At 66.9% G+C, this 57377-nt stretch carries 53 protein-coding genes and 1 riboswitch (1 of these 54 running past the window's edge); of the genes, 11 read left to right on the top strand and 42 right to left on the bottom strand.

The window, feature by feature from the left end; translation table 11 throughout:
* Positions 1–4: 4 nt before the first annotated feature.
* The 14 genes from ACFQGD_RS04065 to dacB all read right to left on the bottom strand — a co-directional run bounded on the left by ACFQGD_RS04065 (position 5) and on the right by dacB (position 14489).
* Positions 5–475, bottom strand: a complete 471-nt coding sequence (locus tag ACFQGD_RS04065; RefSeq protein ID WP_345400891.1) for a DUF3180 domain-containing protein — start codon at positions 473–475, stop codon at positions 5–7.
* 100 nt (positions 476–575) lie between these two features.
* Positions 576–1070 carry a 2-amino-4-hydroxy-6-hydroxymethyldihydropteridine diphosphokinase gene (gene folK, locus ACFQGD_RS04060; protein WP_345400888.1) on the bottom strand — a complete coding sequence of 165 codons (495 nt, stop codon included), beginning with the start codon at positions 1068–1070 and terminating at the stop codon, positions 576–578.
* A 10-nt stretch (positions 1071–1080) separates the two neighbouring features.
* Positions 1081–1452, bottom strand: a complete 372-nt coding sequence (folB, locus tag ACFQGD_RS04055; protein WP_345400885.1) for a dihydroneopterin aldolase — start codon at positions 1450–1452, stop codon at positions 1081–1083.
* On the bottom strand, positions 1449–2249 hold the full coding sequence (gene folP / locus ACFQGD_RS04050) for a dihydropteroate synthase (protein ID WP_345400918.1): 801 nt from the start codon (positions 2247–2249) through the stop codon (positions 1449–1451). The genes folB and folP overlap by 4 nt, the downstream gene beginning before the upstream one ends.
* A 53-nt stretch (positions 2250–2302) precedes the next feature.
* Positions 2303–2965, bottom strand: a complete 663-nt coding sequence (gene folE / locus ACFQGD_RS04045) for a GTP cyclohydrolase I FolE (protein WP_345400882.1) — start codon at positions 2963–2965, stop codon at positions 2303–2305.
* A complete protein-coding gene (gene ftsH / locus ACFQGD_RS04040; RefSeq protein ID WP_345400879.1) occupies positions 2937–5297 on the bottom strand; it encodes an ATP-dependent zinc metalloprotease FtsH in 2361 nt (786 codons plus the stop codon). The genes folE and ftsH overlap by 29 nt, the downstream gene beginning before the upstream one ends.
* Positions 5298–5517: 220 nt before the next feature.
* Positions 5518–6354, bottom strand: coding sequence for an ESX secretion-associated protein EspG (locus ACFQGD_RS04035; protein ID WP_345400876.1), 837 nt, complete (start codon positions 6352–6354; stop codon positions 5518–5520).
* Between the two features lie 52 nt (positions 6355–6406).
* Entirely contained in the window at positions 6407–7204 is a 798-nt protein-coding gene (locus ACFQGD_RS04030) for an ESX secretion-associated protein EspG (protein WP_345400873.1), read from the bottom strand.
* The gene (locus tag ACFQGD_RS04025; RefSeq protein WP_345400870.1) at positions 7204–9018 is read right to left on the bottom strand and encodes a hypothetical protein; all 1815 of its coding nucleotides are present in this window, start codon (positions 9016–9018) and stop codon (positions 7204–7206) included. Before ACFQGD_RS04025 ends, ACFQGD_RS04030 begins: the two co-directional genes overlap by 1 nt.
* A gap of 48 nt (positions 9019–9066) precedes the next feature.
* Positions 9067–9432 (bottom strand): hypothetical protein, encoded by a 366-nt coding sequence (locus tag ACFQGD_RS04020; RefSeq protein WP_345400867.1) that lies wholly within the window; start codon positions 9430–9432, stop codon positions 9067–9069.
* Positions 9433–9606: 174 nt separating this feature from the next.
* Positions 9607–10170, bottom strand: a complete 564-nt coding sequence (hpt, locus tag ACFQGD_RS04015; RefSeq protein ID WP_345400864.1) for a hypoxanthine phosphoribosyltransferase — start codon at positions 10168–10170, stop codon at positions 9607–9609.
* A gap of 24 nt (positions 10171–10194) precedes the next feature.
* The gene (gene tilS, locus ACFQGD_RS04010) at positions 10195–11247 is read right to left on the bottom strand and encodes a tRNA lysidine(34) synthetase TilS (protein ID WP_345400861.1); all 1053 of its coding nucleotides are present in this window, start codon (positions 11245–11247) and stop codon (positions 10195–10197) included.
* Complete coding sequence (locus ACFQGD_RS04005; RefSeq protein WP_345400858.1) at positions 11223–12296, bottom strand: zinc-dependent metalloprotease; 1074 nt, start codon at positions 12294–12296, stop codon at positions 11223–11225. The genes tilS and ACFQGD_RS04005 overlap by 25 nt, the downstream gene beginning before the upstream one ends.
* A 159-nt stretch (positions 12297–12455) precedes the next feature.
* On the bottom strand, positions 12456–14489 hold the full coding sequence (dacB, locus tag ACFQGD_RS04000; protein ID WP_345400855.1) for a D-alanyl-D-alanine carboxypeptidase/D-alanyl-D-alanine endopeptidase: 2034 nt from the start codon (positions 14487–14489) through the stop codon (positions 12456–12458).
* A 158-nt stretch (positions 14490–14647) separates the two neighbouring features.
* Between dacB and ACFQGD_RS03995 the strand changes: the two genes are divergently transcribed.
* Complete coding sequence (locus ACFQGD_RS03995) at positions 14648–15163, top strand: inorganic diphosphatase (RefSeq protein WP_345400852.1); 516 nt, start codon at positions 14648–14650, stop codon at positions 15161–15163.
* 91 nt (positions 15164–15254) lie between these two features.
* Here the strand turns inward: ACFQGD_RS03995 and ACFQGD_RS03990 are convergent, their stop codons facing one another.
* The 14 genes from ACFQGD_RS03990 to ACFQGD_RS03925 all read right to left on the bottom strand — a co-directional run bounded on the left by ACFQGD_RS03990 (position 15255) and on the right by ACFQGD_RS03925 (position 33874).
* Complete coding sequence (locus tag ACFQGD_RS03990; protein ID WP_345400849.1) at positions 15255–16523, bottom strand: serine hydroxymethyltransferase; 1269 nt, start codon at positions 16521–16523, stop codon at positions 15255–15257.
* A gap of 17 nt (positions 16524–16540) precedes the next feature.
* Positions 16541–16623: riboswitch (ZMP/ZTP riboswitch) on the bottom strand.
* A 34-nt stretch (positions 16624–16657) separates the two neighbouring features.
* On the bottom strand, positions 16658–17182 hold the full coding sequence (locus ACFQGD_RS03985) for a gamma carbonic anhydrase family protein (protein ID WP_345400847.1): 525 nt from the start codon (positions 17180–17182) through the stop codon (positions 16658–16660).
* Between the two features lie 9 nt (positions 17183–17191).
* On the bottom strand, positions 17192–18142 hold the full coding sequence (locus ACFQGD_RS03980; protein ID WP_345400845.1) for a DUF998 domain-containing protein: 951 nt from the start codon (positions 18140–18142) through the stop codon (positions 17192–17194).
* A gap of 206 nt (positions 18143–18348) precedes the next feature.
* Entirely contained in the window at positions 18349–23079 is a 4731-nt protein-coding gene (gene dnaE / locus ACFQGD_RS03975) for a DNA polymerase III subunit alpha (RefSeq protein ID WP_345400842.1), read from the bottom strand.
* A 388-nt stretch (positions 23080–23467) separates the two neighbouring features.
* On the bottom strand, positions 23468–24280 hold the full coding sequence (locus tag ACFQGD_RS03970; protein ID WP_345400839.1) for a hypothetical protein: 813 nt from the start codon (positions 24278–24280) through the stop codon (positions 23468–23470).
* 230 nt (positions 24281–24510) lie between these two features.
* Positions 24511–25713 carry a M15 family metallopeptidase gene (locus ACFQGD_RS03965; RefSeq protein ID WP_345400836.1) on the bottom strand — a complete coding sequence of 401 codons (1203 nt, stop codon included), beginning with the start codon at positions 25711–25713 and terminating at the stop codon, positions 24511–24513.
* A gap of 2 nt (positions 25714–25715) precedes the next feature.
* Positions 25716–26183 (bottom strand): hypothetical protein, encoded by a 468-nt coding sequence (locus ACFQGD_RS03960; RefSeq protein WP_345400833.1) that lies wholly within the window; start codon positions 26181–26183, stop codon positions 25716–25718.
* A 46-nt stretch (positions 26184–26229) separates the two neighbouring features.
* Positions 26230–26937 (bottom strand): ABC transporter ATP-binding protein, encoded by a 708-nt coding sequence (locus ACFQGD_RS03955; protein ID WP_425557364.1) that lies wholly within the window; start codon positions 26935–26937, stop codon positions 26230–26232.
* Entirely contained in the window at positions 26937–27740 is an 804-nt protein-coding gene (locus tag ACFQGD_RS03950) for an ABC transporter ATP-binding protein (protein WP_345400830.1), read from the bottom strand. Before ACFQGD_RS03950 ends, ACFQGD_RS03955 begins: the two co-directional genes overlap by 1 nt.
* A complete protein-coding gene (locus ACFQGD_RS03945; RefSeq protein ID WP_345400827.1) occupies positions 27727–28995 on the bottom strand; it encodes a branched-chain amino acid ABC transporter permease in 1269 nt (422 codons plus the stop codon). Before ACFQGD_RS03945 ends, ACFQGD_RS03950 begins: the two co-directional genes overlap by 14 nt.
* Entirely contained in the window at positions 28992–29888 is an 897-nt protein-coding gene (locus ACFQGD_RS03940; protein ID WP_345400824.1) for a branched-chain amino acid ABC transporter permease, read from the bottom strand. The genes ACFQGD_RS03945 and ACFQGD_RS03940 overlap by 4 nt, the downstream gene beginning before the upstream one ends.
* Positions 29885–31351, bottom strand: a complete 1467-nt coding sequence (locus ACFQGD_RS03935) for an ABC transporter substrate-binding protein (RefSeq protein WP_345400821.1) — start codon at positions 31349–31351, stop codon at positions 29885–29887. Before ACFQGD_RS03935 ends, ACFQGD_RS03940 begins: the two co-directional genes overlap by 4 nt.
* Entirely contained in the window at positions 31351–32466 is a 1116-nt protein-coding gene (locus ACFQGD_RS03930; RefSeq protein ID WP_345400818.1) for a hypothetical protein, read from the bottom strand. Before ACFQGD_RS03930 ends, ACFQGD_RS03935 begins: the two co-directional genes overlap by 1 nt.
* Positions 32467–32701: 235 nt before the next feature.
* The gene (locus ACFQGD_RS03925) at positions 32702–33874 is read right to left on the bottom strand and encodes an ROK family transcriptional regulator (protein ID WP_345400815.1); all 1173 of its coding nucleotides are present in this window, start codon (positions 33872–33874) and stop codon (positions 32702–32704) included.
* 195 nt (positions 33875–34069) lie between these two features.
* On the opposite strand from ACFQGD_RS03925, the gene zwf reads away from it, so the two are divergent.
* From zwf to eda, 3 genes are read left to right on the top strand one after another with little or no spacing between them, the layout of a single operon-like run.
* On the top strand, positions 34070–35548 hold the full coding sequence (gene zwf / locus ACFQGD_RS03920; RefSeq protein ID WP_345400812.1) for a glucose-6-phosphate dehydrogenase: 1479 nt from the start codon (positions 34070–34072) through the stop codon (positions 35546–35548).
* Complete coding sequence (edd, locus tag ACFQGD_RS03915) at positions 35545–37440, top strand: phosphogluconate dehydratase (protein ID WP_345400809.1); 1896 nt, start codon at positions 35545–35547, stop codon at positions 37438–37440. The genes zwf and edd overlap by 4 nt, the downstream gene beginning before the upstream one ends.
* Positions 37437–38072, top strand: a complete 636-nt coding sequence (eda, locus tag ACFQGD_RS03910; protein ID WP_345400806.1) for a bifunctional 4-hydroxy-2-oxoglutarate aldolase/2-dehydro-3-deoxy-phosphogluconate aldolase — start codon at positions 37437–37439, stop codon at positions 38070–38072. Before edd ends, eda begins: the two co-directional genes overlap by 4 nt.
* Before the next feature lie 94 nt (positions 38073–38166).
* On the opposite strand, the gene ACFQGD_RS03905 is transcribed toward eda, so the two are convergent.
* Together ACFQGD_RS03905 and ACFQGD_RS03900 are read right to left on the bottom strand one after the other, a co-directional pair.
* Positions 38167–38727 carry a hypothetical protein gene (locus ACFQGD_RS03905; RefSeq protein ID WP_345400803.1) on the bottom strand — a complete coding sequence of 187 codons (561 nt, stop codon included), beginning with the start codon at positions 38725–38727 and terminating at the stop codon, positions 38167–38169.
* Complete coding sequence (locus tag ACFQGD_RS03900; protein ID WP_345400800.1) at positions 38724–39746, bottom strand: hypothetical protein; 1023 nt, start codon at positions 39744–39746, stop codon at positions 38724–38726. The genes ACFQGD_RS03905 and ACFQGD_RS03900 overlap by 4 nt, the downstream gene beginning before the upstream one ends.
* 230 nt (positions 39747–39976) lie before the next feature.
* Between ACFQGD_RS03900 and ACFQGD_RS03895 the strand changes: the two genes are divergently transcribed.
* Entirely contained in the window at positions 39977–41158 is a 1182-nt protein-coding gene (locus ACFQGD_RS03895; protein ID WP_345400797.1) for a lytic transglycosylase domain-containing protein, read from the top strand.
* A gap of 33 nt (positions 41159–41191) precedes the next feature.
* Here the strand turns inward: ACFQGD_RS03895 and ACFQGD_RS03890 are convergent, their stop codons facing one another.
* From ACFQGD_RS03890 to ACFQGD_RS03880, 3 genes are all read right to left on the bottom strand, one after another.
* Complete coding sequence (locus ACFQGD_RS03890; protein ID WP_345400793.1) at positions 41192–41596, bottom strand: hypothetical protein; 405 nt, start codon at positions 41594–41596, stop codon at positions 41192–41194.
* A 71-nt stretch (positions 41597–41667) separates the two neighbouring features.
* Positions 41668–42054: a hypothetical protein gene (locus tag ACFQGD_RS03885; RefSeq protein ID WP_345400790.1), complete on the bottom strand. Its 387-nt coding sequence runs from the start codon at positions 42052–42054 to the stop codon at positions 41668–41670.
* Positions 42055–42056: 2 nt separating this feature from the next.
* The gene (locus ACFQGD_RS03880; RefSeq protein ID WP_345400787.1) at positions 42057–42692 is read right to left on the bottom strand and encodes a hypothetical protein; all 636 of its coding nucleotides are present in this window, start codon (positions 42690–42692) and stop codon (positions 42057–42059) included.
* 204 nt (positions 42693–42896) lie between these two features.
* On the opposite strand from ACFQGD_RS03880, the gene ACFQGD_RS03875 reads away from it, so the two are divergent.
* Entirely contained in the window at positions 42897–43283 is a 387-nt protein-coding gene (locus tag ACFQGD_RS03875; RefSeq protein ID WP_345400784.1) for a RidA family protein, read from the top strand.
* 261 nt (positions 43284–43544) lie between these two features.
* Positions 43545–44282, top strand: coding sequence for an IclR family transcriptional regulator (locus tag ACFQGD_RS03870; RefSeq protein ID WP_390221009.1), 738 nt, complete (start codon positions 43545–43547; stop codon positions 44280–44282).
* Positions 44283–44300: 18 nt separating this feature from the next.
* Here ACFQGD_RS03870 and ACFQGD_RS03865 read toward each other — a convergent pair whose 3' ends face one another.
* Together ACFQGD_RS03865 and ACFQGD_RS03860 are read right to left on the bottom strand one after the other, a co-directional pair.
* On the bottom strand, positions 44301–45188 hold the full coding sequence (locus tag ACFQGD_RS03865) for an ABC transporter permease (protein WP_345400778.1): 888 nt from the start codon (positions 45186–45188) through the stop codon (positions 44301–44303).
* Positions 45189–45199: 11 nt separating this feature from the next.
* Positions 45200–46225, bottom strand: a complete 1026-nt coding sequence (locus ACFQGD_RS03860; RefSeq protein WP_345400775.1) for an ABC transporter ATP-binding protein — start codon at positions 46223–46225, stop codon at positions 45200–45202.
* Between the two features lie 81 nt (positions 46226–46306).
* On the opposite strand from ACFQGD_RS03860, the gene ACFQGD_RS03855 reads away from it, so the two are divergent.
* Positions 46307–46927, top strand: coding sequence for a TetR family transcriptional regulator (locus tag ACFQGD_RS03855; RefSeq protein WP_345400772.1), 621 nt, complete (start codon positions 46307–46309; stop codon positions 46925–46927).
* A 184-nt stretch (positions 46928–47111) separates the two neighbouring features.
* Positions 47112–48254: a hypothetical protein gene (locus ACFQGD_RS03850; RefSeq protein WP_345400769.1), complete on the top strand. Its 1143-nt coding sequence runs from the start codon at positions 47112–47114 to the stop codon at positions 48252–48254.
* Here the strand turns inward: ACFQGD_RS03850 and tsrT are convergent.
* The 5 genes from tsrT to ACFQGD_RS03825 all read right to left on the bottom strand — a co-directional run bounded on the left by tsrT (position 48241) and on the right by ACFQGD_RS03825 (position 54539).
* On the bottom strand, positions 48241–49926 hold the full coding sequence (gene tsrT / locus ACFQGD_RS03845; protein ID WP_345400766.1) for a tryptophan 2-C-methyltransferase: 1686 nt from the start codon (positions 49924–49926) through the stop codon (positions 48241–48243). The two genes, ACFQGD_RS03850 and tsrT, sit on opposite strands and share 14 nt — an antisense overlap.
* Positions 49919–50269, bottom strand: coding sequence for a helix-turn-helix domain-containing protein (locus ACFQGD_RS03840; RefSeq protein WP_345400763.1), 351 nt, complete (start codon positions 50267–50269; stop codon positions 49919–49921). Before ACFQGD_RS03840 ends, tsrT begins: the two co-directional genes overlap by 8 nt.
* Before the next feature lie 76 nt (positions 50270–50345).
* Positions 50346–51251, bottom strand: a complete 906-nt coding sequence (locus tag ACFQGD_RS03835) for an AraC family transcriptional regulator (protein ID WP_345400761.1) — start codon at positions 51249–51251, stop codon at positions 50346–50348.
* Between the two features lie 328 nt (positions 51252–51579).
* Positions 51580–52977 (bottom strand): IS1380 family transposase, encoded by a 1398-nt coding sequence (locus tag ACFQGD_RS03830; protein ID WP_345398892.1) that lies wholly within the window; start codon positions 52975–52977, stop codon positions 51580–51582.
* A gap of 197 nt (positions 52978–53174) precedes the next feature.
* A complete protein-coding gene (locus tag ACFQGD_RS03825; RefSeq protein ID WP_345407526.1) occupies positions 53175–54539 on the bottom strand; it encodes a tryptophanase in 1365 nt (454 codons plus the stop codon).
* Between the two features lie 212 nt (positions 54540–54751).
* Between ACFQGD_RS03825 and ACFQGD_RS03820 the strand changes: the two genes are divergently transcribed.
* Together ACFQGD_RS03820 and ACFQGD_RS03815 are read left to right on the top strand one after the other, a co-directional pair.
* Entirely contained in the window at positions 54752–55603 is an 852-nt protein-coding gene (locus ACFQGD_RS03820) for an IclR family transcriptional regulator (protein ID WP_390183450.1), read from the top strand.
* A 222-nt stretch (positions 55604–55825) separates the two neighbouring features.
* Positions 55826–56158: a M81 family metallopeptidase gene (locus ACFQGD_RS03815; RefSeq protein WP_345407523.1), complete on the top strand. Its 333-nt coding sequence runs from the start codon at positions 55826–55828 to the stop codon at positions 56156–56158.
* A gap of 4 nt (positions 56159–56162) precedes the next feature.
* Here ACFQGD_RS03815 and ACFQGD_RS03810 read toward each other — a convergent pair whose 3' ends face one another.
* The gene (locus ACFQGD_RS03810; RefSeq protein WP_345407520.1) at positions 56163–56465 is read right to left on the bottom strand and encodes a DUF5988 family protein; all 303 of its coding nucleotides are present in this window, start codon (positions 56463–56465) and stop codon (positions 56163–56165) included.
* Between the two features lie 52 nt (positions 56466–56517).
* Positions 56518–57377 carry the 3' portion of a nucleotidyltransferase family protein gene (locus tag ACFQGD_RS03805; protein WP_345407517.1) on the bottom strand. The gene runs 202 nt beyond the window's last position, so 860 of the gene's 1062 nt are visible here — the last part of the coding sequence; its start codon lies off the right edge, out of view — the gene reads right to left on this strand; it ends in the stop codon at positions 56518–56520.

Here is a 57377-nt window from a genome sequence, read left to right as displayed (position 1 = left end):
TTGTCTAGTTACGCGGAGTTTGTTGATCTCCGCGATCGCCGTGATCGCTGTCCTGCGGCGTGCGGCAACAATGTTCCAACCACAGTGCCGCGGCGACGAGCGCGGCGGCGCATACGGCACCAATGATCGCACTCGGGATGTCTTCCCGAGCGGCGGCGAGTGACGCGCTCCGCGGTACCAGATAGAGCAACGCGCCGAACCAAACGCCGAGCATGATCGCGCCGAGTTGTGAGGACGCCTTGGCGAGGACCACGACACGCGAGACGACGATCGCCTCGGTGAGTCGTCCAGTGTGGATCCGGTCCTTCACGACGAACCCACCGATCAGCTCGCCCAACGCCATGATCGCGAGCAGCCCGCCAGCGAAGCGCGGAATGCTCTGCATCGACCCGTATGCCAGATCGAACAGCGCGAGGCCGACGCCCGCGGCGACGATGCCCGACAGCAGCAGATCTCTCGCGCGCGTGAAATGCACCCAGCCAGCGTAGGAGATCGACGAGGGACACGGAGATCCGGCCTGGGACGGGACCCCAGGAGTCGGGACTCGGGGCACCACAGCGGGAGACTCGCGGGGCTCAGGGGAGACGGAGGTCGTCGCGGCGGTGAACATTCGCGACGTCGTCGGCCGAGAGGGCGGCGACCAGCTCCGCGATCGGGCCGTGGCCGGGCAGCACGGCGTCCGGTTCGATGTCGTACCAGGGCACCAGCACGCTCGCCCTGCTCGGGGTGCCAGGGTGCGGTAGCAGCAGCTCCGGATCGTCCGAGCGGACGCCGTCGACCGTGACGACGTCGACGTCGAGGGTGCGCGGGCCCCACCGCTGCTCGCGCACGCGCTCGGCCTCGCGTTCCAGCGCCTGCCCGCTACGCAGCCAGCCCCACTCGTCGCGCGCGGGATCGTCGACGACGCACACGGCATTGAGGAAGTCCGGCTGATCTGTGACACCCCAGGGCGCGGTCTCGTACACCGGGGACACCGCGACGACGGCGTTGCCCAGACCGGCGACGGCGAGGCGCAGGTAGCCGATACGGTCACCGAGGTTGGAGCCGAGGGAGAGCACAGCGCGAGGCATCGACGGCTCCTCAGCGGCCGCGGGTCACGGTCACCGCGACGTCAGCGAACTCGTGCGGGATCGGCGCGCTCGGCTTGTGCACCGTGACCTCGACCGACTCGACCCTGTCCTTCAGCCGCTCATCGGCGAGCACCTCGTCCGCGATACGACCGGCGACCGACTCGATCAGGTCATACGGATCGCCACTGACGATGCGCACCGCGATGTCCGCCACCGCACCGTAGTCCACCGTGTCGGCCAGCGCGTCGGACTTGCTCGCCGCCGTGAGATCGACATGCAGCACGATATCGACGAGGAACTCCTGCCCCTCTCGTCGCTCGTGGGCGAACACGCCGTGCCTGCCGAACGCCCGCAGGCCGGTCAGCGCGATCCGATCGGTCACGCGCGGCCTCGTTGCCATGCGGCGGCCACGCTGACCGCGTCCAACGACGGCCCGACGTCGTGGACCCGCACGCCCCACGCACCATTCGCCGCGGAAAGCGCGGAGACCGCGGCGGTGGCGTCCTCCCTGCCAGCTGACTCACGCGGAGTGCCGTCGGCGTCGGCGAGCAGCGCGCCGAGGAACCGCTTGCGCGACGCCCCAACGAGGACGGGAAAACCGAGCGAGACCAGCGCGTCCAGCCGGTTCAGCAACGCCCAGTTGTGGTCGGCGTCCTTGGCGAAGCCGATACCCGGGTCAAGCACGATGGCGTTCTCCGCGACCCCGGCCGCCATGGCCTCATCGACCCGTTCCAGCAACTCGTCGCGGACGTCTGCGACGACGTCGTCGTAGCTGGCGAGCTCATCCATGTGTTTGCTGTGGCCGCGCCAGTGCATCAGCACCCACGGCGCACCAGCCTGCGCGGCGACCCGCGCCATGCCAGGGTCGGCGAGCCCGCCGGAGACATCGTTGATGACCGTCGCGCCCGCGTCGAGGGCCGCCTCGGCGACGGCGGCGCGGGTGGTGTCCACCGACAGCGCGATGCTCTCCGCGGCGAGCGCCTTGATGACCGGGACGACACGTTGTATCTCGATATCGGCGTCTACCCGCTCCGCGCCGGGCCGAGTGGACTCGCCGCCGACGTCGATCAGGTCCGCCCCACGCTCGTGCATGTCGCGTGCGTGGCCGAGCGCGTCGTCAAGGTCGAGGTACCGGCCGCCATCGGAGAACGAGTCCGGGGTGACGTTGAGGACGCCCATCACGACACAACGATCGGGCGTGGGTAGCGCCGAGTGCCGCTCAGCCACCGGCGTCACCGCCTCGCCTTGATCAGGTCGAGCGCCTCGGCCCGCGTCACCGGTGACGTCTTCAGCAGGCCCCTGACCGCCGATGTCGTGGTGCGCGCACCCGGCTTGCGAATGCCGCGCATCGCCATGCACAGGTGCTCGGCCTCGACGACGACGATCACGCCGCGCGGACTGAGCTTCCTGTCGAGCGCGTCGGCGATCTGCGACGTCAGCCGTTCCTGCACCTGCGGGCGCTTCGCGTAGAGGTCCACTAGCCGCGCCAGCTTCGACAGCCCGGTGACCCTGCCCCGTTCGTCCGGAATATAACCAACATGTGCGACACCGTGGAATGGCACTAAATGGTGTTCACATGTGCTGTACATCGGAATGTCCGTTACCAGGACGAGTTCCTCATGGCTCTCGTCGAAGGTCCGGTCGAGCACGGCGTCCGGCTCGGTGTGCAGCCCGGCGAACATCTCCTGGTAGGCGCGCGCCACCCTGGCTGGTGTCTCGAGCAGACCGTCGCGGTCGGGGTCCTCCCCACAGGCGATGAGCAGCTCCCGCACCGCCTTCTCGGCGCGCGCGGCATCGAAAACCGGACCGCCTGGCGGTTCGATCACGGTTTCGAATTCGTCGTCATCCACCCGCAGGTGCGGGTACTTACCGTCGGTGCTGTCCATCCTGCTCATCTAGGTCGCCTCGGTGGCGCTCGCCGCCCTCCGGCCACGTCGCGGGACGCCAGCCGGGAGGCGCGCCATAGTTCGGCGGACCGCTGCGCCCCTGCGGGCCTTGCGGACCACCGTCACCACCGTACTGCCGCGAACCGTGCTGGCCGCCGTTAGACCCGCCCTGCGGCGGACCACCGTTCGGCCGGTACGCGAACGGGTTGTCCGGCTGCGCCGAGCCGCGCGCGTGCTCGTGCTCGCGCTGCTCGTCGCCCCAGGAGACCGGTGCGGGAGCGGCTGGCTGCTCCCGAGTCGGCTGCTCGTCATGCGGCTGGTACCGCGGCTCCTGCTCGTACTGCGGCTGGGGCTGCGGCTCGGCAGGCTCGGGCGGCTGCGGTGGTGCGGGCGGGGGTGGGGGCCATGGCTCGCCACGCTCCATAGCCAACTCGCCCGGGGTCTTGATCGGCGGCTTGTCCGACGGCTTGCGCTCACCGAACTCGTTGAACACGGTGATCCGGGGCCGCTTCTCCACCCGCGCGAAGATCCGCTCAAGGTCCTTGCGGGTGAGCGTCTCCTTCTCCAACACCTCGTACACGAGGTCGTCGAGGACGTCGCGGTAGGTGGACAGCACCTCCCACGCCTCAGTGTGCGCGGTCTCGATCAGCTTGCGCACTTCCTCGTCGATCTCGTGCGCGACCTCGAGTGAGTAGTCGGCCTCCTGGCCCGCCGACCGGCCGAGGAACGGGTCGCCCTGCTCCTTGCCGTACTTCACGGCGCCCAGCCGGGCGCTCATGCCGTACTCCTTGACCATCGCCTTGGCGATCTTGGTGGCCTGCTCGATATCGGACGACGCACCCGTCGTCGGCTCGTGGAAGACCAGTTCCTCCGCGGTGCGGCCACCTAGCGCGAACACCAGGCGTCCGATCATCTCGGAGCGGGTCATCAGCTCCTTGTCGTCCTCCGGCACAAGCAGCGCGTGTCCGCCGGTGCGCCCGCGAGGCAGGATGGTGAGCTTGTAGACCGGCTCGATGTCCGGCATCGCCCACGCGGCGAGCGCGTGCCCGCCCTCGTGGTAGGCGGTGATCTTCTTCTCCTTCTCGGAGATGATCCGGCTCTTCCTTGCCGGTCCGCCGATGACGCGGTCGACTGACTCCTCGAGCGCGTGATCGTCGATCACGGTGCCGTTCTGCCGCGCGGTCAACAGCGCGGCCTCGTTGAGCACGTTGGCGAGATCGGCACCCGACATGCCGACGGTGCGCTTGGCGAGGCCGTCGATGTTGGCGTCAGGCGCGAGCGGCTTGCTCTTGGCGTGCACCTTCAGAATCGCCTTGCGGCCCCGCAGGTCAGGCGCGGCGACCGGAATCTGCCGATCGAACCGGCCGGGACGCAGCAGCGCGGGGTCGAGGATGTCCGGCCGGTTGGTGGCGGCGATCAGGATGATGCCGCCACGCGAGTCGAAGCCGTCCATCTCGACGAGCAACTGGTTCAGCGTCTGCTCGCGCTCGTCGTGGCCGCCGCCGAGGCCAGCGCCACGCTGTCGGCCGACGGCGTCGATCTCGTCGACGAAGATAATGCACGGCGCGTTCTGCTTGGCCTGCTCGAACAGGTCGCGAACACGCGAAGCACCGACACCGACGAACATCTCGACGAAGTCTGAACCCGAGATCGTGTAGAACGGCACGCCAGCCTCACCGGCGACCGCCCGCGCGAGCAGCGTCTTACCGGTGCCGGGCGGGCCGTAGAGCAGCACACCCTTCGGGATCTTCGCACCGAGCGCCTGGTACCGGGCGGGATGCTGGAGAAAATCCTTGATCTCGTGCAGTTCCTCGACCGCCTCGTCGGCACCGGCGACGTCGTCGAAGGTCGTCTTCGGCATGTCCTTGTTGAGCTGCTTGGCCTTGGACTTGCCGAAGTTGAGCACCCGGTTACCGCCGCCCTGGGCGTTGTTCATCATCCAGAACAACAGCAGCAGTAACAGTCCGAGCGGGATCATGTAGATCAGCAGTTGCCCGATGAACGAGTCCTGCGTGACCTCGGTGTCGAACTTGACACCTGACTTCTGGCTGAGCTGGGTGTAGATGTCCTCGGCGGCACGTGCGGGGAACTGCGCCATCACCTTCTCGGTGGACTGCCCCTCGACGTCGACCGGCGACTTCAGCGTCAGCAGCAGCTCCTGTTCCCTGTCCTTGAGCTGCGCCTCCGCGACGTTGTTAGCACTGACCTGCTCCAGCGCCCGCGACGTCGGTACCTCGCTGTACTCCCGGTTGCTGTCGAGAACCGTTGAGACAAGGAAGTAGACGCCCACCGCGATGGCGATCCACACCAGAGGGTTCCTCAGCAGGCGCTTTCGATCCATGCGAATCAGCCTAGACGGCCTTGACCTTCCTGATTGACTGACGACTTATTGTCACCGGCGCGCTCGGCGAAGCACACCGGCCAGTGATGTGCTGGCGGGACCGACACCACGTCCGTTCAGGGTACCGCCCAGCCTCCGGACCTGTAGCGCCCCACTCACTGACTGCTCAACGCGGGAGAATCCGCCCGAGTTCCCACGGTCAGCGAGCAAGGAGGCCAGTTCAGCTCGCTACCGCGCTCACCTCGCTCAGCAGCTCTGACAACCTCGTGCGCAGCGTTTTCGTGTCAGCGGGTGCGACGGTGATCCACTCGTGGCCATCCTCGCCTGACCGCGCGATGTTCAGGTAGCGGCCGGTGACGGTGTCGAACCAGGCCAGCACGGACGACCGGTGCTTCCGGCCGATCTCATCCCTGCTGTTCGCGGCGAGCTGACCGCCGCGCAGCCTCGGTTGCGCGGCCAGCAGCGCGTAGTCCTCGCGCTGGTCGCCAGCCGAGCGGTCCGCTAGCGACTTGCCCGACCGCCCCCACCTGCGAAGACCGAACCCGCGCCTCGGCTCGTCGTCGCGCCTGCTCGCACTCACCGTTACCCGCGCGGGTGTGGTGCGCAGCGCGTCGTCGAGCGGCAGGGTGACCGCACGGTGCGTGCCTCGCTCGCCAGCGGGCAGGAGGTTGATGACCTCGGAGACGAGCGCCTCCGGATAGATAGGGCGCAGCCGTACCCCCGCCGCGCTCTGCACCGCGAGCACCGCGGTCTCACCATCGGACGCGGCGAGGGCAAGCACCGGCTCCTCCCCAGTGCCGGGGCTGTGGATCGCGTCCACGCTGCGCGTCGCCGTCGCCAGCGCATGCAGCCAGTGTTCAAGGGTCGGATCGACGACGCCGCGCCTGTCCTTGACACCGTCGGCGATCATCAGCTTGCCCACCTCGGCACGGAGCACGAGACGCCCGTCCATGGTTTCGCCGTGCGACGGCACCCGCAGCGGGTACGGGTACTCGCCGAGCCGCAGCTCCTCCCAGAGAAAGTCGAAGACCATCGGGTTGAGCAGGCGCTCGCTCATGGCAGCTCCAGCTCTGTGAGCTTCGCCGGTAGGCACAGCAGCTCCCAACCGCTCACCGCGTCACCTCGAGCTCCCTGCGCACCCAGGTGATCAGCTCACCGACCCGCTGCCGCATCGTTGGCGCGTCAGCCGGTGAAATGGTGATCCACTCCCTGCCGTCGGTGCCGGTCGTCGCCTTGGTCAGGTAACGCCCGGACTCGGTATCGAACCAGCTCAGCACCGACGAGCGGGCACGCTTGCCGGAGCCGGTGCGCGAGTTCGCCGCGATCTGCCCGCCCCGCAGCCTCGGCTGGGCGTGCAACCGGGCGAGGGTTTTGCGGTCAGCGTCCGAGCTGCCCGCCTCGGTGGCCGGTGCGCCGTTACGGCGCTGCATGAAGTCGGCTCCAGCTCCGGTGACGAGGGTGTCGACCGGCATGGTGATGGACCGCTCCCTACCTCGCTCCGCGTGCGGCAGCAGGCCGACGATCGAGCTCGCCAACGACCCGGCGGGCACCTCGCTCAGGTGCAGGCCCTCCTCGTCCTGCACCGCGAGGAGCCCGTCTTCGTCACGCGCGCAGACCACCGCGAGCACCGCTTTGGTGTCAGCCCCGACGACGTGCACGGAGTCCACGCTGATCTCCGCCTTGGCGAGCAGGTCGAAGTAGTCGGCGAGCCAGGGCGCGAGCGCGCCCCGCTCGTCCACGACGCCTTTCGCGACGAGGGACCGCATCGTCTGGCCGCGTAGCTCGGAGCGCTCGGCATAGGTGGCTCCGTGGGACCGCAGTTCCAGCGGATACGGCACCTCACCGGTGCCGTACGCCTCCCAAAGGAAATCGAACTCGATGGGTGTCAGCGGCCCACCCAGTCGCATCAGTCGTCCTCGAACTCAGCGCCGATAACTCCCGCCGTCGCCGTGTCGGTCGGACCGAAGAGGTCATCCGGGTCCGGCTCGATCAGGTAAGACGCCTGTTCGTGCTCGGTGTCGCTCGCGTCGACCCCCGCCGCGCCAGCGCCAGCGCCCGCCCCGGAACCGTGCGGGTGGCTCTGCATCGGAGCGACCGGTCCGGCTTGGTTGGCGGCCTGCTGTGCCTGGTGGGCCTGCAATTGCTGTTGGGACTGCCCGGCGGTCGGCTGCGCGGCGCTGTTGTCGGTCGACGCGGTCACCTGCCCGGCTTCGGGCCCAGCGGCGACATGGTCCGCGGTGCCCGTGGTGGCACCAGCCGCGAGCGGCTGCCCCTGCGGGCCCTGCGCCGCCGGGGCGCCGGTCTGCGGCAGCTGCCAGCTGCCCTGCTGCACCGGGGTGCCTTGGCTGACACCCTGGGTTGCCACGCCCACCTCTGGCGGCTGCCAGTTCGCCCCCGGCACCTGCCGAGGCGGCTCCTGCTCGGCGTGCCGCACGGCGCCCGTCTCGGGGGCGTCGATCGACTGCGCACCGGCTTGCCGCGCCTCAGCGGCCTGGGTTGCCTCGGTTGCCTCCGTCGACGCGCCCTGGGCCTCGTGCTGCTGGTCACGCTGGGCCCTGTGCTTGCCACCTTGCTTGGCGCCAGCACGGCCGCCCTTGGCGAGCGCCCGTGCTCCGGCGAGCCCGGCTCCGGCACCGAGCGCCGCGCCACCGGCGAGACCCGCCGCGCTGGGGCCACTGGCCTGGGCCGAAACAGCCGACGACCCGGTCGCCGCGACCGACCCTGGCGGCACCGGCGCGGAAGTCATGTTGTGGCTGGCGTTGCCACCGGCGAACGAGGAGGCACCAGCCCCACCGGCGACCGGGGCACCCGTCCGCGCGCCAGTCGCCGAAGCGGCATCGATGGTGCCCTGCGCTCCGGTGAGGCTCGCGCCGCCGCCGGTGACATTCACCCCGCCGCCAGCAACGGAGCTCGGGCTGCTCGCGTGGTTGGCACCGGCCGCGGGCTTCACGCCGATGGACTCGGGCGCGAAGCTCGGGGTCGAGCTGTCGACCTCGCTCATCGCCCTGGTGTACTCGTCCATGTAGCGCTGCTGCTCGGCACGCACGGCTTGTGCGGCGTCCAGCTCGGCTTTGATGTCATTGACGCTCATCGCGGCGGGATGGCCGCTGAGCAACTTGTCGATCTCCGAGGTGTAATCGAAGTCCTTGGGCGGCGGCATCTTCTTGACCTCGGCGGCAGCGGCGGCCTGCTGGCTCATCCGCTGGCCCATGGTGCGTGCCGCGTCACCCGCCGTGCTGCTGGCGTTGGCGACACCGATCAACGCGCCCTGCGCCGCGCCGGACCCTTCACCAACCCAAACGCCGCTGAGCTGCGTGATGGCCTCGTACAGCGCGTCGGCGACGTGGCTGAGCTCGGTGCCGTGGTGGGTCCAGGTCTGGCCCATGCTGTCGGCGAAGCCAGGATCGTTGTCGTTGACCGCGCCGTTGTAGAGCTGGGAGCTGGACTGGCTCGCCCAGTTCGGCGGGTTCAGGATCGCCCTGTCGTCGCCGTAGAGGAAGTCGTCGCGCACGCTGCGCGCGTTGTCGACGATCGCCTCCGTCGTCGACGTGGTGCTGCCGAGCGGCGCGGTGGAGCCGCCGGTAGGCGCACTCGAGTCGGACGCGGTGCCCGACGCGGTACCGGACGTCGTGTCCGGCGTCGCCTCGGTAGTGCTTTCTGTGGTCTCTCGCGAAGTGTCGCCGGTGGGTTCCTGCTGCGAGCCGCCGTACGAATCAGTCATCGTTCCCCCTGTCTATCGCAATTCTCCGAAGCCGCGGCCGTGCACCGGTCATGCCTTGTTCTCGAACGAGCGGACGCCTGCGGATTCCATCTCGTCGTAGTTCTTGATCGCGGCGACGATGGCGTTCTCGACCTGGTCATACTGGGCGCGCAGATTGCGCAGCGCCTGCGCGTACGAGTCACGACCGCCGTCGGCACGGTCGGAGTACTTGGCCGCGATCGCGGTGCCAACCGGGTTCGCTCCGAGCCGAGGAGCCACCCCGAGGCTCGACGCCTGGGAGATGAGGTTGTCTACCTGGTCCTTGCCGTTGCGGATCTTCTTCAGGACGGTCCGCGCCGCGTCAGGGTCGATCCCGATTTGACCCGCCGCCGCCGCGTTGGCGAACGCCGTCGCGTCGCTCAGACTCCTGACCATGTGTCACTCTCCCCTGAGTCCCCATTCACCGCGCCCTCTCCGCGCGGTGTCGTGTTCGCATAGGTTAACGCAGTCGGTTCGTCGTTATGACGCGCTGTCCGCCCATACGGTTCCCGATCAAACCCCCGCCGCGCAACGGATTCCCCACGAAATTCGCGCAGTTGAGATCGATTATCACTGTGAGTAGACAGCGGGGTCCAGTTTGCCGATGTAGGGCAGGTCGCGGTAACGCTCCGCATAGTCGAGGCCGTAGCCGACGACGAACTCGTTCGGGATGTCGAATCCGACATACTTCACAGGAACGTCAACCTTCACCGCATCCGGCTTGCGCAGCAACGAGCACACCGCGAGCGACTCCGGGTTGCGGGTGGCGAGATTGCGCATCAGCCACGACAATGTCAGGCCCGAGTCGACGATGTCTTCCACGATCAGCACGTGGCGGCCAGAGATGTCCCGGTCGAGGTCTTTGAGGATCCGCACCACGCCAGACGACGACGTCGACGAGCCGTACGACGACACCGCCATGAACTCCAGCTGCGCCGGGATGGGAAGCGCCCGCGCGAAATCCGTCATGAACATCACGGCGCCCTTGAGCACGCCGACCAGCAGCAGATCGTTTCCGCCGTGGCCCGTGCCTGTCTCCTTGTAATCGGCCGCGACCTGCTCGGCGAGCTCAGCTGTCTTGTCGCGGATCTGCTGCTCTGTGATGAGCACGGAGGCGATATCGCCTTCGTACACGTTCGCTCCTCAACTCGGTGGTGCTCAGGTCTGCCCCTGGCGGCACACCCGAAGCTTGCCATGGGCGCGGCTAACCACCAAGTCACCCGGCAGCCACACCCCGCCTTGCCCGCGCCAGCGGCTGACCAGTTCGTCGACGGCGCGCAGATGCCCGTCCGTGAGGTCGGTTCCCCCCGCTTCGAGCAGCCACGCACGCAACGCCCTCCGCCGCACCGCGGTATGCGCTTCCGCGAGCGTGGCGACGTCGAACTCACCGGGACCGTCCCCGTCCGGTTCCGCCGACTCGGTAGCCATCGCGGCCGTGTGGAGGTCGACCGCGAGCGCGTCCAGTGCCTCGCAATCCTCCCTCAGCTGTGTCGCGGTGCGCGCGAGGGCCCCGGCTACCCCGCCTTGAAGCACCTCTTCCAGCAGCGGCAGCACCTCGGCGCGCAGCCGTGCCCGTGTGAACCGGCTGTCGGCGTTATGCGGGTCCTGCCAGGGGAGAACTCCCAGTTCCGCGCAGGCCCTGACCGTCACGGATCTCGGAACGTCGAGCAGCGGCCGCCCCCACGGCGGGTCAAGCGGGCACATTCCGCGGAGGGAGCGGGAACCGGAGCCTCTGCCGAGGCCGAGCAGCACGGTCTCAGCCTGGTCATCGCGGGTGTGGCCAAGTAAGACCAGGCTGTTCGGTACGGCTTCCGCGAGAGCGGCGTAGCGGGCACGCCGGGCAGCGGCTTCGACACCACCCCGCCCGCTGACCTCGACCTGCAACACCCGCGCCTTGGTGACGCCGAGCGCCTCGACCGTCCGTGCGGCCTCGCGGGCGACGGCGGCGGCGCTGGCCTGCAAACCGTGGTCGACGATCAACGCGTGCGATTCAAGGTCCCGTTTGTCGCAGGCGTACGCGGCGGCGTCGGCCAAGGCGAGCGAGTCCGGCCCTCCGGATACCGCAACGCCCACGACGCGCTCGGTGAGCAGGCCAGCGGCATCGGCGTCGTCCAGCAACGACGTCACCGCGGCGCGGACCTGCAACGCGGCCTGCCCCGGCGACTTCTCCGCGACGACGGCGGGGACTAACCGTGAACTCTGCGCAACCATGTGTCCGGCTCGCTGATCTCGTCTCGGGTCGGCAGGGTCTCCGGGGAGCGCCACACCTCGTTGAAGCCGGCCATGCCCACCTCGGCGACCACGTGCTTGGTGAATTTACTACCACGTTCGTACTGCTTGATCTTGGCATCGATCCCGAGCACCGCGCGCAGGACGCGGTCAAGCAGGCCACCGCCTTTACGGCGTTCGGTGAACTTGCGTCTGATACTGGCCACCGAGGGGATGACTTCGGGACCGACCTCATCCATCACGAAGTCGGCGTGCCCCTCTAGGAGAGTCGACACCGCGATCAAACGGTTGAATGATTCGCGCTGCCGCGGCGACTGCAACGCCTCGACGACGCCAAGGGTGCCGTCCGCGTGCTTGGCATTGCGGATGACATCCGGGAGGCGGTTCAGCGAGCGGGCGGCGGTGTCGTCGATGCCGGAGATGAACCGGCTGACCTCATCCGCGAAGTAGTCGGCGAGCCAATGGACGGCGCTGAACTGCAGCCGGTGGGTGCACTCGTGCAGGCACACCCACAACCGAAAGTCGTCACTATCGACATCCATGGCGCGCTCGGCCTGCACGATGTTGGGCGCGACCAACAGCAGCACACCCTCACCACCCCGGCCGAACGGGTCGTATTGCCCGAGGACCTTCGAGCCGAGGAAGGCCAGCGCGAGCCCCGTCTGCACACCAGCGCCGCCCGCGAGAAGTCGTCCGGCAGGGCCGCCCCGATTACGTGACGACGAGGCCATCGCGCTGCTGGTGAGCTCGTCAAGGCCAGCGGCGGCGGAGCGCACCCACGCCCTGCGATCCACGACGGCGGCGTCCGGGATCGGCAAGCCCTCGCCAAGCCCGGTCAAATCCCGCACGTGTTGTTCGGCCTCGGTCGCGAACTCACCAAGCTGCGCCACCGCCTTGTCCGCGACCTCGCGCGGGACGTCCGGGCCGCCGCCGACCAGCAGCGCGCCCGTCGTCGCCGCGACGGACCAGTCGACGAGCGGATGTGCGTTGACGTCGCCCGGTGGGGCGCCTCGACCGGTCACCGTGTCCATACCGTGTGACGCTACCCGTTTCGGTGGGTGTCGCGCGGCGTCCCATGCTTCGGTCGGTGGGGTAGGTGGCGAGTTGATCACGTCTACTCGCGCTGTTGCGCGAATACGTCACGTTCGTCCGATTTCCTGAACAATACCGCGAGTAGACGTGATCAACTTCTAGCGGCAGCCGCAGCCGCGGAGCGCCGACGCGACGGCGTCCAGCGCGGGCCGCGCGGAGCTGGGGCCGGTGCCAGACGACATCAGGGAGAACACCAGCAACCTGCCGCTCTTGGTCAACACCACCCCGGCGAGTGTGTTCACCCCGGACAACGTGCCAGTCTTCGCCCTGACCCAGCCGTTGCCGGGTGATTCGCGGCCGTACCGGTCGATCAGCGTGCCGGTGCCACCCGCGACCGGCAGCCCCGTCAGCAGCGGTCGCAGCTTCGCCGTCGTGGGGTCGGCGGGGTCGCCCGCCGCGGCGGCGATGATATCCGTGAGCAGTCGGGCGGGAACCGCGTTCTTCGAGGACAAGCCGCTGCCATCAGCGAGCGTGACCCCGGAGACGTCGAACCCGGCGTCGTCCAGAACCCGTTTGATCGCCGTCGCCGCGCCACCGAACGAGGCCGGTTGGTCGTTGGCCAGCGCGACCTGCCTGGCGACCGCCTCGGCGAGCACGTTGTCCGACGCGGTGAGCACGTCGGCGATCAGCACCGTCAGCGGGGCGGAGTACACCTCGCCGAGCACGGTGGCATCGCGGGCCGAGGCCGACGCCGAGCCACCAACGCTCGCGCCGAGCCGCTTGGCGAACTCGGCGGCGAGGGCCGCCGCGGGGTCGCCGGTACGGGGTGCGTCCTCATTGGACAAGCTCGTCCGCCCCCCGTCGAGCATCACCGGCTCGATCGGTGCGGCGTATGTCGACGGCGCGTCACCTGGCTCCCACCCTGGCGCACGACGACCGCCCTGGTAGGTACTGGTGTCGAGATACACGGTGTCGACGTCGCCAGCCGACGTCCGCACCTGTTTGACCAGGTCGTTCAGCCGGGCGGCGTCGGTGTAGAGCGTGTCCTCGCCCTTGCCCGCCGAAGACAGCGTCGGGTCGCCACCCGCGACGAGCACCACCGAACCCGGGTCAGGGCCGTTGACGACCCTGGTGGTCAGGGTGGCGGTGTGATCGATGCTGAGCAACGCGGCCGCCGCGGTGAGGACCTTGGTGGTGGACGCTGGCGGCAGCGGCTTGTCGGCGTCCCGCTCCCACAACGCGGTGCCGGTCACCGGGTCGACGACGCTACCGGACAACGTGCCGAGCGCTTCGCTACTCGCGGCCTTCTCCAACGCGGCGCTCACGCCTGCTGGCGTAGGTGCGCGAACGGCCTCCTCGGGCCCCATGAGGCTGCGGCTCACCGCGACCGGCTCCGGCGGCGGTTGCTGGGGAGCGTTCGGCGCCCACGGCAGCGCGAGCCGGTTGGCGACGTCCGGGACGACGAGCGCACCACCGACCACGCCAAGGAGCAACAGCACGACGAGGGTGATCACGAGGGGTTTCTTGCCGCGACGGCGCGCGCCGATGACGTCCGCGGCTGAGACTGTGGCGGCCGCGTCGGGAGTGGAGCCAGCGGGGTCAGTAGCACGGTCGGTCGCATGGTCGGGCGATTCGACTGCCGAGCCGCGGTCATCGTCCGCGTCGCGCGTGCCGCTGGGGTCAGCATGGTGCGGTGCCGCCGCGGTATTCGGCGCGCCGCCGGCCGGCGCGTGCTCCGGGTACGGGAGCGCGTCCGTCGCCGCATCGAAGTCGTGGACGGGGTGGCTCTGCCACCGCGGGTCAGTGTCCTCCTGTGACGGGCCGTCCGTGTAGCTCCGCGCGCCCCAGCGGGATTGCCGTTGCGGCTCGATGCGCTGCGGCGCCGCGACCGTCGGTGCGGGTGGCACCGGAGGGGGTTGTTGCGGCCAGTGCGGTTGGTGCGGGTGCTGGCCCGGCCCTGGCCCAGATCCTTGTGGCCCGGGAGCGGGTCGCTGCGGCTGACCATACGGCTGGTCAGGGCGCTGCCCCTGTGGCGGAGGGGGCTGCGGAAGACGTCCCTGCCGCGACCCGGCGTGCCCCTGCGGAGACGACGCCTGTCCCTGCGATGGTGAGGACGAGTGCGGTGGCGCGATGGCGTCTTGGTCGTCGACCGGCCAGCCCCCTGTGCCGCGATCGCCCGATTCCCCTGTCACCTACGTCTCCTCTGCCACCAGCCATCGCGTCCCCAGGAAGTGCATGGTCCACACTAGTAGCGAGACCATCGCAGAGACACGCGCGAGTCGGCCGCGAGCGCAGGCGCGCCCTGGGACGCGGGCACGCGCACCTAGACATCACAGACTGTGGAGACGCCGTGGAGTTCGACGTAACGATCGAGATCCCCCGTGGGGAGCGCAACAAGTACGAGGTGGACCACAAGACCGGCAGGTTGAAGCTGGACCGGACCCTGTTCACGGCGACGCAGTACCCGGCGGACTACGGTTTCATCGACGACACGCTGGGTCAGGACGGCGACCCGCTCGACGTCCTCGTGCTCGTGCAGGAGCCGACATTTCCCGGCTGCCTGATCCACGCGCGTGCCATCGGCATGTTCCGCATGACCGACGAGAAGGGCCCGGACGACAAGGTCATCGCGGTGCCGTCGGAGGACCCCCGGCTCGAGCACCTTCGTGACATTCACCACCTGAACGAGTTCCACAAATTGGAGATCCAGCACTTCTTCGAGGTCTACAAGGACCTGGAGCCGGCCAAGAGTGTCGAGGGCTCCTCGTGGGTGGGCCGCGTCGAGGCGGAGACCGAGATCAAGGCTTCGTACGAGCGCGAGAAGGACCGGCTGGAAAAGCTGGCCGCCTCGGGCGAGTCCCACTGAGCCGCGCCGCGGCGAATGACGCTTTCACTGCGTTGGGTTCAGTGAAAGCGTCATTCACGTCGTTGAGTGCAGCGACCGCGTCGTCAGCGCGTCAGGCGGCGTAACCGGGGATCGGATACTCCGCCAGTAGCTCGCCAACCTCGGCGGACACCGTGTCGATGACGCTCTCGTCGCTACGCGCGGTCGCCGTGACCACGCGGTCGATCCACTCCGCGATCTGCGGCTGGTGCTCCGGCCGAAGCCCGCGCGTCGTCAGCGCGGCCGTGCCGATTCGGATGCCGGACGGGTCGAACGGCTTGCGCGGGTCGAACGGCACGGTGTTGTAGTTCAGCTCGATCCCGGCCCGGTCCAGCGCCTGCGCGGCGGGTTTACCGCCGATCTCCTTGCTGGTCAGGTCGGCCAGGATGAGGTGGTTGTCCGTACCGCCCGAGACCAGGTCGAAGCCGCGCTCCAGCAGCGCGTCGGCTAGGGCCTTGGCGTTGGCGACGACGTTGTGCGCGTAGTCGCGGAAGTCCGGCCGGGACGCCTCGCCGAGCGCGACGGCGATCGCCGCCGTCGTGTGGTTGTGCGGACCGCCCTGCAAGCCGGGGAAGACCGCCTTATCGATGTCCTTGGCGTAGTCGGCGTCCGTCATGATCATCGCGCCGCGCGGGCCGCGCAACGTCTTGTGTGTCGTCGTCGTGATGATTGGCGCGTGGCCAACGGGTGAGGGATGCGCACCGCCCGCGACTAGGCCAGCGATGTGTGCGATGTCCGCGACCAGCACGGCATCTACCTCACGGGCGATCTCGGCGAACGTGGCGAACTCGATAGTCCGAGGGATCGCCGTGCCACCCGCGAAGATCAGCTTGGGCCGCTGCTCCCGCGCGAGTTCGCGCACCTGGTCGAAGTCGACGCGGCCGGTCTCCTTGCGCACGCCGTAGCGGACGGCGTTGAACCACTTGCCGGTGGCCGACACCGTCCAGCCGTGGGTGAGGTGGCCACCGTCAGGCAGCGCCATCCCCATGATCGTGTCGCCAGGCTTAGCCAGCGCGAGATACACCGCGAGGTTGGCGGGCGAACCCGAGTAGGGCTGGACGTTGGCGTGGTCGACGCCGAACACGGCCTTGGCGCGCTCGATCGTCAGGTTCTCCACCTGGTCGATGACCTGCTGGCCCTCGTAGTACCGCCTGCCCGCGTAGCCCTCGGAGTATTTGTTCGTCAGCACAGTGCCGGTTGCTTCAAGCACCGCCCGCGAGACGTAGTTCTCTGACGCGATCATGCGGATCTTGTCGTGCTGGCGTCGCGCCTCGGCCTCGACGAGGTTCGCGACCTCGGAATCAGCGGCGGTCAGGGCGGGCAGCGGAGGCTCATGGGACATCGCGTACTCCTATCTCGAACGGACACCCAGGCGCACGGTGCCCGCTGATAGCCGCTCCCCGGTGGTGCTCCACCTTCTCGCGCCAGTCGCTCGTCGTCCCGATGCTAGTGCGGCGGACGGTGTCTTCGCGACGTCTATTCCTCGATCAGCTCTACACCGTCCCGGTGACGCTTGGCGATCTCCTGGTAGATCACGGCGTTGTACTCGACCCAGCCCCGCGCGGTGTCGGTGAGCGGCACATGCTTCTTGGCGGGGGCGCCCATCGCGATGACCTCGCCGGGGACCTCGGAGTTCGGTGTCACGACCGCACCCGCCGCGACCATCGCCTTCGGGCCGACAACGGACTGATCCAGCACCGTCGAGCCGTTCCCGATGAGCGCCTGCTCGCCGATGGTGCAGTCGTGCACAAGGCACATGTGCCCGACGGTGACGTTCTTGCCGATCTCGCAGACGCCCTCGTTGACGTGCACGACCGTGTTGTCCTGGATGTTGGCGCCCTCGCGGACGATGATCTTGCCGAAGTCGCCACGGAGCACAGCGCCGTACCAGATGGACGCACCTGCCTCGATGACGACGTCCCCGACCAGGGTCGCGGTCGGTGCGATCCATGCATCGGCGTGCACGGTCGGGCTTTTTCCCTCGAACGAGTACATAGGCATAAGTGCACGTTAACCCGGGACGGTGGGTAACACCGACCCGGTACGTTCCTCCCCCGCCGTGTCCGACACTCGTGCACGCGTGTCCTGCGCTCGTGCCGTTGTGTCCTGCGCTCGTGCCGTTGTGTCCTGCGCTCGTGCACGCGTGTCCTGCGCTCGTGCCGTTGTGTCCGACACTCGTGCACGCGTGTCCTGCGCTCGTGCCGCCGTGTCCCTCCTTCCGGACGTCGTGTTGCGCATTCGGGCACGGTGCGCCGCCTGGCAGAGACGTCCCAGGATGGCCAGATCCACGACGACCAGTAGCCGCTGGAACAAGCCTCGGAGGTCCTGCATGGCCTGCGGCATCACGGCGAGATGGCTGAGCAGAAAGACAACGAGCAAGCCAGTCGCCACCAGCCCGATGGCGAGTAGCCACGCGTCATGCCCGCGCGTCGTTGCCGCCAATACGGCCGCGATCGGCACCGCGATGAAGAGGGTGACTGCCGCGTACCGGTGTATCTCGGCGGTCAACGAGAGCGGGAAGTCCTCGTCCGTGGGGAACACGGCGGTTCCGATAGCGCTGATGACGATCACGGTCATCGTCCAGCGCAGCCAACCGGTGCCGAGCAGTCCCGTCCGCGCGAGGCCGAGCGTCGCACCGGCTCCGCCGATGGCGATGAGGCCAACCGCGACGGGGAACATCCAGCCAACGCCGTCGGCGAGGGCGTAGTCCGACATCGGCTCCCGCAACGGGTTCAGCGACGCGGGCGCGAGCGCGTGCAACACGACGAAGAACGCGGCCGCGCAGCCGAGTCCGGTGAAGCCGAGTGCGACCGGGGCGACGACGTCGACAGACGCACGCCCCACCAGGTGCGTGCCCGCACGCACGCCGGTGATCGCAGCTCGCGCGATCGTGGTCGAGGCGCTGTAGATCGCGGGGGGACGAGCGAGCAGTCGAGACGGAATTACCGCGTGAGTTCCCACGAATCCGACAATGCCGACCCGAAGCTGAGCGCAGTATCAGGAAACGCCCTGGTTTAGCCCTGGACGCACCCCGAGACGTCGTCAGGGACGGCTACGGCGTGCCGCGTATCGGGTACGCGACGTCGGGAACGGGGGACACGGTGGCGGGAATGCAGGACACGGCGGCGGGAGTGTCGGACACGCGTGCGGGAGTGTCGGACACGGCGTTAGACGTTGGCCGTGATCCCCGGGATAGCCTTGAGCTCGCCGACGAGGGCGGAGCTGGGGCTCACCGAGAAGGCGTCAAGGGCGAACATCGTCTCCTTGTCGTCACTGAGCAGCTTGAGGTGTACGGGCGTCTCACCCTTGTGGACCTCGAGCGTGCGTTTCAACTCCGTGACGACGCTCTTGTCCAGCTTGTCGGCGGCGGCGAGCAACACGAACGGCGGCTCGTCGTGTCCATCCTCGATGCCGGACAAGTCGAGCGGCACGACACCGCCACCGAACACCGACATCCTGTCCTCGCGCCAGTTCACCCTGCCTTTGACGACGACCGCGTTGTCCTCGACGAGATCGGCGGCGAACAGCGCGTATGACTTCGGGAAGAAGAGCACCTCAAGCGACGCGTCCAAGTCCTCGACCGTGCAGATCGCCCAGGGCTCACCCTTCTTGTTGACCCGCCGCTCCATCGACGTGATCAATCCGGCGACGACGATCTCGCCTTCCTTTGGCGGATCCTCCAAAATGGCCGCGATGGGCTTCGGCGCGTTCTTGCGCAACATGCGTTCCGCGCCGTCAAGCGGATGCGCCGACACATACAGGCCGAGCATCTCCCGCTCGTAGGCGAGTTTCTGTTTGCGCGGGTACTCCTCCTCGGTGAACGTCAAGTGAGCCAGCGGCGAATGCCCCGAGTCGGTCTCCTCCTCGGCGCCACCCGCGCCGAACAGGTCGAACTGGCCCATCGCCTCCTGTCGCTTGAGCGGCACGACCGCGTCGACGGCGTCCTCGTGGCACTGGATCATGGCTAGCCTCGTGAGGCCGAGCGAGTCGAACGCACCCGCCTTGATCAGCGACTCCACCACACGCTTGTTACACGCGACTAGCTCCGACTTGTCGAAGAAGTCGACGAACGAGGAGTACTTGCCCTTCTCCTCGCGGGTCTTGATGATCGACGAGACGACGTTCGCGCCGACGTTGCGCACCGCGCCGAGCCCGAAGCGGATGTCGTCACCGACCGCGGCGAACCGCTCGGCCGACTCGTTGACATCCGGGGGCAGCACCTTGATGCCGAGCCTGCGGCATTCCGCCAGATACACCGCCGACTTGTCCTTGTTGTCGGCCACCGACGTCAGCAGTGCCGCCATGTACTCAGCGGGGTAGTTCGCCTTGAGGTACGCCGTCCAGAACGACACCAGGCCGTAGCCAGCGGCGTGCGACTTGTTGAACGCGTACCCGGCGAACGGGAGGATCGTGTCCCACAGCGCCTGAATCGCCTCGTCCGAGAAGCCACCCTCGACCAGGTCGCTGCCCTGCATCCCGTCGCGGAAACCCTCGAACTCCTTCTCAAGGACCTCCAGCTTCTTCTTGCCCATCGCGCGCCGCAGCACATCCGCGCGACCCATGGAGAAGCCAGCGACCTTCTGCGCGATCTGCATGATCTGCTCTTGGTAGACGATCAGGCCGTAGGTGTCGGCCAGGATGTCGCGCAGATGCGGTTCCAGCTCGGGGTGGATCGGCGTGATCTGCTGGCGACCATTCTTGCGGTCGGCGTAGGCGTTATGGGCGTTCATGCCCATCGGACCCGGCCGGTACAGCGCGAGCACGGCGACGATGTCGTCGAAGCCGGTCGGCTGCATCCGGCGCAGCAGGTCACGCATCGCGCCACCGTCGAGCTGGAACACGCCGAGCGTGTCGCCACGCCCGAGCAGCTTGTAGGACTCGGGGTCTTCCAGGCCGAGGGTGTCGAGGTCGATTTCCTCGCCCCGGTTGGCCTTGATGTTGTCGATCGCGTCGCCGATGACGGTGAGGTTGCGCAGGCCGAGGAAGTCCATCTTCAACAGACCGATGGCCTCACACGACGGGTAGTCCCAGCCGGTGATGATCGCACCGTCATCGCGCTGCCACAGCGGGATGGCGTCCATCAGCGGTTCGCTCGACATGATGACCGCGCAAGCGTGCACACCCGCGTTGCGGATCAGTCCCTCGAGTCCCCGCGCGGTCTCGAAGATCGTCTTGACCTCGGGGTCGGTCTCGATCAGCGTGCGAACCTCGGCGGCCTCGGGGTAGCGCTCGTGCTCCGGGTCGACGATCCCGGCCAAGGGGATGTCCTTGGCCATGATCGGCGGCGGCAGCGCCTTGGTGATCTTGTCCGCGATGGCGTAGCCGGGCTGCCCGAAGTGGACGCGCGCGGCGTCCTTGATGGCGGCCTTGGTCTTAATGGTGCCGAAGGTAATGACCTGCGCGACCTTGTCCGAGCCGTACTTCTCGGTGGCGTAGCGGACCATCTCGCCGCGACGGCGGTCGTCGAAGTCGATGTCGATATCGGGCATCGACTCGCGCTCGGGGTTGAGGAACCGCTCGAACAGCAGACCGTGCGGGATCGGGTCAATGTTGGTGATGCCCATCGCGTAGGCGATCAGCGAACCCGCCGCCGACCCACGACCAGGACCGACGCGGATGCCAACGCTCTTCGCGTACGACACGAGGTCACCGACGACGAGGAAGTACGCCGGGAATCCCTTGTCGCTGATGACGCCGATCTCAAGTTTCGCGCGATCGATGTACTCCTGCGGCACCCCGTCCGGACAGCGCCGCTTGAGGCCAGCCATGACCTCGTGCTCGAGCCAACTCGACTCGGAGTGCCCCTCGGGAACTTCGTACCGCGGCATCCGGTCTCGATGGGCGTAGACGTCCTCATATGACTGCACCCGCTCCGCGATGAGCAATGTCGAGTCGCACGCGCCGGGCACCTCGGCGTCCCAGTACTCGCGCATCTCGGCGGCGGACTTGAGGTAGAAGCCGTCGCCGTCGAATTTGAAGCGATTGGGGTCGTTCAGCGTCTTGCCGGACTGCACGCACAGCAGCGCGCCGTGCGCGTCGGCCTGGTCCTTGGTGACGTAATGCGAGTCGTTGGTCGCGAGCGGTTTGATGTCGAGCTTCTTGCCGATCTCCAGCAGACCCTCGCGCACCGAACGCTCGATGCGCAGGCCGTGGTCCATCAGCTCGAGGAAGAAGTTCTCGGGGCCGAAGATGTCGCGGTACTCGGCGGCGGCCGCGAGCGCCTCGTCGAACTGTCCCAGCCGCAGCCTGGTCTGCACCTCGCCGGACGGGCAGCCGGTCGTGGCGATGATGCCTTCGGCGCGCTCGGCGATCAGCTCCTTGTCACAGTTGTGGACCGCGAAATCGGTTACATAAGAATGATCTTCCGCTACCTCGATGTTGTAGACGTACCCGGAGTACGACTTTCGCAGTACATCCTTTACGGGCTTGTAGACGTAGTCATCATCACTCAGCGTGCGCCGATACCGTTGCGGGTTCTCCGGACGGAAGTTGGCGCGATAGCTCTGCGCATGCCTACTGCTTCGTACCGGGTGCTTATACGTACCGACGAAGTCCGCCGTCAGCCGCGCCGCCAACGTACGCATCTGCCAGTGGAGTTGTTCGGAAGTTTGCTGGAGGCTAACGACCTCGGGGCGAGTCTTCGACCCGTCACCGTCGAGCACGCCTCGGAACGCACCCGCCATGAAGGATTCAGGAGCGTCGAAAACGAAGCCTGGAAGGTGCTTCTTACTCGCAGCGTGACTGCCGCAGAGCGACTTGAGCAACTGCGCGAGCAGAGTGGAGCTGACCGAAACCTCGACGCCATGATAATCGTCGCCACGCCGCTTGCGCACCGTCGCTTGCCGGTCGGTATACCGCTCAATCAACTTGCAGCACGCGTCCACGAGGTCATGCTCGTCCTCGTGGAAATACCAGGTCACCGCATGTCCGCGGTCGACAACACCCTCCGCGACGTAGAGGCCAAGGAAGTAGCCGAAGTCCGCATCTAGCTCGATCTCGTCCGGCAGAGTTGCGTAATGGTGGGTAGGCCCCATTCCTTTTCGCGGAGATTCGGAGAAGAAGGTACCCGGCTTGTCAGGGCACGAACTCCAGTTCACATAGTCGGCCGTGCGAATCGACGTGACCTCGGGACCATCAGCTTGCACCCGAGGCAGGCACACCCAACTATTCCAGTTGTCAGCCTGCTCGCGAGTGCCGGTTCCCGGCCGTCCGGCGACGACGTCACGCGCTTCGACCCATGTCCTACTGCCATCACGGCTGCGAATGAGAACCGGGTGCTCCCCTGTCATCCAGGTCACTCGCCCATATCGGCCGCTGAGATCAAGGCCGTAGATCTCACCCTCGTGGTGATTACGCATGACCTCAGTGACGGGCCGGAATCGGCCTTGATGCGTCAGCACCTCATCGCCTACCTGGACATCCTCGATCCTCGTCATACCGTTTCTGGTCACAATCTCCTGACCAGCCAACAGACAGCGAGGCTTGCGGTAGTAGCCCTCGATACTGGCGATGGACGACAGCGCGAAGAGGTTCCGTAGGCCGGTCGCGTTCTCGGCGACCATCGTCATGTGGGTGTAGGCACCGGCACCGGAGACGTCGCCGCCCTCGCCGAACTCGTCCGTGCCCCGCTGATTGCTCTGCCCCCAGAACACCGGCTTCTTGTGGTGACGGCTTTGCGGCGCGACGTACGCCTCGATGCCGATGATCGGCTTGACACCGGCCTTGACCGCCTGCTGATAGAACTCGTCCGCGCCGTACATGTTGCCGTGGTCGGTCATGCCGACCGCCGGCATCTCCAGCCGTTTGGTCTCCTCGAACAGCGACCCGATCTTCGCGGCGCCGTCGAGCATCGAGTACTCGGTATGCACGTGTAGGTGGACGAACGAGTCCGTGGACACTTCGACGACCCTCCCAGTACTCGTCTCGATTGAGATGCCGACTCACTCTAGTCCGGGGCCACGCGCCGCTGTATGAGGCGCGCCTGAGGTTGTCCGAATCCAATCTGCTAGGGCGACCGGAGACGGTAAACCCACTGGTCAGGACGCCGTCGTGCCGTCGATCAACTCCCGGATTATGCCGTCATGACCACTGGGTCCGCCGCGGTCGCCGCCGCACGTAGTTGATCTTCTTTACTCCTTGAGTGACCAGCAGAACCGGACAATCGGAATGAATTTTGGTAACTGAGGGAGCAAAGGAGATCATCTCGGACGGACAGCAGCGCTCCACCGACGCGACTCGGCCCCCACCGGCGGAACCAGTGGGGGCCGAGCGGGTTGGTCAGGGTGATTACTGCTTACGCAGCACCCGCAGGCCAGCGATGGTGCCGACACCGGCGACCACGAACAGCACACCGGCCCAGATGAGCCAGCTGCTGCCGAAGCCGGTCACGGCGAGGTCGTCGCTGTCACTGACGTTGTCGACGACCGGAGCATCGGTGGTCGACGTCGTGGACGCCGGGCTAGTCTCCGCGGTCGTCGACGTGGTGTCGGTGGTGGTCCCCGGAGGGGTAGTCCCGGACGGTGTGGGCTCACTACTCGACGGAGCAGGGCTGGACGGCTCAGACGACGGCGCCGGGCTGCTCGGCTCGGAAGACGGAGCGGGGGAGCTTGACTCCGATGGCGGCGTGTTGTCGACGCCGCAGATGTACCAGTGGCTGATCTGCGGAACCTTGCCCTTCTTAAGCGGTGACCGCAGGTCCTTCCACGGCGGGTTCTCATTGAGCGCTACCCCGCCGTCGCCTTCCTCGCCAGGTATGTAGACGTTGTAGCCGTCGGCACCCTTGACGACGATCCCGGTGACATCGACCTCGGGATCGACGGACAAGATGTCCAGGTACCTATTGTCTTCCAGCTGGCCACGCTCATACGTGATCCGCTCGGTGTATTCGCCGTCATCCTCATCGAGGTACGCGATGAGCTCGCCGCTCACGCCGATATCCTTGCAGGTCTTAGCGTTTTCTTGCCCGGTATATGAAGTGGCGCGGGGGTCTTCTTTCGCGTCCTCAGTCGCCTGGGCCGCGGTCGCCGCGCCGAGGCTCAGGCCGACGGCCAGTGGGAGCGCGAGCACGGCCGCGCGAACCCGGTTCTTCTCGAAAGCCATGATGTTCTCCGTCAGGGGTAGGAGTTCACGGGCGACCACGTGCACACGAATCCGACATGCGCGTGATCAAGGTGGGCAGCAGTATGGCGCACTCCAAAGAGTGAAGACACTTGGGTCAAATAACACGTTGAGTAGATAAAGTTCTGCTAACGGTCACTCAAAAAGCCGGGATTGGCTGTAACGACGAGTGAATCGGTGTCACATCGACTCGCCTAAACTCGCCCCGATTGTCACCGAATGATCGCGGCCAGCTCGAAATGCATCGGATCAGTCCACTGCCAATCGCCGCCCCAGGCGAACCCCCATTTCTTGAAGATCCGCACAACCCGTCGATCAATCTCACCGACCGTACCGCGATGGTTACCGGATACGTTGAGATCCACCGCGATACCCCAGGTATGCAGCGAAAGTCCCCGATTCGGATCGCGGCCGATGAATCGGGGCACGTAACACCCGCCGTAGTCGGCGGGGTTGATCGTGTCCGCGAGTCCCTTGTCGACGATCTCGCGCAATGCGGCGCGAAACTGCGGCAGCATGACGCGGTGGCAGGTGACGTCACCCAGGATTGGCACCCTTTCGGTGATGATGTTGGCCCGCACCCAGGACGCTTCCGGCTCCACGGTGCCGTCTGGGAAGTATCGATAGCTGAACGAGCCCAGCGAGTCCGAGCCCGCGCCACCAGTCAGGTACGCCGCCCGGCGAGTGCCGGACGACGGAGGCGGATCCGACGTCAATTCCTGCATCGTGCCGCGATCGCCAAGCAACTTCGTGAGCGCCGCCGACACGTCGTCCCGTCGCGTGTCGTCGATCGCGAGCAGCATCGCGTTGTGCGGACGTATGCCAAGCTGCTCGCCTCTGCGTTCGTTCACCACGACGTCGATGCGCGGCACCGTGGTGGCGTAGGCGCCGACACGCATGTCGACGTCATGCTTCCCGGCGCGCAACCCGACGTTCCCACCGAGCGGCCGGTCCAGGTCGCGGCCGATCTCGTGGCTGAGAACAGCATCGCCCGCGGCGACGGCCTGCCACACGGGGTCGGAGGTGGCGGTGTGCTTCACGGTGAAGCGCCGGTAGCCGCCGCTGTCCACGGCGGCCACGGTCACCGAGCGCTCTCCGACCGGCACAGACGCGACCGACAACGGCTCCGCCGCCCGCACCCCAGGCAACTCGCCGATCTTGTCGCGCAAGCCACTGGGAAGTTTCTCGTCGCCGAGCACGAGGATGTCCGGCGTCCGCAACGTTCCACGGAGCTTCCCGGGGGCGGCCACCGTCGTCTCAGGGCCATCCGCGACCTGCGGTGCGACGACCGGAGAATAGTCGACCGACTCTGGTGGCTTGTCCGAGACGGCGTCGTACACCCCACAGGAGGACAGGCCGGCGGCGAGCGCGCACGCGGGCAGCGCGGCCCGCACAACCCCAGAGACCCTCACCATGCTCAGTTTGTCAGCTGGCCAGTCCTCGGCGGCGAGCACACCCGGCAGGGCGACAGGCCGCGCGTGATGACGTCCTCGATGCGGACCAGCTCGGCCTCGTCCCGCGCCTCTGGCAGGTGGCAGTCGACCCGGTGGTACGACGACTCACCCGCGACGACGAACCCGGTGAAGCCGACACCACCCGCCGCGGCGGCCGCCGCGGCGCCCCGCTGCTCTGTCGCGGCGGCGAGCCGGTCGAGCGCGGCTTCGATCTTGGCGCGGTCCTGTCGCTGGTTTTGCACGATGATCATCGCGGCACCCACGATGACGATCGCCAGCCCGATCACGCCACCCGAGATCAGGTACGGGAACTGGGCCATGATCACGTTATGGCTAGCGGCACCGTTCCAGCCGAGGAACATGACGACGAAGCCGACAAGGCACAGCAGCACACCGAGCTGCCCGCCGAGGCGACTGAGGTTGGTCTGCACGTCTTCTCCTTGTTTCTCGCGGCCCTACACGGCCTGTCACGGCCTATTACGCCCCGAGGTACGCCTCGCGCAGGTTGACGTCCCGCAGCTCGTCACCCACGCCGGTGTATACCAGGGTCCCCTTCTCCATGATCAGCGCTCGGTCGGCGAACGGGAGCGCTCCCGCGTTCTGCTCGACCATCAGCACCGTCGTTCCGTCCTGTTTGATGCGCGATGTCACCTCCCACACGGTGCGCGCCACGGTCGGCGAGAGGCCGAGTGACGCCTCGTCGATCAGCAGCAGCTTCGGCCGCGACATCAACGCCCTGCCGACCGCTAGCATCTGCTGCTCACCACCGGAAAGCGTGCCCGCGAGCTGACCCTCGCGTTCAGCGAGCCGGGGGAAGTAGTCGTAGACCAGCTCCAACTGGCGCTGCACGGCCTTGCTCTGTCGCCGTCGCGTCCACGCGCCGAGCCGCAGGTTCTGCTTCACCGTCAGCCGGGGAAACACCCGCCGTCCCTCTGGGCAGAGCGAGATCCCGCCAGCCACCCGCGCGGACGGCGATCGGCGGCCGAGGTCCTTGCCGTCAAACACGACGTGTCCCGAGCGAGGCTTCACCAGACCGGCCACAGTGGACACCGTGGTGGTCTTGCCCGCGCCGTTGAGCCCGAGCAGCACGCACAGCTCGCCCTCTTCCACGGTGAAGTCGATGCCGTGCAGCACAGGGAAGGCGTCGTAGCCGACCACCAGGTCAGACACTTCGAGCAGCGCCATCAGACGTACTCCTCACTCGCCACATCGGCAGGATCCTCGACGGGTTCCTCCCCCAGATAGGCCCGGACGACCTCAGGATGATTGCGGACGACGTCCGGCCTGCCCTCCGCGAGCACCTCACCGAAGTTGAGGCAATAGACGTAGTCGGAGACCTGCGTGACCAGCGGTACGTGGTGGTCGATCATCACGATGGTGATGCCAAACTCTTTGCGCAGCTCAAGCAGGGTATCCCCGAGCGCGTGCGCTTCCTCCGGTCCCATGCCGGAGCCGGGCTCGTCGAGCAGCAGCAGGTCGGGATCCGTAGCGAGCACCGTGGCGATCTCGACCCGTTTGAGCACGCCATACGGCAGGTCCGCGACCCGCGCTTCGGCCACATCGGACAGATCCATCAGTTCGAGCAGTTGGTCGGCCCGCTCCCGCAGCCGGGCCTCCTCGGCGAACGTGGCTGGTCCGCCGAGCATCCCCGCCCACGGGTCGTAGTTGGTCTCCAGGTGCTGTGCGGTCACCAGGTTCTCCGCGACCGTGGTGTTCTTGACCAGCCCGACGTTCTGGAACGTCCGGCCGATGCCGAGCGCGGTGCGCTTGTGCACCGGCAGCCGCGTGATCGGCTTGCCTCGGTACCGGATCTTCCCCTTGTTCGGCCGGTAGAAGCCGGTGATGCAGTTGAACAGCGTGGTCTTGCCAGCGCCGTTCGGGCCGATGATGCCGACGATCTCCCACTCGCCAGCTTCCATGCTGACGTGGTCCAACGCCCGCACCCCGCCGAACTGGATGTTCAGGTTGCGCACCTCAAGCACGGACATCGGTCACCTCCACTTCGGTCACCTTGCCCGCGTGCAAGTCGAACTTCTTGCCGCGCAGCCACTGCGCGATCGGCGCGACCTGCTGGCCGATACCGCCCGGGTAGAGGGTGATGGTCAGCAGCAGCAGGATCGGCCCGATGACCAGCCCGAAGAACTCGGCGGGCAGGCCGATGGTGCTGTCGAGGATGCCTTCGAGGTGCAGCAGGTGCACCAGCGTGCCCTCTTCGAGCAGCGCGAACACGACCGAGCCGATGACGACGCCGACGCGGTTGCGCAGCCCGCCGACGACCGTCATCAGGATGAAGATCAGCGCGAGCTGGAAGTTGAACGTCTTGGGCACGAGGAAGGTGCTCTGCTGTGCGAGTAGCGCGCCGCCGATGCTGGCGAAGATGCCCGACACGACGAATGCGAACAGGGTGTACGCCTTGACGTCGATGCCGTAGGACGACGCGACCCTCGGGTTCTCCCGCAGCGCCTGCAACGCCCTGCCGCCCTTGGACCGCATCAACCGCCAGTCCACCCACAGCACAGCGGCGAGGAACGCGAGGCACAGGTAGTAGAAGGTGTAGTCGTCCTCGAAGCCGAGCGGGCGGGGCACGTTCTTGCCGCCCTCACCGCCGGTGAACGCGGTGATGCCGAACAACGTCTCCTCCGCGAACAGGCCGTAGGCCAGCGTCACCAACGCGAAGTACAGGCCGGTGAGCCGCAGCGAGATCGCGCCGAGCACCGCAGCCTGCACTCCGCCGACGGCCGCCGCGATCGGGACGGCGACCCAGAACTCAAGCCCCATGTCGACGACGACGTAGGCCGACACGAACGCGCCGACCCCGACGAACGCCTGATGGCCAAGCGAGATGGTTCCGGTGTAGCCGATCAGGACGTTCAGCGACAGCCCGATGATCGCGAAGATCGCCGCCTTGCTGGCGTGCCCGACGTCGGAGACACCGAGCTCGAACGGCGAGAGGAAGTTGCCAGGCAACGCGAACACGACCCACGCGAGCAGCGCCCAGACCAGCCCGCGCGCGACCCAGCCGCCGACGCCAGGTCGGAACGGCGCGACGTCGTCGTCCACCTGGTCCGCCACGACGGGCGGCAGCTCGCGGGTGCTTTCCGCGGCACCGTCCGGGGCCGCGTCGGGCGCGGTCTCGGGCGCGCTGACGGTCGTGGTGATCTCGGTCGTGTCGTCCGTTGTGGACACCGAATCCGTGTCCGACATGGGGTTGTCCCGATCGGACATCGTCTGGTGTTCGGTCACGCGGCCACCGCCTTCCGCACGAACAGTCCCTGCGGGCGCAACAGCAGCACGACGAGCAGGAACAGGAACAGCATCATCGCACCGCCGCCGGAGACGTCACTGAGGATGCTCAAGTTGCCGAACTGCTCGATCACGCCGACGACAAGCCCACCGAACAGCGCGCCAGGCATGCTGCGCATTCCGCCGAGCACGGCTGCCATGAAGCCCGGCAACAGCGCGGCGCCCGCGCCGAAGCTGAGGAAACCGGCGGTAAACGTCAGGTTCGGCCCGGATAGCACCCCGGCGAGCCCACCGAGCAGCGCCGCGATGCCCCAGGTCATCATCGACACCCGGCGCACGCTGATGCCGACAAGCTCAGCGGCGGTGCCTTCCTGCTGCGCAGCCTGGATGGCCAGCCCTGACGGTGAGCGGAAGAACACCGCGAGCGCGAGCGCCACCACTATCAGCACGACCAGCGTGATCAAATGCTGATAGGTGATCGCCGCACCGAACGGTTGGAAGGCCACGCCTTCCACGATCTTCGGCATCGACCTGATCGGCTGCTCGTTGCTCTGCCAGAACTGGATGCCGATCGCCGCGAGCGCGACACCAGCCGTGCCGACGAGCAACGTCACCCGCGAAGAGTTACGCAAGGGGTGGATCACCAACCGCTCCGTCGCGAGCCCCATCCCGAGCGCGCCGGCGAGTCCGAACAGGAATCCGGCCCAGTACGGCCAGTTCCACAGCTCGACCCCGATGTAGGCCACGAACAGCCCGGTCGTGCCGAACTCCGCCTGTGCGAAGTTGAACACGCCCGACGCCCGGTAGATCAGCACGATGCCCAGCGCGACGAGGGCATACACGCTGCCACGGAAGACTCCGTTGACGATGGCGATGCCTAGTTCGGTCGTCATTTGACGTTAAGCCGTTCCGTGAGGAAGCGGTTCTGCCCGCAGTCGGCCTTGAGCAGGTGCATGGCGGTACCGCCGAATCGGCTCTTACCGAAGTTGGACGCGGGGTAGACGTTGTTGTCGAACGTCTTGCCGCTGTCCATCGCGGCCATGAAGCTTTGCCTGCTCAGATCCTTGCCACCGGCCTTGAGGATCATGCTGACCAGCTTCTCGACGCCCCAGATGGCGATACCGATGTCGTCGGGGTCGGAACCGCCGTTCTTCTTGCGGTAAGCGGGCTCGAAGTTCGGATCAAGCTCGTTGATCTTGTCGAGCTGCGGGAACGACGAGAAGAACTGCGCGTTGTCCAGCTGCGGGCACCCACCGGTCGCCACGATGTTCAGACCGTTGGTGTTGCCCGGCCCCATGAACCGGACGCTGCATGTCATCGACTTCGTGACGTTGATGAGCCCGCTCGGCGATGCGTTCCACACGACGGCACTGACGCCGCTGTTGCAGATCTTAGCCGCGATCGTGGGTGCCTCGGACTGGATGTTCTTCGGCACACGGTCGGCGAACTCCAGGTTGTCACCGATGGCCTTCTCCAGCGATCCCTTCTGGCGACCGAAGTAGCTGTTCAAGCTGTCGTTGCTGGCCACGAGCAAGCCCACTGTGTCGCCACCGAACTGCTTCTTCACCAGGTTGGTGATGAGCGGAGCCTGCTGCTCGTAGGTCAGCGACGCCGCGTAGTAGGTGCGCAGCCGCGACAGCGGGCCGAGGCCCGGGCGCGTCTCGTGCACGCCAGCCGACACGTACGGCACGCCGACCGAGTTGGCGTAGCGGGCGCAGGAGTCGATCTGGTCGGAGCCGGCGCCGCCGATCAACATGAACACCTTCTGCTGCTCAGCGAGGTCCTTGCAGACCGCCCGCGCGCGGTTGGGGTCGAAGCCGTCGTCGCGGAACAGCACCTCTAGCTTGCGGCCGTTGATGCCGCCCTTGCTGTTGATGTAATCGGCATAGACACCGACGGCGTTCTCGAACGAACGCTGCGGGAACGCGGCCGCGCCGGTGACCGGCGCGTGGATGCCGATCTTGATCGTGCTGTCGGAGACACCCGTGGTGTCGCCGGGACCGCCGGAGCCACCACCATTTCCGCCGTTACCACCAGCCTGGCCCCCAGTGCCACCGGTCCCTCCGGTGCCGCCAGTGCCAGTCGTGCCGCCGGAACGAGCGGCGCCGACCTGCTGCTGGCCAGGCGCGGTCGCGCCGGGGATGGAGTTCTGCCCCGTGCTGCCCGGCTCGCCGGGAACGGCGCCCGGCTGACTGGGCACGCCTGGCTGGCCAGGCACGACGCCCTGCTGACCGTAGGCACTGCCAGGCCCGTAAAGCTGACCGACGCCCGGCTTCTGCCCGCACGCGGCGACCAGCGTGAGGGCCAGCGCGGCCAGCACGGCCGCCGCCCGCTTCGTTCGTTGGCGCGGCAACATCAGCGCACTCCTTCCGCGGTCTTGGTGCCCGTGCTCCGGAGGCGCTCCAGCGCCTTGCTGACCCCTCTGCGCGCCAGGTGAGCGTTCGGCTCACCGGCAGGGCCGAGCGCGAGCATCATCAGGTAGGCCACGCCGAGCATGAGCGGGGCCAGTACCCACGCCCCCGCGGGAATGGCCTCAACGGCAGACGGTGCGATCAAGAAAGGCTGGTTACCCGCGGCCTGTGGCTGCGGCGGTTCCTGCTGTGCTTGTGCGGCGGGAGCGGGGGCGTCCGCGGCAGGTGGCACGGTGTCCATGCCGACGGACGACGCCGTCGGAACCCCACCCGAAACTGGAGGCCCCGAGCCAGCATCCGGCGTCCCGGCGCTGATGTCGATGTCCGGCTCGCCGCTGTCACCGGTGCCTGAGGCGTCGGAACTGGTGCCGGGTGTGGACTCGAAGGACGTTCCGACGCCGTCCCTAGCGGGGCCGTCGAAGACCACCTGGAAGCTGGTCGGCTCATCTACGTCCTCAACGAGGACGATGGAACCGGACGCCCGCTGATCCGTGCCGAGCCACGTCGCGGCGAACGACGTCAGGTCGAACGTCCACACGCCGTTCTCGCCACGGACACCTTCCACGCAGCCCGCGTCGTCGTAGTCGGGGCGGGCCTGCCAGTTCGCCGCCTCACCATCGGTCCAGAACGCCTCGGTCACCTCGCAGGCGACCACCGTCGTGTCCTCGGCGTCGGCCGCGGCGCTGGCACCGGGTTCCTCGGTCTCACGCAATGACAGCTGAAACGACGACACCAGCGCACCTGGCTCGGCATCGAAGGCGAACTCGATCGCCGACACCTTGTCCGGTTCCCCCAGATAAGCGGCGACCGGCAGGGTGCCCTCGGGCACGTTCCTCGGTGGAGGGGGTGGCGGGACCGCGTCGGTGACCGCCCGCAGCTCCTGCGGAGTCTCGCTGGTGTCGTTGGTCTTCCACCACCAACCCGTTTTGGTGACGCTGGAGCCGGACATGGTGCCCGGTTCAGCGGCCGGTACCTCCGCGAACGCCGCCGTCATACCGGCGAAGCCGAAGCCGAGGCTGAGCGCGAAGACCAAGCCGGTCATGCGCCGAAGGGCCGTCATAGCAGTAGTTCCTTGTCCTGTTCGTCGATCGCACGTCGAACGGGACAACGATTCACATCCCCACGGGATACTGGTTGGTAATACAAAATTGAGTCGCCCGAACGGAGCAGCTAGCCAACCCGCGCGGGTGAACGGGCAATCGCTGCGTGGGCTTCCTGGGGCTGTGACTGTTCCATGTCCGGTTTCGTCCGGTTTCGCACGCAACAACCCCAGGAACGTCCGCGGAGTCGTCCGGCTAGGACAGCAGTGCGTCCACCGCGCGTCGCGAAAGAACGTCATCCAGGATCAGGGTGGCGCAGGCACTGATCCCGGCCTGCGCGTGCAGCTCGCTCGGCTCGATGCGGAGCGTTCGCGTGGCGGTAGCGGTCGCGCGTTGGTAGATCACCTCGCGCATGCCAGCCACGAGTGGCTCGTAGGCGTGTGCGAGGTCGCCGCCCACCACGATCAATCCGGGATTGAGCAGGTTGACCGCGCCAGCGATGACCTCGCCGATGCGCCTGCCCGCCTGCCGCACCAGCCGCAGCGCCTCCGGGTCGCCGGAACGCACCAGTTCCGCGACCCCGAACGCATCGGTGACCGGCCTACCAAGCGCGGAGCACTCGGCCGCGAGCACCCTTCCGCCCGCGACGGCTTCGAGGCACCCCGTGTTGCCACAGTGACAGGAGACGTCATCGGCGTCGCACACCTTGGTGTGGCCGAGTTCGCCCGCCGCGCCGAGTGCACCGCGCTGCAGCCGCCTGCCCGCGATGAGGCCCGCGCCGATCCCGGTGGAGGCCTTGATGACCAGGAGGTCGTCGACATCGGGATGCCTGCGATGCTCGGCGAGGGCGAGCACGTTGACGTCGTTGTCCACCCGCGTCGGTACACCGAACCTGGTTGTGAAGTAGTCCGCGACGGCGACGTCGCCCCAGCCGGGCTGCACGGCGGGGCTCAGGCTGGTCCCGGTCACGACGTCGATGGCACCAGGCACGCTCACCCCGATACCCCACAACGTGTCGCGAGGCCTGCCGGACTCGGCGAGCAGCTGATCGAGGTACTTGACGGCGTTGCTGAGCAGCACGTCTGGCCCGTCCGCGAGGTCGACGGCGAACTCGGTCTCGGTGAGAACGGTGCCGGCCAGATCGCAGACGGCGAGCTGCGCCCTGCTCGCGCCGAGCGCGGCGGCGAGCACGGTGCCGCCGTCGGCGTGAAACCGCAGCCGCACCGGGGGACGTCCGCCGGTGGACACTCCCTCGGCACGCTCGACGACGAGCCCCTTGTCGAGTAGCTGCGTGACCCGCAGGGTGACCGCCGTGCGGGACAGGCCGGTGAGCCGTCCGATGTCGGAGCGCGTCGCCGCCATGCCTTGTCTGATCAGCCGGAAGACCTCACCGACCGACGCACCCGCCGCGCTCGCCCGTCGTGCCACGTATCCACGCTCCCTACCCGCGTAGTGCACCCGAGCCCAAGGCGCCCTTCGGTACACAGTGCGTGCCGAAGGCCACCTTCAGCCCCGTTCACGCCAGCCTACCGAGAAGTTAAGCACGTAAAGTGCGGAAGTTTGCTTGTTTCTGTACCGATTTAGGCCTACTCTAGGGACGAACTACCCGGACGGAGGAGATCGATGTCGGCAGCGAATTCGCTCGCCCCCTGCGACATCGTGGTATTCGGTGGTACCGGCGACCTGGCCATCCGTAAGCTGCTGCCCGCCTTGTACCTGCGCGATCGCGACGGCCACCTGGACGATGCGACCCGGATCGTCGCGGTGTCCCGCGCGGGGCTGGACGACGCCGGGTACCGCGACAAGATCGCCGCCGAGCTGCGGGGCTTTGTACCCGAGGACTGCCATGACACCACCAGCGAGGAGCGGTTCCTCGCCCGCCTGCACCACATCACCATCGACATCGCGGGCCAGGACCCGTGGCTTGAGCTGATCACCCGACTCTCCGAGGCGCCAGATTCGGTGCGCGTGTTCTATCTGGCCTGCGCGCCGCGTCTGTTCGGCCCCGTGTGCCAGAAGCTGTCGGAGGCCCGGCTGGTCAACGAGCAGTCCCGCGTGGTGCTCGAGAAGCCGATCGGCCACGACCTCGCGTCGGCGCGCGCGATCAATGACGACGTCGGCGCGGTGTTCGCCGAGAAGCAGATCTTCCGGATCGACCACTACCTCGGCAAGGAGACGGTGCAGAACCTGCTGGTGCTGCGCTTCGCGAACGCGCTACTCGAGCCGCTGTGGAACTCCGGCGCGATCGACCACGTGCAGATCACCGCGAGCGAGACCGTCGGCACTGGCAGCAGGGCGGGGTACTACGACACCTCCGGCGCGCTGCGCGACATGGTGCAGAACCACCTGCTGCAACTGCTGTGTCTGGTCGCGATGGAGCCGCCGACCAGGCTGGACCGCGACGCGGTGCGCGACGAGAAGCTGAAAGTGTTGCAAGCGCTGCGCCCGCTGGAGGGGCCGGACGTCCTGCGCGCCACCGTGCGCGGGCAGTACGCGCCCGGCCTCGTGGACGGCGAGCCGGTCGCGGGCTACCTCGATGAGCTGGACGGCAAGCCGAGCAATACCGAGACGTTCGTGGCGCTCAAGGCCGAGGTCGGCAACTGGCGCTGGGCTGGCGTGCCGTTCTACCTGCGCACCGGCAAGCGGCTAGAGCGGCGCGCGTCGGAGGTCGTGGTGCAGTTCAACCCCGTGGCGCACTCGATCTTCCCCGGCATCGCCGACGAGTTCATCGCGCCGAACCGCCTGGTGATCCGGCTGCAACCGGACGAGGCGATTCGGCTGCACCTGGTCACCAAGGAACCGGGGCCAGGCGGGGTGCGGCTGCGGCAGGTGCCGCTGAACCTGAGCTTCGCGGAGACCTTCGAATCGCGGCTACCGGACGCCTACGAGCGGCTGCTCGGCGACGTCGTTCGCGGCGACCCGACGTTGTTCATGCGCCGCGACGAGGTCGAGGCCGCGTGGCAGTGGACGGAACCGATCCTGGCGGCGTGGGAGCAGTCCGGCACCCGCCCGAAGCGCTACGCCGCTGGCACCAGCGGGCCGACCGCGGCCACCGCTCTGATCGAACGCGACGGACGTACCTGGCACGAGGAGGACGTGTGACCCACACTCGGCTGCACGACACGGTCACTGCCGTGACCCGGCGGATCGCCGAGCGCAGCGCCGTTAGCAGGGCCGACTACCTCGCGCGCATCCACGAGGCCGCCGCGCAGGGGCCGACGCGCGGCGGACTGGCCTGCTCCAACCTGGCGCACGGCTTCGCGGCGGCCGAACCGGGAGCGAAGGACCTGCTGCGCGGCACGCTCAAGCCAAACATCGCGATCGTGTCCGCGTACAACGACATGCTCTCGGCGCACAAGCCGTTCGAGACGTTCCCTCGACAGCTCAAGCAGGCCGTGATCGAGGCGGGCGGCATCGCCCAGTTCGCCGGTGGCGTGCCCGCGATGTGCGACGGCATCACGCAGGGGCGCGCGGGCATGGAGCTGTCGCTGTTCAGCCGCGAGGTCATCGCGATGTCCACCGCGATCGCGCTCTCGCACGACATGTTCGACGGCGCGCTGCTGCTCGGCGTGTGCGACAAGATTGTGCCCGGCCTGGTGATCGGCGCGCTGTCGTTCGGGCACCTGCCCGCGATCCTGGTGCCCGCCGGCCCGATGACGTCCGGGCTGCCGAACGCGGAGAAGTCACGGGTGCGGCAGGCGTTCGCCGAGGGCAAGGTCGGCCGCGAGGAACTGCTTGACGCCGAGGCGGCGTCGTACCACGGCGAGGGCACCTGCACCTTCTACGGCACGGCGAACTCGAACCAGCTCGTCGTCGAGGCGATGGGGCTACACCTGCCCGGCGCGAGCTTCGTCAACCCGAACACGCCGCTGCGGGACGCGCTCACCGAGGCCGCCGGCCGGCAGGTCACGGGTCTGACCGCGCTCGGCGACGACTACACGCCGATCGGTGAGGTACTGGACGAGCGGGCGTTCGTCAACGCCGTCGTCGCGCTGCTGGCGAGCGGCGGGTCGACCAACCACACGATGCACCTAGTCGCGATGGCCGCCGCCGCCGGGATCGACCTGCGGTGGGAGGACTTCTCGGCACTGTCGGCGGTGACGCCGTCGTTGGCCACGATCTATCCGAACGGTTCGGCCGACATCAACCACTTCCACGCCGCCGGTGGGATGGCGTTCCTTGTCGGGGAGCTGCTGGATGCCGGGCTGCTGCACCCGGACGCGCGCACGGTCGCCGGTGGCACGCTCGCGGAGCGCTACCGAGAGGAGCCCGTGCTGGACGACGGGTCGCTGACCTGGCGACCGGGGCCGACAGACAGCCTGGACAAGTCCGTGCTGCGTGGCGTCGCCGATCCGTTCGCGCCCGACGGCGGGCTGCGGATGCTCACCGGCAACCTGGGGAACGCCGTGCTCAAGGTGTCCGCGATCAAGCCAGAGCACCGCGTGGTGCGGGCGCCCGCGCGAGTCTTCGCCGATCAGGCGGACTTCCTGACGGCGTTCCAGAACGGCGAGCTGAACCGCGACGTCGTCGCCGTCGTCCGGCACCAAGGGCCGAGCGCCAACGGCATGCCTGAGCTACACAAACTGGTCCCGGCGCTCGGGGTGTTGCAGGACGCTGGGCACGCCGTGGCGCTGGTCACCGACGGCAGGATGTCCGGCGCGTCCGGCAAGATCCCCGCCGCGATCCACCTGACGCCGGAGGCTGCCGACGCTGGCCCGATCGCGCGCGTCGAGGACGGCGACGTGATCGAACTGGACGCGGAGTCGGGGGCTCTGCGGGTGTTGGTTGACGACGCCGAGCTGGCTACCCGTCCCGCCGCTGCCCCCGCGGCGTCGGCGCGGGAGACCGGCACCGGGCGTGAGCTGTTCGCGCCGTTGCGCGCCGCCGTCGGTCCCGCCGACAGGGGCGCGACGGTGTTCCGGGGGTGCGGCGTCGGGACCGGACCTGGTGCCGGTCCCGACGCCGGTGTCCCAGCTACGGGAGGTGCCGCATGACCAGCACGCAACCAACCGGTGTGCTCGACGTCAGCCCCGTCATTCCCGTCGTCGTGATCGAAGACGTCGACACGGCGGTACCACTGGCACGGGCACTCGCGTCAGGCGGCGTCCGGATCGTCGAGGTCACGCTGCGCTCGGACGCCGCGCTGACGGCGATCGAGCGCATCGCCACCGAGCTGCCGGACGTCCTCGTCGGCGCAGGCACGTTGACGACGCCGGCGCAGGTCAAGGACGCGGTCGGCGCGGGAGCTCGGTTCCTCGTCAGCCCCGGCAGCACACCGACGCTGCTCGACGCCATGGCGGACACCGGGCTGCCGTATCTGCCTGGCGTGTCCACCGCGTCCGAGGTGCTCGCGATGCTCGAGCGCGGCGTAACGGAGATGAAGTTCTTCCCGGCCGAGGCGGCGGGTGGGCATCCGTTCCTGAAGGCGCTGACGGGACCGCTGCCGCGGGCGCGATTCTGCCCGACCGGCGGGATCACGCCGCTCAACGCGCCGAACTATCTCGCGCTGCCCACGGTCGGTTGCGTCGGCGGCTCGTGGCTGTCACCCGCCGACGCGGTGAGCACCGGCGACTGGACCTGCGTCACCCAGCTCGCGACGCAGGCCGCCTCGCTCGGCCTGACATAGCGCCTCATGGCGGCGAGTGTGAGGCGTTTGGGTCGCTACAGCAGCCAAAACGCCTCACACTCGCGACGTGCCGAACCCTCGCGTCGGCGCTCATCTAGTAATACGAGCGGGATCGCGCGTCGCGGGCCTCGCGGAGTTCCGCGACGGAGCGTTCGACCTGACCGACCTGCTGCTTGCGCTCGGGACGGTCCTGCAGCCGCACCGCGACGTCGACCGCGGCCATGCCTATGATGACCAGCGCCAACCCGCTGAAGCCCCACGCGACCAACGAGGCCAGCTGCTCGTTGGCGTTGAGCGTTCCCGCGACAGTGCCCCAGCTGTAAAAGATGGCGCTGAAGCCAGCGGCTACCAGGACAAGGCCGCCCCAGACGCCGTTCGACGGCGTGAGCAGCAACGCCTTCCACCGGGGTGGCGGGCGGCCGATGTCCGCCAGCTCCTCACGATGGCGCTCGTCGAGCTCAGCTGGTGTCTCGGCCACGTCGTCAGGCGGCGCTGCGGGATCAGGTTGTGCCGAGTACCCCGGGTCCAACGGCTCCGTGTCCGCTTGCCGCGCGTCGGCCCCTTGCGGTGCGACATCCGCCCTCGGCGCATCGTCGTCCAACGGCCGCGCGTCGTCGTCCGAGCTGGACCGGTGCCGTCCTGCTGGTTCCGTCATCCCAATGAACTCCCTGGTCGCTCCAGGCTCCTCGTCAACGAATGCCCCGTCATGGCGAACCCGATGAGCAGCAGCAACGGCATGATCCACGCGATCGGGTACTGGTAGCCGACGGTGATGAACTCCGGCGCGGCGACGGGCTCGGGCGCGGGCTCGACCGCTTCCTCCGGCGGGAGCTCGGCGTCGGCCACCGGAGCGATATCGGCAGGCTCAGGCGGCGCGACGTCGATCGGGCTGATCGGCGGCGGGCTCGGCGCGGGCGGCGGCGTGAACTCGGGCTCAGGTGGGGGCAACGTCGTGGTTTCGCCGTCAGGCTCCGGTTCGTAGGTCAGCTTCGCGGTAATCGGCTTCGGAGTCCCACTCTCCGGCGAGACCGGGGCATCATCCTGCAGGCCAGCGCCGTAGTCCTTGCCATAGAAGGCGACGTGCCATGTTTCCGAGGCCTCTTCCGCTTCCGGGGCGGGCAGGATGGCCAACGCGGCCGAGTCGCCCTTGGACCATCCCGCGAGGAATGGCCCGAGATCCACGGTGAACGTCGGCGCGGGCTCCGCCGAGTACTTGGCGTTCGCGGACGTCTCGCAGTCGGTCGCTGGCGGCTTGTCCGGCGAGGCCGCCACGGAGCTGAAGAACTCCGTTACCTGGCAGACCTGGAGTTCCGCCGCGTCCTGGCGCAGCGTGCCATCGCCGGGTGCCATATCCACAGGCAACGTGACGGTGCCCTTGGTGAAGACCGAACCCGTCGGTATGTTCGCGCTGAACATGTCGAATTCGATGTAGGTCGCCGCGGTCGGTGTCCCATTCGAGATGCCGACATGCAGCGTGTTCTTCGGAAACTCAGCGGGGGCGGCGAGCATGGAGCAGTCAATGGACGAACACGTCTCGCTCGTCGTCGTCACGTACCACGCTTCGGTCTGCGTGCCGACTTTCGCCGATTCGCTCGCCGCCAGCGCCGAGACCTGACCGTAGAGGACCATCAGCGACCCGACCGCTGACAGTACGAGGATGCGCCGAAGTTTCACCGAGTCGCTCCCGGGGCTCATGCCGTCCGTCACGCACGCCGAATCATTTTATCTATCAATACGCTAAATTTACTTTACGATTCGACCTGAAGTTCGTCAATCACGACTCGACCACGAACTTTTCGCGCCGTACCGAAATGCGGATCCGACCGTGGACGTTGACCGCCACTTCTTGAAGCTCATATTATAAAACATATATTTCGTTAAAAGAAATGGCGAGGAGCTCTGTCATGGCTGGTCACGCCCTACGACCACTCCGCCAGATCGTGCGTACCCTCCGCCACGGATTGCGGCGGGTCGACGTCGTTCCCGCCCTCGACGTCGGGCGCGGTCTACACCTGTCACTGGCGGCGCTCCTTCTCGCGACAAACACCGGCTACGCGGTACCGACGATGGTCACCGCGTCATCGGGTCCAGAAACGACACGGCAGGCGCCCTTCGGAGTGGACGGCGGCACCGCCGCGTTCCTGCAACCTCCGCCCGTTCCGTCCACTCGTGAGACCGTTGTCAGGGTGAGCGCGAAGCCGCGGAGCCACCAACCAACCGCGGCACCCGCCTTCGATCCGCTCGGCATCCCACGCAGCGCGCTCCGCGCGTACCGAGACGCCGAGAAGCAGAGCAACACGAGCGATCCCCGGTGCGGACTCACCGCCGCGTTGCTGGCCGCGATAGGGCGCGTGGAATCCGGCCACGCGCAAGGCGGGAATGTCGATGAGAACGGCACGACGCTGCGACCGATCCTCGGACCGCGACTGGACGGCAGTCCCGGCGTCGCCGCGATTCGAGACACCGATGGCGGCCGGTACGACGCGGACACCACATGGGATCGTGCGGTGGGGCCGATGCAGTTCATTCCCTCGACGTGGGCCGGGTGGGCCGCCGACGGCAACGCTGACGGCGTCGCGAGCCCGCACAACCTCTACGACTCCACCGTCGCCGCGGCTGGCTACCTGTGTGCGGGTGACCGCGACCTACGTCGAACCGGCGATCTCCACGCGGCCATTCTCAGCTACAACCACTCCACGCGGTACCTGAGCGTCGTCCTGGCGTGGCTGGAGGTCTACTCCGGTGAAACCGTCGTCATCCCTGATGCGCGGCACGGCGGCACCGCCATGGCGTCCTCGGCGTCGCGGGAACAGACCACACGGCGTGACTCCAGACCAGCGGCCTCCCAGCCGCAGCGCGGGCAACACGGCAGCGACCAACCATCAGCTCCCGTCCAGGAAGCCTCCCCGACCGGAGCACCGGCCCCACCAACGCGGCCCGCGAAACCCGGTGAGCCGAGCCCGGATAAGCCAGGCCCTGGCAATCCTGGCGAGCCCGACCCTGTCAAGGCGGTCCGCGATACCGCCGACACCCTCACCGACGAGGTCTCCGGACAGACGACGTCCGACTCGTTCGACGTGCGCTAGGCCGCCTCCTGGCGACGTCGGTACCCCGCGCGGTCAACGACGTCGTCCGTGTCCGGGCCAGCGACGACGCTCCGTGACGAGATGGATCACGGCGCACAGTTCATCGACGATGTCGCTCATCTCCGCGCGAGCGATCGCACGGTCGCGGCGTTCCGCGAGCACGCCAGCGAGCATGGCGCCGACCACGACGAGCGCGGCACCGCCAAGACCACCGGAGACGACGAACGGCAGTTGCAGCACAACGTACGGCGTATCGGCGACGCGAAACACCGTGTAAGCGACGGCCGCGGCTCCGGCAACGGCCATCGCGACCAGAAAGATCAGCCCCGGTAGCGCCGGGTCGCGCCACGCCCGCACCAGCGCGAGCGCACGCCGCAATGTCTCGGAATCCGCCTCGAGACCCACCTGCCGCTGACCATCGTCAAACGTGGGTGTCATCGCCGCTCGCCCCGTTCGCTGTCATGTTCACAGCATCGGGCGTTGGGCCGAGACCACGCAACTTCAGGCGGTCAGTCCCGCGATCTCCGCAGCGCGGCGCTGACCAGGGCACACACCTCGGAGGCTATCTCCTGCGTCTCCGCCGTCGCCACGGCTCGGTCCCGGCGCTCGGCCTGTACGGCGGCGAGCAGAGCGCCGATGGCGAATAGTGCCACGCCCCCTAAGCCACCGGAGACGAAGAACGGGAGCTGCAACGGAACGTAGGGAGTGCCCGCCATGCTGACGACGGCGATGACGAGCGAGACGCACCCTGCCAGCGCGAGCAGCGGCAGGAAGACGAGACCGGGCATCGCGGGATCGCGCCACGCCCGCACCAGCGCGAGCGCGCGCCGCATCGTCTCGGAATCGACTCCACTGACCGGTGTGTGCGTCGACGCACCCGTATCGATCGCCGTCATATCTACTCGGCCTCGCGCTGGCGCGATTCCGATTCGAGCATTTCCCTCACCTCGGCAAGCGCCCGGGTCATCTGCGCCAGTTGCTCGGTACGTTCCTTGCTGTCGCGCCTGCGCACCACGACATCGATCACCGTGGCGCCAGCGATGATCAGCACGAGGCCCGCGATGCCACCCGACACCAGATAGGGCATCTGCTCAGCGACATTCGTCAGCCCGGCGACTTTGGACCAGGTGAAGACGATCGCGCCGAACCCGGCCAACGCCAGCACGAGGCCAATCCAGACCCCTGTCGTGTGCGACGACGCCGCCATACGTTCCGACGCCACACCGAGACGGCTCGGCGCTGGCGCCTCTTCGGCGGGCGCGGGCCGCACGAACTCCGTCGTGTCGTCGGCCACGTCCGCGGACTCCTGCCACTGGTCGTCCTCGGGCTCCTGCCACTGGTCATCGCGGTGTCCGTCGTCGTACGCACGCTCGTCGACCTCGTCCGCATCTCCCACGGCCGGGGCGATCGCGGTGTCGTGATCGTCGGAGGGCAGGGACGCCTCGGACACCGACGTTTCGGACACCGTGTCCGACCTGGTAACCGGTCCGGTTCCTGTTCCGTAGCGCACCGTCTGGTGAACGGGTTCCGACATCGGCATCTCCTCAAAGCGGTGGACAGGAGTATTTTCTAACAGACTACCCAGAAATTACAAGCTATATTTCACTCTATAAACCATCCTATCGCGTCGCTTGACCGAACATCACGAACTGCCATAATTGTTCCTGAAATACTCGTGCGATTCTTTACATTCTTCCCCTCTACACGTGCGGCACTCTCACACTTGATTGGCGCTAGGATGACGCGAACCAGACCGACCCGTGACGGGAATACAGCGAATTTCTCCAAAGCCATCAGGGCGGGAGAGTTCATATACGTTTCAGGGCAGGCATCCGTCAACGACTACGGGAAGATCGTCCCTGGCACGTTCGCCGAGGAGATGCACCGGTCCATCGAGAACGTCCGAGACATCCTCGCCGAGTTCAATCTCGACCTGACCGAGGTCGTCAAGGTCAACGCCTATGTACAGAACCCCGCCGATCTCGCCGAGTACAACCTGCTGTACCGCGAATTCTTCTCGCCGCCACTCCCGGCACGTACCACGATCACGAACTGCCTCACCGACGCGATCAAGTTCGAAATCGACGTCGTCGCCTATGCCGGAACGAGTCACGCGATAACGTGACGGCGGCTCAGCGGAATCGTGTCGCCGCTAACCGACCTTGCCAATACCCCGCCGATTTCATACAATGAAATAGTTTCCTGAATTGACAGATCAGGCGCTTCGACTCCCGGGCAGCTGGCAGCAGCCGTGCGCGTGTCTAGTTCCATAATCCGTTCTATGTGAGAGAGGTCAGTCGTGCCACCCCGACGGAAGCGCAAGAAAGATTCTGACGATAGCGCGTCAGTGGAAGAGCGGGACTATACGGTACGGGCGGTTCAGCGAGTGTGCGCGATCCTGAACTTGCTGCAGGAATCGTCGCTGGATGGCGGCGTTCCGCTGCCCGCGGTGGCCGTCGCGACCGGACTGCCGAAGTCGTCGGCGTTTCGGTACCTGTGGACGCTGGAGAATCACCGGTACGTCGAGCGCCATCCCGACACCGGGTTGTTCCAACTCGGTCTCGGGTTCGTTGGAATGCAATCGCAGCACGTCGAGGTCCTTCGGGAACGCGCGCGCCCCATACTCGAACAGCTCAGGGATGAGCATGACGAGTCCGCCAACCTGGGCATCCTCGACGGAGACAGCGTTATTTACCTCGATATCGTCGAGAGCAAACGTACCGTTCGACTCGCGGCGAGCAGGGGTGATCGGGACCCACTCCATTCCACGGCATTGGGCAAAGCCATCGCGGCGCAGCTCAGTGACAACCGGGTGAGAGAGTTGCTCGAGCACGCGGGTATGACTTCCCGCACCGCCAACACGATCACCACGGTCGAAAGCTACCTAGACGAACTCACGAAAGTACGCCGTGTTGGTTACGCGGTCGACAACGGTGAGAACGAGTTGGACGGCCGTTGCGTCGCGGTCCCCATCCTTGGAACCCGCCTCCCCGCCGCGATAAGCCTGAGCGCACCGGCCGCGCGATTTCCAGTCCAAGACGTCGAATCGGCGGCGAAAGCGCTGCAAGACGCCGCCAAAGAACTCGGCTCGGCTTCGGAAGGAAATGGCGACGGCGGCGGCTGAGGTTCGAGCCACCACACGTCATTGCGGCTTCCCGAACCGGCGGATCGTCATGGCGGCGAACAGTAGTCCAAGTCCTACCACGACGGCGAGCTCGACGATGACGGGAAGTTCGTAGCCGAACAGCTCGACACCCGTCGCGAACCGGCCCTGCGCATCAAGGTCAGTAGCCTCGCGCGAAAGGACGACCCGCCGCAACGAATCGACGCCATATGTCAGCGGGTTGACGTGGGTAAGCACGGCGAGCCAGCCAGGAAGATCGCGAATCGGGAACAGCGCTCCCGAGAGAAACATCATCGGCATCAGCAGCATCTGCATGACGGCTTGAAATGTCTCCAGCCGCTGGATCCAACACGCGAGGAAAACGCCGAGCGCGGTGACGGCCATGGCGATCAGCATCGCGATCCCGGCGGCCGCGACGACGATGACGACGTCCAGCGTTATACCGAGCAACGGGGCGAGTACCAGGACGACGACCCCTTTGATGGTGGAGACCAGCGTTCCCCCGATGATCTTGCCCGCCACCAAGCTCGTCCGGTGTGGCGGAGCGACCACCATCTCGCGCATGAAGCCGAACTCCCTGTCGATGACAACCGATGCCCCGCTCAGCAGCGCCGCGCCGACGACGCTCATCGCGACGACGCCGGGGAGTACGAACTGGACGAAGTTGACGTCTCCAGACGGCGTGACCAGCCGGTTGAGTCCGACGCCGAGAATGAGCAAGAAGCTCAACGGTTGAATGAACCCGGTCACCAGTTGGCCACGTGCCCGGACAAAGCGAATCAGCTCCCGCTCAGCGACCATCACCACCGTGCGGAACTCCGCACCGACGCGGACTCGGTCATCACCGAAACCGGTCCATCCAGCGTCCGATGGCGCGGTCACGATCTCGTCGCTGTCCTGACCCATCGCACCCGCTCCTATCGCCGCCGCGCCAGTAAGTTGCGGACGTTTCGCTCGAGCTCCGTCAAACCAGGCTCGTCTTCGCGCATCGCACGCCCGGTGAAGTGCATGAAGACGTCATCAAGGGTGGGCCGGTGCATACGCAGCTGGCTGACCCCGACCCCCGCACCGGTGACGAGATCCGCGACGGCCCGCTCCCCATCAGGCACGTAGACGCGCAGCCCGTGTGACGCGGACCGTACGTCGTAACCGGCCTGAACCAACGTCTCCTTCGCCGCGTCGTCATCGGCCGTCACGACGTCGATCGCGTCAGCGCCCACCTCGGCCTTCAGCGCCGCGGGCGTGTCACACGCGACCATCTCTCCGTGATCGATGATCGCGATTCGGTCCGCGTTCTCCGCCTCGTCCATGTAATGAGTCGTGAGGAAGATCGTGACGTCCCGATCGCGCAACTTGAGGACGCTCTCCCAGATCCGGGAGCGGGTCTGCGGATCGAGCCCCACCGTCGGCTCGTCGAGGAACAGCACCCGCGGTTCGTGCAGTAGCGCTCGGGCGATCTCCAGCCGACGTGACATGCCGCCGGAGAGCGTGGCGACCAGGCTCCGTCCCCGGTCGGTGAGGTCGACCAGCGCTAGCACCCGCTCGATTCGCTCCGGGACCTGCCGACGGGGTATCCGGTAGAGGACGGCGTGGAATCGCAGGTTCTCCTCAACCGTGAGCTGCGGATCAAGGGTTTGTTCCTGGAACACCAGCCCAATGTGCTGCCGCACGCGTCGGGGCTGCCGCGCGACGTCATAGCCCGCCACCGTTGCCCGACCCGCCGTCGGCCGCGCCAGGGTGCACAGCATGTTGATGGTGGTGCTTTTTCCCGCCCCGTTCGGGCCGAGGAACGCGAACAACTCACCCGGGCGCACATCAAACGAGACACCCCGTACCGCACGCACGTCCCCAAAACGTTTGACCAGCTCAGACGCCTCGATGACAGAGCGTGGCCCGGCCCTGCTCGCGTCGGGTCTCGACCGTGGCTCGCTGTCCACAACCATGTCCGCACGCTATCGACACCAGGTGCCACCTTGGCATAGGTGCAATTTCGGCGCTAGTGCCATGCCACTTATGCTCGAGCCATGGTCGGCACGGCGGAGACACGCAGCGGCGAGCGATTGCGCGCCCGGCGGCGGCAGCGGATGGCGGACGAGATCGAACTCGCCGCGCTCCGGTTGTTCGCCGAACACGGTGTCGACGCCGTCACGGTCGACGACATCGCGGCGTCCGCCGATATCTCCCGGCGGACGTTCTTCCGATACTTCGCGAGCAAGGATGACTTGCTCCATGGCAATCCCGAACGGCAGCGGGAGGTGGCGCTGGAGGCGGTCGCGTCAGCACCACAGGAAACGACACCGCACGCGCTGGTTCGCCGGGTTTTGCTAGCGCTGACCGCGGACATCGAGCAACGACGCGAAGCCCTGCTGCTGCGCAGGCGGATAGCGGAGCACGCACCGAACGCCATGGCACAGGGCCAGCACCGGTACAGCTCGTTGGTGGACGCCCTCATCGACGCTGTCGCGACTCGCACGCACACCGATCCCGCGACGAGCCTGCGAGCCAACGTCCTCGTGCACGCTGGGCTTGGTGCCATGCAGGGCGCGATACGGACCTGGTTCGCGAGCGGGACAGCTGGGTCGCTATACGACCTCGCCGCAGAAGCACTCGACCTCATCGGCCTCCGCGAGCAGGTGGAGGATTGACCGCCCCGTCCGGGGCGGACGGCTCGATGAGTGCGGCTCGCGAGGCCTGAACTGGGCAGCGAGTCAGCCGATCGCGTGGAAGTCATACCGTTGACATTCCGCATTGTCATACGTAGTTTTTCATTTAATAAGCTTCTAGTTTTAGTTGCCAAAACAACCACGATGAGGCGGAAGGAACTGAACCATGGCCGTCGGTTTCCGATCGTTCCTCCGAGTTGGTCCTGACCAGTCACTGGTGGAAACCCTCATCAACCACATCGGACGATGGTCGACGACCAAACAGATCGACGTCGATCCGGCGGCACCCGGGCGGTACCGCTTCGCGGACGACAACCTCCTCACCATCTTCCGCGAACACGACAACGACGGCCACGAGGTCTACCGGTGGCGCCGGGTCCATGAAGGCGCGGCGCGCGATGAGGTGTGGCGCACGACCTTCACCGCCGTGGAACGCCACGACGCACCTGGCTGGCTCTGGTCGGAGATCGAGACCGTCGACGGCGACCGACCGGATCCGAGTTCTTCGTTCGCGTGCATGTCGGTTCCCCGGGTGCTGCGAGAGCTGCTCGGGAAACTGACGTGTTACGACGGCGGAACCGAGATGACCGCCGAGCCCCGGTGGGTCGCGAGCGGACAGCTGCCGGACCTCATGGACTACCTCGCCGACGACTCACGGCTCGGCTCCGTCTACGTCGCCAGCCAAGGCATACGCGACACGGACGACTTCGTCCGCTGGGCGACCCAAGTTACCTGGCACCTCATCGGTCTCGGCAGTGTCTTCCTGCTGGATCCCACGATGAACCTCGAGTTCAACGAGATGGTGGGCAACGGACACGCCGTGCCATCCGGCACGATCCGAACGTTCCTACCGGGAGTCGAACTCGACGACCCTCGCGATCCGCAACGCCACAAGATCCTGGGCATCGGCCGGATCGCCGACTCAAGCCCGCGACGGCTGGCAGGCATGCTCGGTCTGATCGAGCGCAGGCGGGGCGTGGACTCGCCGCTGCCCACCGAGGCGACCGAGCTCGATCACCGCCTCTCCGAACGGGAAAACGATCCGGCGGCGACGCGGGCACCGGCGCTGCACGCGGTCACCGTCGCCGAGGCGGTCATGGCGAGCAGGACACGTGAGCAGCGGGGTTCCGAACCCGACCTCAAGGCCTTACGCGACGAACTCGCCGAGCTCAGGGCGGAACTCGACCACGAACGAAGCCAGCACGCGACGATTCTCGCTCACCTCAAGGCCCTCACGCAGGAAGTCAACGCCTTGCGCGCTCGCGACGGCGTCGATACGACACCACGCCAGCGGCTCAACGCGTCGTGACCATGTCACGCATGATCTCCGCGCGGTGCGGCCAGTGCGACCAGAAAGCACCGGTGTAGCCGAGTTCGATGAGCCGCAGCAGAAACGGATTATCGGCGTAGTTGTTGTCGTCTTGGGTCAGTCCCGGCAGCGTCGGCAACATCACCCGGTGCAGATCGTCCTCCGGCACGAGGTCGTGGAGCAGGTCGATCGACTTCGCCCACCGCCCGCTCGGTGATTCCACCGTCGCACGATCCTCAGGCAGTTCCGGTGAGAGGAAGTAGACCGGACGGAACCGGCCGTGCTGGTCGAACATGAACTGCCGCTCGTACTCGACGGTCGAACACGCACCCTTCGGCGTCAGCACGATCGGTTCCAGTGCGGTGGTTGACTGCAGGCCCCGCACCGTGCGGGTGCCGCCGCACTCCCGCGCCAGCTGGATGCCGAGCGGCGAGTACGGAAACGCCCTGATGCCAAGGCTGTACCCGGTCACGGTGGCGTCCAGGTCCAGCGTGCGCTTCACGCATTCCCGCAACGTGGCCTCGGTCTCACCCGGCATGCCGAGGAGCACTTCGACCATGGTGGGAATGTCGCGCTCCCGTGCGAGTGAGCACACCCGATGCGCGTCGTCGAACGTGTAGTAACGACGTCCTTTGCCGGTGACCTTCCACCCGTCGAGCACGTCGTCGCGCACATGGTCGGGAGCCAGGTTGATGCCGCCGCATCCCGCTTCCGCGAGCAGTGCCGCGAGTTCGTCGTCGAACGGTGTCGGCTGCACGTAGACCCACAGTCGCAGCTGGTGCAACGACGTCGCGGGATCGGCCGACTTGCGCCGCACGATCTCGGTCAGCACCGCTTTGGTGTGGGCGATGGCGAGGTTGAACTCGCTGTCGGTGGTGTGGATGTCGAAGATGCCCTGATCGGTCAGCGCCTCGATCTCGTCTACGACCACGGCGACCTCACGGCGGGTGAACTGGGTTCCCTTCGCGTCCGGCTCGACACAGTGTGAGCACGCGTAGACGCACCCGTTCTTGGTCAGGATGTTGCCGAGCCCGCCTGTCCGGTAGTACCGGACGTTGTCCACCTTGTACGGGGTCGCCGAACGACGCAGGTACACCGTGCTCGTGTTGACGACACCCGCGCCGGTGGCGAGCGTGTCGGGCGGGCGTCCCTGCCTTATCCGCGCGGGATACGGCAGAACCTGGCGCACGCGGCCCTCCCCATGATTGATCAGCAGCCCAGGAATGTCATCGGTGCGGCCGCCCGCGAGCAGGGTCCGCGCGAGCCGCACCATGATGTGCTCGCCAGGCCCCTTTACCCCGTAGGGAATGTCGAAGTAGTCGGTGAGCGCGAACGGCATCGACGAGAATCCGACGCCGCCCGCGACGATCGGCGCCGAGGTATGGTCCTTTATGGCGTTGACGACATCGCGGTGGGTATCGATGAAGACCCGCTGCTGCTGGGCATAAATGGTGTCGGTGTTGCGGACCGTGACGCCGACGAGCAACGGATCGCGGGTCGCGAAGTACTCGCGGAGGCACCGCTCCCAGTCCTCGCGACGAAACGTCAGGTCCACCACCTCGACGTCGAACCCGTCCGCTTCCAAGGACGTCGTCAGGATGTCGAGTGCGTACGGCGTGATCGGCGGATACACGAAATTGGGGTTCACCAGCGTCACCAGTGACCTAGCCATGGCAGCCATCTCCCGCTGTGGTGATATCGGTGCGCACGGACGCGACCGGCCCGGCACGCTGCGCGCGCGCCGTGCGTGCGGCCGCACCGAGTCTTTCGACAGGAATATCGAGAACCGAGCTGAGCCAACCCCGCCAGTACGGGCCAGGCACGCGTTTGCCCCGCTCCCAGCGCGCGACCTCGGTCCTGCTCACGCCGTAGTTGTTGGACAGCGACATGAGCGCCTCGGCGAGCGCGTGCTGGCTGAGACCGCGTTCCTGACGGGCGCGCCGCACGACGGTGCCGATCGGCTCGCTGCGATAAGGACGAACTGAATCCGCCCCCTTGCGGCTGTACGTTGACACGCAGTCGACGCTAGGACCACGCACGCCCGAGCACGATCCACTTCCCGCGCGGACTCATCCAGTCCGCGCGGGTAGCTCACTTGCGCAACGTCGTCGAGGGATACTCGCCGTAGCGGGCGTGGTAGGCGGAGGCGAACCTACTCAAGTGCTGCGAGCCCCAGCGCGCCGCGACCTTGCCGACGGTCGTGGTATCCGGCTCCGCGGCGAGCAGTTCCTGGTGAGCCCGCTCCAACCGAACCTCGCGCAGGTAGCGCATCGGCGTGACGTCGGTATGCCGCCGGAACGCCTCCTGCAGTGCCCGTGCGCTCACCCCCGCCGCGCTGGCGAGGCTGCTGATGGTGTGTTCGGACTCCGGGTGTGCTTCCATGAGCTCGATCGCGGCGTCGACAACCCGGTTCGGAATCGGGCGGGTGTCACCGTCGAGAACATGGGTGTAGTTGTTCGGCTGCGCCAGCAACAGCCCCTCCATCAACCACCGTTCCAGCCCTCTGGCGCTGTGGGAACGCGACCAGGAACGGTTGTTGCTGTCCAGTTCATTGATGAAGCGCAGGAACCCGCTCGCCCAGGCGGCGGTCATCCCCTCCGTGGCGTTCATCCCGAGCTGGAACTCGATCGGCCACGGCAATGACTGATCGAGCAACTCGCGTAAGGTCGCCTCCAACGCCGGCCGTTCGATTCGCGCGATCACCAGCTTCGTTCCGGCGGCCAGCCGCATGCTCAGGGGAAGCGTCGGTGACGCGACCGCGATGACGTCCGGGGTCGCGTCGATGCTGTCGTTGCCGCACCGGAACGTTCCGCGGCCCTCAAGGATCGCCATCACGGGGAAGAAGTTCTCACATTCCCCTGGATCGACCTTGACATCGCCGCCATAGGTGATGGAAGCCAGCGAGGTGTTCCGTATGCGTTGGCAGTTCATATGCGTGTCAAGCCGGGATGCCCTGCCCACCAGGTCAATTCGGTGGTCGCAAAATACCTGTGCCACCCGTTGACGCGTATCGTCGAGGTCCGTGGAATCGAAAAGCCGGTACTGCGATAGCGGAAGTTTCGTCATCGTCGCGCATGGTCCCTTATCTAGCAAGCATGGTGTTCCCCCTCAACATGCGAAGCCAACGCTCGCAGATTTACACCCGCTTTTCTAGCCTCGATCTTTCTCGCGTTTGAGGTGTCGGCCTGACTGCGCTGGGCGGTGGTGTTGTTGGCCTCCTTTTCGGTCGGTGGCGAGCTGCAGTGGCCCGTGGTCAGTCGGGGCGGCCTGCCGGGTTCCACGGGCCCGGGTGGTGTTTCGTCTCGTCGGGGCGGGTTGTCGCTGATCAGGGCGGTGCGGGTGGTGCGGCGAGCCGGGCGAGCGCGGTCTGTATCAGATCGGCCCAGGGTGCGTGCGCGGACAGCCGTAGGCGTGTGCGGCGGGCGTGACGGGCGATGCGGCCGGCGATGGAGAACAGCCGCAGCCGCAGGCGTTTGGGTTCCCATCGGCGGGCGGGGTGGTCGGCCAGCGCGAGCAGCTGCATCCAGGCGGTGAGCTCGACGGCGAGCGCGACGATGGCCAGCCAGATCTGGTTCTGCGCGAAGTCATGCAGCGGCAGGTTCGACAGGCCGGTGTCCTTACAGATCCGGATGCGGTCCTCGCAGCGGGCGCGGCGGCGGTGCCGCAGCTCGAGGTCGGCCAGCTGCCCGCGGGCGGTGTTGGTGATGAAGGCGGTCAGCCGGAGTCCGTCGACGTCGGTGAACCGCAGCTGCGCGCCGGGATGCGGCCGTTCCTTGCGGACGACCACACGCATGCCCTCGGGCCAGCCGGACAGGTCCAGCACACCGGTGGCGTCGGCGACCCACGCCCCGTCGCGCGGGTCGCCGTCGGAGTCGTAGGCCGGTGTCCACACGTGCGCGGGAATGGTGCCGATGCGGGCGACGATGTCGTCGGAGAGCCCGAATCCGAGAGAGTAGGACAGCTTCTGTTTGGTCAGGTAGTCGACGAAGTCGTGGGTGCCGCCGGCACCGTCGGCGCGAATCAGCACCTTGCGCCCGACCCGGCCACCCCGGGCGGTGAACGGCAACTGGCGCAGGCATTCGGCCACCACCGTGATGTGGTCAGCGGCGGTGTTCGCTCCGGCGTTTCCCGGGCGCAGCAGCCAGCCCAGCGGCTCCCCGGTCCCGTCGTCGCCGTGGTCGACGAACCCGAGCAGGGGATGGAACCCGAAGCTCTTCTTATAGGTCGGGGCCGCGTTCTCCTTCTCCGAATGCGCGGTCACCAACGTCGCGTCCAGGTCGATGACCAGCGGGTGCTCGGCGTCGATGCCGTGATCGGGGGCGCGCTTGCCGGCGTGGCCCCACGCCGTCTTCCGCGCTGCCACGCGGGCCCGGCCGATCGCCGACAGGGCCTTGCCGGCGTCGGCGGCCAGGCAGGAGATCAGCCGGGACACGGTCGGATCCGACGCCACCCGGCCGAACACCGCTGGCTGCTCGCGCAGCAGAGCGATATCGGCCAGGCAGTCACCGCCCAGCGCCACCGACACCGCGAGATCGAGCACGACCTTGCCCGGATCATGTGTGGCCAACGGCTTGCGCCACGGCGCCAACGCCGCCGACAGCGCCGCAGCAAGACCGGCCTTCTCGGCGGTTCGCAGCAGGATCACCGCCCCGGCCTGCGACACGACCCCACTTCCGGCGGTATCGACCGACAACGACGGGTACGGACCAGTAGACTTACCCACCAGAAAGGTGCTCCTGAACTCGCTCGAACATGACCCTCAGCAAGTCATATTCTTGCAGCTCAGAGCACCTTTCTTCATGATCGACACAGCCCGCGGGCCGAACCAGCGTGAAAGCGCGAGGCTAGGGCCATTCGTGTAATGACCATACGGTAGTGAATGGCCGCTACGCGTCCGGTTCACCGCCACGACGGTGTGGATCACTCCACCGGCTGTAAAATCGCCGTGAACTGCCGCATTACATCGTCCTGCTCGACGATCCGATACCCGCGAAGATCGGCCGCCTTCGCCACGACACGTTCCGCGACCTCCGCCACATACTCCAAGTGGCTCGCGGTATACACCCTTCGGGGTATCGCGAAGCGGACGAGTTCTCTCGGGGCGGGAATATCGGTCGCGCCATCAGTCCCTGGCCGGCCGAATACCAAGGTGCCCAATTCGGTAGTGCGCACCGCACCGGCCCGATACAGCTCATTGACGAGCGCCGTCGCGGGCAGCTGGTGCGGCGGGATATGCGGCAGCAACCGCCCCGCGTCGACATAGACAGCGTGGCACCCGGTTGGTCGGAGCACGGGCAGCCCCGCCTCTGCCAGCACGCCCGCGAACCAGCGCGCCGACTCCGCCCTGTACCGCAGATAGTCCACATCGGTTACCTCGAGCAACCCTTGCGCCAACGCGTCAAGATCACGGCCCGCCAGCCCGCCATACGTGGGGAAACCTTCCGTTTCAATGACTTTCGCGCGGCAGCGCTTCGCCAAATCAGCATCGTGCAGCGCGATTAACCCACCGATATTAGCGATACCGTCCTTCTTCAAACTCGCCCAGCACGCATCCGCTAACCTGAAAAATTCTCGCGCTGTTTCACGTACTGTCGTTCCGGATGTTTCCGGTGATCTGTGATGGACTAAGTAGGCGTTCTCAGCGAATCTGGAAGCGTCGAGTAAGAACGGGATGTCGTGTTCATCACATATTTGCCGAACAACGCGCGCGTTATCTAGCGAAACCGGCTGACCCCCGTTGGCGTTATTGGTCACGGTAAGGACGAGGCACCTCACCCGCGCGCCCCCGTCCCCGGTGAGCAGTCGCCGCAACCGATCGAAGTCGATGTCACCTCCGAACGGCGTCGCCTCGTCATACTCGACGGGAAGGTCCACCGCATCAGCGCCCGCGGCCTCGACGCTGGCGCGAGTGCTGTCGAAATGCGTGTTGGACACCGACACGTCGCCCCTGCCGAGCAGTTCGTGCAGGATGATGCGCTCAGCGGCCCTTCCCTGGTGCACCGGGAGCACCTCGGGGTAGCCGGTCAACTCGCGCACCACATGCTCGAACCGTTCGAACGACCGCGCCCCCGCGTAGGATTCGTCACCGGAAAGCAGCGCGGACCACTGGGCCGCGGACATCGCGCTGGTGCCGGAGTCGGTCAGCATGTCGATGGTGATCAACCGCGCTGGGATTCGGAAGATGTTGTGCCCCGCTTCGGTCAGCGCGGCGTCGCGTTCGGCTACCGAAGGGAAGGGAATCGGTTCGACGGCTTTGATCCGGAACGGTTCCATAAACGCTGGCATGTGTCCCTCCCTGAACGCGCTGACCCTCCGAGTCTCCAGAAGCATGAGCGCCGCGCGCCAGGGCCAGTTGGCGGAACCCGCCCTCACCGTGCGTCGCAGCTTGTTGCGCCGTTCGCTGTCCTGGCGTTTCAGATCGGCATGAGATGGCCCCCTGATTGGCTACACTGAAATCGGCTAGGATTTTGAAACAACCTGTTTAATCGGAAAAAGGGGTGAGTCCGCTGGCGACCGGGCGGCAGCAATCCAACGGCAAGGCTGGTGACAACAGCGGGACCGATGCGGTACCTCAGCGAGAAGAGCGCGATTACACCGTCAGAGCGGTCCAGCGCGTGTGCGCGATCTTGAACCTACTGCAGGAATCCATCGACGGTGTTCCATTGCCAGTCCTCGCGGCGGAGACCGGACTCCCGAAGTCATCGGCATTCCGCTACCTCTGGACGCTTGAGAACCACCGTTACGTCGAGCGAGACCCCGACACCGGATTGTTCCGGCTCGGTCTCGGCTTCGTCGGCATGCAGTCGCGCCACCTCGAGGTACTGCGGGAGCGAGCTCGGCCTTGGCTGGAACACCTCAGGGATGAACACGACGAATCGGCGAACCTCGGGCTCCTCGATGGTGACCGGATCATTTACCTGGACATCGTGGAGAGCAAACGCGGCGTCCGGCTGGCGGCGAAACGCGGCGACCGCGACCCGCTGCACTCGACCGCGCTCGGCAAGGCCATCGCGGCACACATGGACACCGACAGGGTCAAAGAACTACTCGAGCAGTCCGGGATGGAGCAGCGCACACCGAACACCATCACCAACATCGACACCTACCTCGACGAACTGGCCAAGGTGCGCAGGGTCGGTTATGCCGTCGACAACGGGGAGAACGAGCTGGACGGTCGTTGCGTCGCCGTGCCCATCCTTGGCACAAGGCTGCCCGCGGCGGTCAGCCTCAGCGCACCATCGGCACGGTTCACCGTGCAGGACGTCGAGCGCGCGGCGGCGGCGTTGCAGCACGTAGCAGAGCAGCTGGGCACGACGCACGGTTCCGACGACGTGCCTTCGGGCGGCTGACGGCGGCCGCGACACCGCACGGAGCGAAGGGCCGCCTGGCCACCCGAGTCACACCCCACCTGGAATGGCCCCCTTGTCGCACGGGACCAACGGGACGTTGGGTTGGTCGGGTATGCCGAGACACCGGCCCCGGAGGCTGCTCTTATGCGGTTCGCGATGCTCGCACCGTGCCATGACACCCGTTCACTCACCACGGCGGACACCACCGGCCACCGTGGCGAGATGACAGTCGTTGTGCTGCCCTCCCGACACGACGGTCGGGCACCGTGCGAAGACGGGTTCGTACCGCGAGACGTGACCGACGACATGCTCGACGAGTTGGCGTTACGGGGACCGTGGGACGGTGTACTCGTCATCCTCGACGGCCAGTCAGCGCGCGACGGGCACGACTCCGCCGCCCGGCGGATGGGCAAGCGAGTACGCCACATCTTGGGTCCGGACGTTCCCGTCGGCACGGTCGACAACGTCCACACCGACATCGCTGATCAGCTCAGCGAGGGACTGGTGGTGCTGTCGGCCCTGCGCAGGATCGCCCTCGGTCCAGCGGCGGGGTGATCCGCTACTCGGCGACCCTTGTCCGGTCCGTCCAGGCGAATACCGGGATCAGCCTTCCGTTCCTCGTGACGTAGGAGTCGAACTCGAAATGGTCGTAGCCGTTGGCGCACGGGATCTTCAGCCTGCCATCGGCTACCTGGGCCCTCGTGACCATCACCCCCGGCGCGGCGAAGGGACATCCGCGTAGCTCCGCAGGCATGAGCGGTTCGCCTCCTCGTTGCTCGCCAGCGTCGGCCAGATCGTCTGGAGCGGCTTCCGACCGTTCCGAGCCCAGGGACGGATGGCGGTCCGGTGTGATGTCAGTCATAGTTCCAGCCTCACAGTGACCACGGGCGACGCTGAGAGGGCGAGTTCTGGCACTAGCGCTGCCCGCGTGCCCTCGCGAGCTCCTCCGGTTTGCCGACGTCTTGCCAGGGATCGTCCATCCGCCACACACCCACCGGCTCACCACGCTCGAGGCACTCCTCGAACAGGTTGGTGATCGGATAGAGCTTTCCCTTCGGCACGCGTGACAACAAGAACGGCTCAAGCACGTAGATGCCGCTGTTCACCGGCCAGGTATGCACTGGCTTCTCCGCGATGCGCCGTAGCCAGCCGTTCTCGTTCTCGACGACGCCGAACGGCACCTCATGGTGATACTCACTCGCGGCGATGGTCGCCACCGCGCCGCGAGCGGCATGGGCGTCGAGTAGCTTGCCGACAGCGAAACCAGTCACCAAATCGCCGTTAAGGACGAGTAGCGGTTCATCGGGCTGCGATTCGAAATCGCATAACAGGCGCAACGGCCCACCGGTCCCCAAGGGTTGATCTTCATCATCCCATAAATACTCGATGGCACATCCGAAGGCGGAACCATCGCCGAAGTATTCCTGGATCATATGACCAAGGTAGTTGACGGAAACGAGTATTCGCCGAATTCCAGAACTAGCGAGATGCAGGATCAAATGCTCCAAAATAGGGCGTCCCGCTACCCGCACCATCGGCTTGGGAATCGTGTTCGTCACCGGCGCGAGACGTTTTCCGAAACCGCCGGCTATGATGACTGCCCAGTTCCGTCGATGCGGCGTTCCTATCATGCCGTTCGCGGCATGCAACCCAACCACCCTGCCACTGTCGTCGACCACGGGGACCTGCGAAACACCGACCGCACGCATCACGTCGATCACGCGCGACCTCGTGTCGTCCTTGGTGGTGACAACCGCGGGCTCGGTCACCAAAT

Source organism: Haloechinothrix salitolerans (assembly GCF_042662605.1).
Classification (GTDB): Bacteria; Actinomycetota; Actinomycetes; order Mycobacteriales; family Pseudonocardiaceae; genus Haloechinothrix_A; species Haloechinothrix_A salitolerans.
Note: the sequence above shows the minus strand (reverse complement) of the source record. Positions and strands in the feature narration are given on the sequence as shown.

Coding starts and splice junctions, on each gene's coding strand:
- folK (WP_345400888.1), bottom strand. CDS start 1,070: ATGCCTCGCGCTGTGCTCTCCCTCGGCTCCAACCTCGGTGACCGTATC.
- folP (WP_345400918.1), bottom strand. CDS start 2,249: ATGGGCGTCCTCAACGTCACCCCGGACTCGTTCTCCGATGGCGGCCGG.
- folE (WP_345400882.1), bottom strand. CDS start 2,965: ATGAGCAGGATGGACAGCACCGACGGTAAGTACCCGCACCTGCGGGTG.
- ftsH (WP_345400879.1), bottom strand. CDS start 5,297: ATGGATCGAAAGCGCCTGCTGAGGAACCCTCTGGTGTGGATCGCCATC.
- ACFQGD_RS04035 (WP_345400876.1), bottom strand. CDS start 6,354: ATGAGCGAGCGCCTGCTCAACCCGATGGTCTTCGACTTTCTCTGGGAG.
- ACFQGD_RS04030 (WP_345400873.1), bottom strand. CDS start 7,204: ATGCGACTGGGTGGGCCGCTGACACCCATCGAGTTCGATTTCCTTTGG.
- ACFQGD_RS04025 (WP_345400870.1), bottom strand. CDS start 9,018: ATGACTGATTCGTACGGCGGCTCGCAGCAGGAACCCACCGGCGACACT.
- ACFQGD_RS04020 (WP_345400867.1), bottom strand. CDS start 9,432: ATGGTCAGGAGTCTGAGCGACGCGACGGCGTTCGCCAACGCGGCGGCG.
- tilS (WP_345400861.1), bottom strand. CDS start 11,247: ATGGTTGCGCAGAGTTCACGGTTAGTCCCCGCCGTCGTCGCGGAGAAG.
- ACFQGD_RS04005 (WP_345400858.1), bottom strand. CDS start 12,296: ATGGACACGGTGACCGGTCGAGGCGCCCCACCGGGCGACGTCAACGCA.
- ACFQGD_RS03990 (WP_345400849.1), bottom strand. CDS start 16,523: ATGTCCCATGAGCCTCCGCTGCCCGCCCTGACCGCCGCTGATTCCGAG.
- ACFQGD_RS03985 (WP_345400847.1), bottom strand. CDS start 17,182: ATGCCTATGTACTCGTTCGAGGGAAAAAGCCCGACCGTGCACGCCGAT.
- ACFQGD_RS03970 (WP_345400839.1), bottom strand. CDS start 24,280: ATGGCTTTCGAGAAGAACCGGGTTCGCGCGGCCGTGCTCGCGCTCCCA.
- ACFQGD_RS03965 (WP_345400836.1), bottom strand. CDS start 25,713: ATGGTGAGGGTCTCTGGGGTTGTGCGGGCCGCGCTGCCCGCGTGCGCG.
- ACFQGD_RS03955 (WP_425557364.1), bottom strand. CDS start 26,937: ATGGCGCTGCTCGAAGTGTCTGACCTGGTGGTCGGCTACGACGCCTTC.
- ACFQGD_RS03950 (WP_345400830.1), bottom strand. CDS start 27,740: ATGTCCGTGCTTGAGGTGCGCAACCTGAACATCCAGTTCGGCGGGGTG.
- ACFQGD_RS03940 (WP_345400824.1), bottom strand. CDS start 29,888: ATGACGACCGAACTAGGCATCGCCATCGTCAACGGAGTCTTCCGTGGC.
- ACFQGD_RS03935 (WP_345400821.1), bottom strand. CDS start 31,351: ATGTTGCCGCGCCAACGAACGAAGCGGGCGGCGGCCGTGCTGGCCGCG.
- ACFQGD_RS03930 (WP_345400818.1), bottom strand. CDS start 32,466: ATGACGGCCCTTCGGCGCATGACCGGCTTGGTCTTCGCGCTCAGCCTC.
- zwf (WP_345400812.1), top strand. CDS start 34,070: ATGTCGGCAGCGAATTCGCTCGCCCCCTGCGACATCGTGGTATTCGGT.
- eda (WP_345400806.1), top strand. CDS start 37,437: ATGACCAGCACGCAACCAACCGGTGTGCTCGACGTCAGCCCCGTCATT.
- ACFQGD_RS03905 (WP_345400803.1), bottom strand. CDS start 38,727: ATGACGGAACCAGCAGGACGGCACCGGTCCAGCTCGGACGACGACGCG.
- ACFQGD_RS03895 (WP_345400797.1), top strand. CDS start 39,977: ATGGCTGGTCACGCCCTACGACCACTCCGCCAGATCGTGCGTACCCTC.
- ACFQGD_RS03890 (WP_345400793.1), bottom strand. CDS start 41,596: ATGACACCCACGTTTGACGATGGTCAGCGGCAGGTGGGTCTCGAGGCG.
- ACFQGD_RS03885 (WP_345400790.1), bottom strand. CDS start 42,054: ATGACGGCGATCGATACGGGTGCGTCGACGCACACACCGGTCAGTGGA.
- ACFQGD_RS03880 (WP_345400787.1), bottom strand. CDS start 42,692: ATGTCGGAACCCGTTCACCAGACGGTGCGCTACGGAACAGGAACCGGA.
- ACFQGD_RS03875 (WP_345400784.1), top strand. CDS start 42,897: ATGACGCGAACCAGACCGACCCGTGACGGGAATACAGCGAATTTCTCC.
- ACFQGD_RS03865 (WP_345400778.1), bottom strand. CDS start 45,188: ATGGGTCAGGACAGCGACGAGATCGTGACCGCGCCATCGGACGCTGGA.
- ACFQGD_RS03860 (WP_345400775.1), bottom strand. CDS start 46,225: ATGGTTGTGGACAGCGAGCCACGGTCGAGACCCGACGCGAGCAGGGCC.
- ACFQGD_RS03855 (WP_345400772.1), top strand. CDS start 46,307: ATGGTCGGCACGGCGGAGACACGCAGCGGCGAGCGATTGCGCGCCCGG.
- ACFQGD_RS03850 (WP_345400769.1), top strand. CDS start 47,112: ATGGCCGTCGGTTTCCGATCGTTCCTCCGAGTTGGTCCTGACCAGTCA.
- tsrT (WP_345400766.1), bottom strand. CDS start 49,926: ATGGCTAGGTCACTGGTGACGCTGGTGAACCCCAATTTCGTGTATCCG.
- ACFQGD_RS03825 (WP_345407526.1), bottom strand. CDS start 54,539: ATGCCAGCGTTTATGGAACCGTTCCGGATCAAAGCCGTCGAACCGATT.
- ACFQGD_RS03815 (WP_345407523.1), top strand. CDS start 55,826: ATGACAGTCGTTGTGCTGCCCTCCCGACACGACGGTCGGGCACCGTGC.
- ACFQGD_RS03810 (WP_345407520.1), bottom strand. CDS start 56,465: ATGACTGACATCACACCGGACCGCCATCCGTCCCTGGGCTCGGAACGG.